This is a genomic window from Haemophilus influenzae, assembly GCF_900475755.1.
Taxonomy (GTDB): domain Bacteria; phylum Pseudomonadota; class Gammaproteobacteria; order Enterobacterales; family Pasteurellaceae; genus Haemophilus; species Haemophilus influenzae_D.
Map to the genome: position 1 here is coordinate 865,070 of NZ_LS483411.1, position 57,671 is coordinate 922,740.

Sequence of the window (57,671 nt, forward strand, 5' to 3'; positions counted from 1 at the left end):
CCAAATTCGTGGAATAGCGTGGTGACTTCATTGTGAGTAAATAACGCTGGTTTATTCCCTATCGGTGCATTGAAGTTACAGGTTAAATAAGCCACTGGCGTTTGAATGCTGCCATCTAGTTTACGCTTACGTCCGATACAGTCATCCATCCATGCACCACCACGTTTGTGTTCGCGTGCATATAAATCAAGATAGAAACTGCCACGGAGTTGATCATTTTCATCAATTAAATCAAAGAAGCGCACATCTTTATGCCAAGTATCCACGCCTTTGCGTTCAACTGCACGAATATTAAAAATGCGTTTAATTAATTCAAACAATCCCGAAATCACGCGATTTTCAGGAAAATATGGGCGAAGTTCTTCATCATTAATGGCGTATAAATGTTGTTTTTGTTTTTCGCTGTAAAAACCAATATCCCAAGGTGCAAGTTCCGTGACACCAAATTCTTTTTCGCAGTAATTTTTCAATTCTTGCAGTTCTTTTTCGCCTTGTGGTTTTGCACATTCGGCAAGATGATCTAAGAAATCAAGCACTTGTTGTGGATTTTCTGCCATTTTGGTGGCAAGTGAAAGTTCGGTGTAAGTATTAAAACCGAGTAATTTCGCCAGTTCCACGCGTAATGTAAGAATTTCTTCCATAACTTTACTATTGTCCCATTTGCCTGCATTAGGGCCTTGTTCAGAGGCACGTGTCGCATAAGCATGGTACATTTCTTCACGTAATGTACGATTTTCGCAGTAAGTCATCACAGGCAAATAATTTGGGATTTCTAACGTAAAACGATAACCTTTCAATCCTTTACTTTCGGCAGATTGTTGTGCTGCCTGTAGTGCGGATTCAGGTAAGCCAGCAAGTTCTGCTTCATTTTCAATGAGTTTTTCCCAACCCATTGTGGCATCTAATACATTATTGCTAAATTGTGAATTTAATTCCGATAAGCGTGCCACAATTTCGCCATAACGTTGTTGTTTCTCTTCGGAAAGCCCAATGCCTGAAAGTTCAAAATCACGCAGTGAATTTTCAATGGCTTTCTTTTGTGCAATAGAATAATCGGCAAATTCAGCACTATTTTTTAACGCCAAATAGGCATTATAGAGCCCTTTATGCTGACCAACCCAAGTGCTGTATTCAGAAAGTAACGGTAAGCAAGCTTGATAGGCTTCACGTAATTCAGCACTGTTTTTTACTGAATTGAGATGAGAAACGGGTGACCACGCACGATTTAAGCGATCATTGGTTTCCGTTAAAGGCAAAATGAAATTTTCCCAAGTAAAGTGCGGTTGTTTTAATACTTGTTCTATCGTATCGCGACAATCTTGAATTAATTTTTCAACAGCTGGTTGAATGTGTTCTGGCTTGATTTGTGAAAATGGCGGTAAGCTTTGAATGTTAAGTAATGGATTTGACATAGACATAAATGTTCCTTTTTTGAAAACTGTTCTTTTTTATGTGACGGCGAATTTTATAATATCAAGGTTGAAAAATCTAAAAAATCAGTAATAATAGTTTGCATTTTCTTTTTTATTAGGAACATTATGAAAATTATTTACATTATTTTAGGTTTTCTTTCACTTGCAATTGGCATCATTGGCATTTTCCTTCCTCTTTTGCCTACCACGCCTTTTTTATTACTTACTTTATTTTTCTTCACAAAAGGTTCAAAACGCTTAGAACAATGGTTTTTAGGCACAAGTATTTATCAAAAACATCTCAAGTCCTTTCATGAAAATCGATCATTAAAGAAAAATACCAAAATTTGTATTTTGACTTTTGTTACCACAATGCTACTAATTGGTTTTTATTTCACGCCAAGTGTAATAGGGCGTAGTGTTATTGTTGCGTTGATTTGTATTAAGTTTTGGTTCTTCTTATTTTGGATTAAAACCGAAAATGAATAATTTTCTCGCTTTGTGCCAGAGAAGTGCGGTTATTTTTTCTATTATTTTTACGGTGGTGGCTTGTGATAAAGTGGATAGTCCCAAGCCTATTTCGCCACAAGTTGAGACACCAAAAAATACTCAATTAGAATCTAACCGAGTTGAATTAAAATGTGGTGTTTATGGCGATTTGACTTTGCAACCTTGGCAAGCACAAAGCGAAGAACAAACTCAATTATTACGGGATCTTTTTGAAGGCTTAACAGCTTATGATGCGCAAGGTAATCTTGTTCCAGCTGTAGCAGAAAATTGGCAAACCGAAGACAATAAAACTTGGATCTTTACTTTGCGTGAAAATGCCAAATGGTCAAATGGCGAGCCTATCACTGCATCAGATTTTGTACAATCTTGGCAAACACTTTCTCAATCTGAAAGCCCAATTAAAAATTATTTGGCTTTTATGAATGTGAAGAATGCGAAGGCAGTATTGGAAAAAGCGTTATCTGTTGAATCCCTAGGATTGTTTGCCGAAAATGACCGTACTTTACGCATTGAATTAGATAAAGCATCGCCATATTTGCCTTCTATGCTGGCACACGTCAGCCTTTTGCCTCGCTATGCTAAATCGACTGAAACATTTATCAGCAATGGTGCATATCAATTACAAAGTCAGTCTGAAAATCAGCATATTTTAACTACCAATCCTTATTACTGGGCAAAAGAAAAAGTGATATTTCAACAAGTGAAGTATCAAAAAATTATAGCAGATGCAGATTTGTCTGATTTTGATGTTGTAATGAATCCGAAAAAAGTCGATCAGAATATCCAAGATTATCCGCAACTTTGTACTTACTTCTATGAGTTTAATCTTTCCGATCCTGTGTTACAAAAAAGTGCGGTAAGAAAAGCCATTGTTTCGATGATTTCTACCAAGAATTTGGTTGCAGATATTGCTCATCTTCATCCTAACAATACTTTTTTGCCAAAATCGATGCTCGGAGAGCAAGAATCTGTTTGGGAGCCAGTTGTTGCAGAGCAGCTTCTTTCCCAAAATCAAATTAATGAAACTCGTCCATTGAAATTACGTATTCGTTATGATGATTCATCTCTGAATCAAACCATTGCAATGCGATTAAATCATCAATTATCACAATCTGATTTATTACGAGTTGAAAATCAAGGGACGAGCTGGCAAGAATTGCAAACAGCTCGCACAAAAGGCGATTTTCAATTAATTCGTTCTGGCTGGTGTGCTGATTTTAATGATCCTGCAGCCTTTCTAAATTTATTCTATTCAAAAAGCCCAGATAACAAAAATGGCTATAAAAATGCGGAATTTGATCGTTTATTTGAAAATGCAATGACGACGACATCAGAAAAAGTGCGGTTAGAAAATTACGTAAAATTGAAAGAGATGATTCAGCAAGAACATTTAGTGTTACCTATTTTTCAATATAGTACGCCAGTTTATCTCGCACCAAGTATAATGGGTGCGCAAGTAAATTCTGTCGGTGTCATTTACAGTAAAGATTTGTGGAGAAAGGTTAAAAATCAGTAATCGCGCTTGCAATCAAGGAAAGAATTCTTTAAGATTGGAGGCATTGGGGACAACTCCTACATCGTCCCCTTGCGATTATCTTAGATAACTGTGCCTGAACAGCTAACTAAACAACAGGTAATCAAGAAAATGAAAAAGGCAATTTTTTTCATTTTACTTACTCCTGATAAGCCCCGATCTTTGGAATACGAGACGGGGTTTCTCGTTTTTGGCAATATGCTAAAAAATCCTTCGATTATTCCGTAATTGAGAGTTTAAATAAAAAAGCCACACTGTTCAATATAACAGTATGGCTTTTTTAACATATATTATTTTACTAAATAATCTCTTCTTGGCAATGTGGGCAAGTCATTAAATGTTGTTCATCATTGTTATGCACAATGTAATGCCCCATTTTTTTCGCTTTAGTATCAAGATATTTTGTATTGTAGCGGTTTTCGCCAACATTAAGTGGAACTCGCTCAACCACGTTGATACCCGCTTTTTTCATCGTTTCCATTTTTTCTGGGTTGTTGGTCATTAAGCGAACTTTTTTTACACCGAGTAGTTCGAACATATCGGCACAGACTTCGAAGTTGCGTTCATCTGCTTTGAAACCTAAAGCAAGATTGGCTTCAATGGTATCCATTCCTTTATCTTGTAAAGAATAAGCACGGATTTTATTAATCAAACCAATTCCGCGGCCTTCTTCACGATGATAAATTAAGACACCGCGACCTTCTTCTTGAATTTGTTTCAACGCTGTCGCCAGTTGGAACCCACAATCGCATTTTAAGCTGTGAAGCGCATCGCCAGTTAAACACTCAGAATGGATGCGTGCTAACACAGGTTCGTCAGCATTAGAAATATCGCCCATTACTAAGGCGACATGTTCTTTTTTGGTATCTGGAAATTCAAATCCCACCATTCTGAAAATACCATATTCAGTGGGTAAATTGGCTTGCGCAACTAGCTGAATTTTTGCCATAAAGTGATCCTTATTCGTAGTCATTTTTGTTAGAATGCGCGCGTTATTTTTTATTATCAAGGGGCGAGCATGTTTAAAAGGCTGTCATTATATACGTTATTACTTTGTCTTGTACCATTTTTTATTTGGGGTATTTCCTATCAGTGGCATGGTAATAGCCAATTAACTCAAGCTGATTATTGGCTTTATTTGCTCACTGAAACGGGTAGCGTACCTTATGCGTTGATCACTTGTGTGTTATTTACGCTTTTATTCGCGTTTTTATTTAAAAATCCAAAACAATGGATATTAGCCGTAATTGTGATGGGGATTTCAGTTATTGCAACTCAAGCCGCAAAAACAGGGGCAAAAGCATTATTTGAAGAACCTCGTCCGTTCACGGTTTATCTAGCTGAGCAAACTCACTCAACGCCTGAAAATTTTTATAAAAATGACCGCACTTTGCGTGCAGAAATGGCTAAGAATTTTTATTCGATGGATTCCATTACACCAGCTTGGTTAGTTCATCATTATGAAAATGAAACGGGGTATTCTTTCCCCTCGGGGCATACGATTTTTGCGGCAACTTGGCTAATGCTTGCTGTTGGCTTTACCCAATTATTGGGTAACCGTTCTTTTAAAGCAAAATTACTGGTAGCAGGTATTGCGGTGTGGGGTTTATTGATGTTGATTAGCCGTGTTCGATTGGGCATGCATTATCCAATTGATTTATTAGTGGCGACATTACTGGCATGGTTGATTAATAGCATTATTTTTGCCTTTTTGAAGAAAAAGGCGATCTTCGTCATGAAATAGTAACATTAAGAGATAATTCAACATAGGATAAAATGGGAGTTGAATAAGAGAGAGTATTGCCCATCTTGTATATCTGGTTCTGCTCTAGGCAGAAAACCAAATTGTAGAAATGAAATCAGATAATTTTTCACCAAAAAACTGATAGTTAATACTAATATTATTATCTTTATTAGGTCGAAAGACATAGCCCTGTTCCAAAGGGATTGAGGTAGATAGAGATTTATGATTAATAAAAATATCGAAAAGCTAAAAGGAGTAATAAAGGGCGTATTGCACGCCCTATTATTTTCAAGAAATGTACTAAATTATCAGCTAAATTTAGCCGCACTTTTATAAATGTTTCACTCTCCGTTTCACTTCTTCTTGTTTTCCTGCATTAAATGGGCGGGCATCAGGGCTGCCTAGATAGCCACATACGCGGCGAGTGACAGACACTTTTGTACTATCGTGATTGCCACATTTAGGGCAAACAAAACCTTTACTGGTACATTCAAACTCGCCGGTGAAACCACATTCATAACATTCGTCAATCGGTGTGTTGGTGCCGTAATAAGGCACGCGATCGTAGCTATAATCCCACACATCTTCCAATGCTTTTAAGTTGTGTTGAATATTTGGATATTCGCCGTAGCAAATAAAACCGCCGCTGGCGAGTGGGGGATATGTCATTTCGAAATCTAGTTTATCGTAAGGATTCACTTTCTTTTCTACATCTAAGTGGTAACTATTTGTGTAGTAGCCCTTATCTGTTACGCCTTTAATCACGCCAAATTTTTTGGTGTCTAGACGGCAGAAGCGGTCGCATAAGTTTTCGCTTGGCGTGGAGTAAAGGCTGAAGGCATAGCCTGTTTCTTTTTGCCAACGTTTAACTGCCTCACTAAGGTGGCGAACAATCGCAATGCCTTTTTCGCGTAATTGTTCATCATCAAAAATATGCCCTTTGTTATATAGCGCATTAATGGTTTCGTGAATACCGATATAGCCAAGGGAAATAGAGGATCGTCCATTTTTGAAAATTTGTGCCACATTTTCATCCGCTTTTAACCGCACTCCGCATGCGCCTTCCATATAAAGAATGGGGGCAACGCGAGCTTTGGTATTCTCAAGGCGGGCAATACGCGTCATTAATGCTTTTTTCGCAATAGCTAAACGTTCATCTAAAGTGCGGTAGAAATCTTCTTCGTTTTTAGACTCCAACGCGATATGCGGTAAATTCAAACTTACCACACCAAGATTATTACGCCCATCGTGAATTTCGTGACCGTTTTCTTCATATGCACCTAAAAAGCTACGGCATCCCATTGGTGCTTTAAAAGAGCCCGTGACTTTGACAACCTGATCGTAATTGAGAATATCTGGATACATACGTTTTGATGCACATTCCAATGCGAGCTGTTTGATATCGTAATTCGGATCGCCTTGAGTTTGGTTCAAGCCTTTTTTAATAGTGAAAACCAGTTTTGGAAAGACTGGCGTTTTATGATTTTTTCCGAGTCCACGAATCCGATTTTTCAAAATAGCTTGCTGAATTAATCGGGATTGCCAGCTTGTACCTAAACCAAAACCAAAGGTAACAAAGGGGGTTTGCCCATTCGAAGTATGTAGTGTATTAACTTCATATTCTAAAGATTGGAAGGCATCGAAACATTCTTTTTCAATTAATGCTTTTGCGTAACCTTCAACATCAGGCACATTCCATTCTTGGGCATGTTTGAGGTGTTTTTCGTAACTGATTTGTACATAAGGGGAAAGTACTTCATCAATACGATTAATGGTTGTGCCGCCGTAAATATGGCTGGCAACTTGGGCGATAATTTGAGCTGTCACTGCCGTTGCGGTGCCAATGGATTTAGGGGGTTCGATTTCCGCATTGCCCATTTTGAAACCACGAGAAAGCATTCCTTCTAAATCCACTAACATACAGTTAAACATTGGGAAGAACGGCGCGTAGTCTAAATCGTGATAATGAATTTCACCTTTTTCGTGAGCCTCCACCACATCGCGTGGAAGAATATGGTGTTTGGCATAATGTTTTGCCACAATTCCTGCTAGCAAATCACGTTGCGTTGGAATTACTTTCGCATCTTTATTGGCGTTTTCGTTAAGTAATTCTACGTTGCTTTGTTCAATCAAACCTTCAATTTCTTTTGTTAGCTGGCTACGTTTTTCGCGAGCTAAATCACGATCATGACGATATTCGATATACGCACGAGCAACCTCAGGATAACGACTTGCCATCAATTTATCTTCAACGATTTTTTGAATCTGATTAATATCAATCTCTCCTTGATGATGGGTGAATATTTCATTTCCTACTTCTTGCCCAATTTGGTGGCAATAAAATTCATCGGAAATATTGACCGCACTTGTGGCTTTTTTAATGGCATTGATGATACGTTGAATCTCAAACTCTGCACGAGAACCATCGCGCTTGATGACCCCAAAGTTACTCATGATATAGCTCCAATATATAGTGTTTTTGAAATGCGAGATGCACTATATATAGATCTAAAAAGATAATCAACACACGATATGTAGTGTTTTTAGACCTTTTATCGTAAGATAATTTTGTTAAAGATTGATTTTATTAGAAAAATATCAAATCAAGTTGTTGAGATCTTTTCTCAAATGTTTTTTGGTTTTGTGATCAATATCACAATGTTTACTTTTGGGGTTATAGGTTTTGAGAAAAAATAGTCTATGGTAAAATAGATGAGTATTTAACAGAGGTAAAAATGATGACTGATAAGCTAAATTTAAATGTATTAGACGCTGCATTTTATTCGTTAGAGCAAACCGTAGTACAAATTTCAGACAGAAATTGGTTTGATATGCAACCCTCTATTGTACAAGATACTTTAATTGCAGGTGCAATTCAGAAATTTGAATTTGTTTATGAGTTAAGTTTAAAAATGATGAAACGCCAACTTCAACAAGATGCAATTAATACCGATGATATTGGGGCTTATGGATTTAAGGATATTTTGCGAGAAGCATTGAGATTTGGTTTGATTGAAGATATGTCAAAATGGGTTGCTTATCGTGATATGCGTAATATTACATCACATACTTATGATCAGGAAAAAGCCATGGCTGTTTATGCACAAATTGATGATTTTTTAATAGAAAGTCGTTTCCTATTGGAACAATTACGTCAGAGAAATTAATATGACTAGTTTTGCACAGCTTGATATAAAATCTGAAGAATTGGCGATTGTGAAAACTATTTTACAACAATTAGTACCTGATTATACCGTATGGGCTTTCGGTTCTCGTGTAAAAGGAAAAGCAAAAAAATATTCCGATCTTGATCTTGCGATTATCTCTGAGGAACCTTTAGATTTTTTAGAGCGTGATAGATTAAAGGAAGCTTTTTCTGAATCAGATTTACCGTGGCGCGTTGATCTTCTAGATTGGGCTACAACGAGCGAAGATTTTAGGGAAATTATCCGTAAAGTTTATGTAGTTATTCAGGAAAAAGAAAAAACGGTCGAAAAACCGACCGCTCTTTAGACAAAATATAAATTAAGTAGCCACCATTACCATCGCTGGGCGAATGACTCGACCATTTAAGGTGTATCCTTTTTGCAATACGACGCTAATTTGATTGGTTTCAAAGCCTTCAGCAGGTTGCATTGAAATGGCTTGATGTAAGTCAGGATTAAATGCTTCACCGACAACTCCCACAGCTTCCACGCCAAAACGCCCAACGGTTGAAACTAATTCTTTTAAGGTCAGTTCTACGCCGTCAAATAAGGCTTTTACGCTTTCATCTTCTTTATTTGCTGGAGTGGCAAGCGCACGCTCTAGGTTATCGATAGTATTCAAAATGTCTTTTGAAAATTTTTCCAAAGCGAATTTATGTGCTTTTTCTACGTCTTGTTCAGTACGACGACGAAGATTTTCAATTTCAGCACGAGAGCGAAGTAAAATATCCTGTTCTTTATTTGTGGCTTCTTCTATTTGAGTTTTTAGCTGCTCTTCAAGCTCTTGCACGCGGGCAATTGCTTCTTCTAAAGGATCAAGTTCTTGAGAAGACTTTGTTTGTTGTGTTTCTTCTACAACAGAGTCTTCTTGCTTTTCTACTTCTGGGGTTTCAATTTTTTGTTCTTGTTCTGACATTTTTTTCTCCGTAAATACAAAATTCGCCATAGTCGTTAGCTATAGTCTAACAAAAAACTATATAATGACGAAAATGTTAAATTCAAGTGCGGTTTATTTTATGAATAATTTATATCGTTCCTTTAAAACCATTGGGCTTGTAGGAAAACCTAGAAATGATATTAACCTACAAATGCACAAAAATTTGTTTCACTGGTTAACGGAACGCGGTTATCAAGTAATGATGGAAAAAGATGTTGCTGAAAAACTGGGGCTTCCTGCAGAAAATCTTGCAACACTTGATGAAATTGGTTGCCAAGCACAGTTGGTTATTGTGATTGGTGGTGATGGCAATATGTTGGGTCGTGCTCGCGTATTAGCAAAATATGATATTCCATTGATTGGTATCAACCGTGGTAATTTGGGATTTTTAACGGATATTGACCCGAAAAATGCCTATTCCCAGCTTGAAGCTTGTTTAGAACGTGGCGAATTTTTTGTGGAAGAACGTTTTTTATTGGAAGCAAAAATCGAACGAGCAAGTGAAATTGTATCAACGAGCAATGCGGTAAATGAAGCGGTTATTCATCCCGCTAAAATTGCACATATGATTGATTTTCATGTGTATATCAATGATAAGTTTGCATTTTCACAACGTTCTGATGGATTAATTGTTTCTACTCCAACAGGCTCTACGGCTTATTCTCTTTCCGCTGGTGGCCCGATTTTGACACCTAATCTTAATGCGATTGCGCTAGTGCCTATGTTTCCACATACATTAACTTCTCGTCCTCTTGTTATTGATGGCGATAGCAAAATATCGATTCGTTTTGCTGAACATAATACCTCTCAATTGGAAGTGGGGTGTGATAGTCAAATTACCTTGTCTTTTACTCCAGATGATGTGGTGCATATTCAAAAAAGCGAGCATAAACTTCGTTTGCTTCATCTGAAAAATTATAATTATTACAATGTGTTAAGTAGTAAATTAGGTTGGTTAAAATCATTTTGATTATGGTAAAAATTTTCGATTGAAATAGATTTGACAAAATACTGTAAAAAAATCCTTTACTGTAAATTAAATCAGTTATATCATGTTAAATATACAGTTAAAGGGGTTTATTATGCTTACTCAACTTACTATCAATAATTTTGCGATTGTTCGCCAGCTTGATATCGAATTGGCGAAAGGAATGTCTGTTATTACTGGGGAAACTGGGGCTGGTAAATCTATCGCCATTGATGCTTTAGGTTTATGTTTCGGACAAAGAGTAGAAACCTCAATGGTACGCGAAGGACAAGAACGTGCAGAAATTTGTGCAACTTTCCAACTAGAATCGAAAAATCCTGCTTATCACTGGCTGAGTGAGCAAGAATTACAAGATCCAGATAACCCAACAGAATGTATTTTACGTCGTGTGATTAATGCCGACGGACGTTCTAAAGCTTTTATTAATAGTACACCAGTATCCGCTTCCCAATTAAAAGAAATTGCTCAATATCTTGTTTATATTAATGGGCAGCACGTTTCTCAATTATTGCTAAAAAATGACTACCAGCTTCAGTTAGTTGATAATTTTGCCGCGCATTCAGAACTGCTTACAAAAATGCGTGAAGACTATCAGGCATGGAAAAATCTGCAAAATCAAGTAAAAACCTTTCAACAGAAAGTGGCAGAAAATGAAGCTCGTAGACAACTTTTACAATATCAAGTGGATGAACTGGATGAATTTAATCTTCGACCAAATGAATATTTGGAATTAGAAGATGAACAACGCCGTTTATCTAGCAGCGAACAGCTAACCCAACTTTCTCAATCAGCCTTGCAAATTTTAAGTGAAAATGACACGGTAAATATCGATAACTTGCTTTATCGTGCGACACAATATATTGATGAATTAGCTGAACTTGATCCTCAATATGCTGAAGTGCAAAGTATGTTGAATGATGCGTTGATTCAAGTGCAAGAAGCAACCAGTGAAGTGCAAAATTTATCGAGTAATATCGAACAAGATCCTCAACTTTTACAGGAAATCGAACAGAGAATTAGTCAGGCTTTACAACTTGCTCGTAAACATCAAGTTAAACCTGAAGATCTTGTGGAACATCATAAAAAATTGAAAGCGGAATTAACCGCACTTTTAGATTTTTCTGAAAGTGAAGAAATGCTGATTGAGCAAGAAAAACTGGCATTTGAACAAATGAAATCAACGGTTACAGCATTAACAGCAAGTCGTCAGAAATCAGCAAATCGCTTAGCGCAAAATGTCACGCAGTCGATAAAACAACTTGCAATGGAAAATGCAGAATTTTATGTAGAGTTGAATACGGATTTAGATAAAGTAGGATCAAACGGTGCGGATAATGTGATTTTCACTTTGCGTAGTAATTTAGGACAACAACCACAGCCATTAGCTAAAATTGCTTCTGGTGGAGAACTTTCTCGTATTTCTTTAGCGATTCAAGTTTTAACTTCTGATCAATCGGCTATTCCAACCTTAATTTTCGATGAAGTGGACGTGGGTATTAGTGGAAAAACAGCAAGTATTGTCGGAAAACTTTTACGTCAATTAAGTGAACGCTGCCAAGTATTATGCGTAACGCACTTGCCACAGGTTGCTTGTCATGGCCATCATCAGTTCAATGTAGAAAAATTTACTGTGGATAATAAAACTGAAACACAAATGACCGCACTTTCACAAGCTGAACGTGTACCAGCCTTGGCAAGACTCTTGGGCGGAAGTGAAATTACAGAATTAGCCTTAGCCAATGCACAGGAAATGCTAGATTTAGTTCATTAAAATGGGATTTAATTGCTATTTTATGAACTAAATAGCTTATCCCAAAATGCTTGAATAAATGACCGCTCTTTGACAAATTCAGTTTCATCTACGACAGGGGATTTACCTATCAAATTCAAATGATGAATGGTATTGCGTAAATCGACATAACATTGTTTTAATGTGTCGCAGTCTGTTTGACTAATAATTTTAGCCTCTGCCATATCATCGAAAATACGAACATTGTCTGACCATTTTGTCAGTTGTGGGTTTTGTGGGGCATTAGCAAGCATTAAATATTGAGCGATAAATTCAATATCAGTGATACCACCGCGATCTGTTTTAAGGTTAAATTCCCCATCTTTTGAATGAGACAAATGGGCAAACATTTTTTCCCGCATCTCCACAACATCTCGCTTTAATTGCTCAATGTCTCGTGATGTAGAAAGTACTTGTTGGCGGATATGTTCAAATTTCGTTTTAAGAAATGATTCGCCAAATACAGGGCGAGCACGCACAAGTGCTTGTTTTTCCCATGTCCAAGCGTCGTTCAATTGATAATGGGCAAATGCAGAAAGAGAGCAGCCAATTAAGCCTGCATCGCCAGAAGGGCGTAGGCGCATATCTGCCTCATAAAGTACACCAGCGGAAGTATTTATGCTGAAAATACTTACAATCTTTTGCGCCAAGCGTAGGTAAAATTGATTGCTATCAATCACTTTTTTTCTACCTGTTGTTTGGCTTTCTACAGCATCGTACAAAAATACGAGGTCTAAATCGGATTTATAACCGAGTTCAATACCACCCAGTTTTCCATAACCAATAACTAAAAATCCTTTTTCATCATTTTGTAAATGTTCAGGCACGCCAAATCTAGAAGACATTTGTTTCCAAGCTAGATTCACAACCACTTCAATAATGGCTTCAGCAAGATAGGTTAAATGATCGCTTACTTTCATTACTGGCAATGCACCTAAAATATCTGCCGCTGCTACTTTTAATACGGTTGCTTGTTTAAATTGACGTAAAGCATCAATAATCTGTTCTTCATCATCAGGTGGTAAACGAAGCAAATATTGGTGTAACTCTGCAGGATATTGGGTAAATGGCAATGGATGGCGTAGTGCTTCTGTATTAAGCAATTCATCTAATAAGATAGGATGACGAGCCAGTTGCTCTGAAATAAGTTGAGACTGCGCACAAAGTTCAATAACTTGCTGAAGTGCGTGAGGATTTTCCAACAATAATTCTAAATAAGTCGTTCTGCTCGAAATTTTCTCAATAATATTTAGAATGCGGGGAAGCAAAGTGCGGTAATTTTCTTGAGCAAAAATAAGAGTAAATACCGTTGGCATTAAATGACTTAATACATCACGCCCACGTGTACCTATAATTCTGTGATTTAGGTTATTTTTGAATTGAACAAGTTGTTCTAAAATTTCATCAATATTATTTTCTGATACACCACTCTCTAATAATGTTTGTTCAATATCCTCAAAATCAGTCTCTAAAAAATCTTGCCATTGGCTATCAGTTGGCGACGGTTCATTTTGTTCATCACCGATTAATTGAGTAAATATCGCCCGCACTTTTTCTTGTTTTTGTTGCAAAGTGTGGTAAAAATCATCCCAATTTTCTATTGGATAATATTTTTCAATGGTTTGATTATTTTCATTTAAACAAGTAAATTTTTTACAGGCTTCTACTAAACGAATTTGATCTATTTCATTGGCTGGTAGTGTTTGAGTTTGTTGATCGTTAATGGCTTGCAGAATGTTTTCTACGCGGCGTAAAAAAATATAACTTTCACGTAAATCGTAGAATTGTTGTTCAGTAATTAATCCTAGTTTGGTAATTTCAGGCAAGATCTTTAAGAGTGAATGTTGTTGCAAATTGATTTCTCGCCCGCCTCGAATAAGTTGAAAAACCTGCACGATAAATTCGACTTCGCGAATACCACCTGCACCTAGTTTAATATTGTCTTTCAAACCACGACGGCGTATTTCTCGCTCAATTTTGCCTTTCATTTCACGTAAAGATTGAATCACACTAAAGTCAATATAGCGACGATACACAAAGGGGCGTAACATTTTTTTCAATTTTGAAACCTTGGGATCCTTTGTTTGTGCGCCCAATACTCGCCCTTTAATCATCGCATAGCGTTCCCAATCTCGACCTTGATCTTGATAATATTGTTCCATTGCCGCAAAGCTGAGAACAAGCACACCGCTGTCACCAAATGGGCGTAAGCGCATATCGGTTCGATACACAAAACCATCAGAGGTAAATTCATCTAAGGCAGAAATAAGTCGTTGCCCTAAACGTGTGAAAAATTTTCCGTTATCCACAGGACGCCGAGCATTAGTATTATTAATGCAAGTTTCCCCTTGTGACGGATAAGTGAAAATTAAATCAATATCCGAGGAAAAATTGAGTTCAAAGCCGCCTAATTTCCCCATGCCTAGAATATAAAGCTGTTGCGGGTTGCCTTGTTCATCCATTGGCGTACCCATTTCCGCACAGGCTTGATGATAAAGCCAATCGTGGGCAGCGATAATTAAACCCTCTGCAAGTTGTGAAAGCTGAACAAAAATTTCTTCTACAGTGGCAAGATTCAAACTTTGACAAAAACTTAATTTTGCCATTTCAATATTACGGAATTGGCGTAATGTTTGATAGAGTGCGGTTTCGTCATGTACATTGGCTAACTCTCTATTCAAACGTTCAGTATAGGAAGAGCAATCTGCAAAACAGGGCGATTTTTCCCACCATTGTTTCACTAAGTGCGGGTATTTTTGCAAGACTTTTTCCACAAAGTCAGACATTGCCATAGCATAGCTTAATTGGTAAATAGGCAGTTCAGGGTGGTTTGAATTTTGTTGAATGGCGTCGTGAATTTTTTCTGGGGAAAGTTCTGGAAAAGATTGGTACAGAATTGTGCCAAGAGATTGTAATTTTTGTTCAATGAGGGCAGAAAGTGCGGTCATTTTTTCTAACCTTTTTGATAGGAATCTAAGTGACGTAATACGGTTTCTTTCGCTTGTTGAGGTTGCAAACTATCCAGCCATTGTATTGGTGTTTTCCAACCGCGTAGCCAAGTGAGCTGGCGTTTTGCAAGTTGGCGCGTTGCACAGATACCACGGAAAATCATTTCTTCGTGATCGTAATCGCCTTGTAAATATTCCCACATTTGACGATACCCTACACAGCGAATTGACGGCAGATTAATATTTAAATCGCCACGCGTATAAAGTTTTTCTACCTCTTCTTGAAAGCCCAGTTCAATCATTTTATGAAAGCGTTGTTCAATGCGTTCATGCAAAACATGGCGATCTTGCGGCGCAATTGCAAATTGCACAAAATCATAAGGCAAGGCTTCGCCTTTTTCTTCAGTCAGCTCTGTGAGTGATTTTCCCGTGATATAAAAAACCTCTAAAGCACGATTGATTCGTTGAGAATCACTCGGATTAATTCGGGCGGCAGAAATGGGATCGATTTTGGCGAGTTCTGTATGCAATGCTGCCCAACCTTGTTGAGCTGCTTTTTGTTCAAGATCGGCACGAATATTTTCATCAGCAGAAGGCAAGGGCGAAAGCCCTTCGATTAAGGCTTTGTAATACAACATCGTACCACCCACTAGTAACGGGATTTTGCCTTGTGCGGTAATATCCGCCATTTCGCGTAGCGCATCATCGCGGAAATTCATCGCGGAATAGCTTTCTGATGGATCTAAAATATCAATCAAACGGTGAGGTGCAAGGGCAAGTTCTTCTTTTGATGGTTTCGCTGTGCCAATATCCATTCCCTTATAAATAAGAGCCGAATCCACACTAATCACTTCGACTGGAAGTTGGCTTCGTAGTTGAATAGCTAAATCCGTTTTGCCTGAGGCCGTAGGGCCCATTAAAAAAATTGCGGTTGGTTTCATGAAGAATCTAAATTTCGTCTAATAAAGGCTGCCAATTAATAGGTTTGAGTAATTGGGTGAATGTCGTGCGATTTGTTTGCGTCAGTAAACGTTCCGTCTCGCTCAATAAATTGAGTGCATCCGCTAAAGCGTTAAAGGTTTTGCATTCTAATTGTGCGCAAAGTGCGGTTAAAAATGATGATGAATTTTCATCTCTAGTCAGCATTGCCATCACGCATTTTTGTAGATTTTGTGTGCGTAATGCACTTGGCACTTTATTTAAGGTTAAGCGTAATTGTGCTTGATTTTCGATAAATTCAAAGCCAATTTTTTTGAAGTTATCTGAATATTGTTGCCATGCTTGAAATTGTGCCTCTGTTAAACGAAATACGATTGGAATCAACAATGGTTGTTGTTCAATCTGTATTTGTTTTAACGCTAGTTGCCATTGCAAGCGTTGTAATTTTTCCAATGAAAGCAAAAAGAAATCTTGGTTCTGTTGTAATAACAACGCACGATTTTCAATAAGTGAAAGGGCTCGTAGATGTGATGAACACTCAATTATTTCAGTTGAGATGATTTTAGCTGTATCTGAAATATTTTGTTGTGCTGTATCCGATATATCCTTTTGCGCTGTAGGCGGTAACGTGCGTAACAATTCAGCATATAAACGTTGCTCAGTTTTACTCGGTGCATCAGAACGGTAATCTCGATAACCAGTACTTACATGATTTGGAAACACTGGTGTGTTAGAAAAGTGCGGTTGATTTTGCTGTGATTTTTCATGATATTGTGGCGCAAAGCTATTTTGCCCCGCAGCTGCACGATTAGGACGAATACTGTAATTCGGTTGTGGCTCACGCACTGTATTTTCTTCGTGATTTTCTACCGCACTTTGGTCTGTATGCCAATTAATCTGTTCTTGATTGTTTAGTGCATGACTTATGCCTTCGTAAATAAAATCATGAATGAGGCGTTGTTGATGAAAGCGTACTTCATGTTTGGTTGGATGAACATTGACATCTACATCGTGCGGGTTTAAATCAATAAACAACACAAACGCAGGATAAGCATCGGTTGGTAAATATTGTGCATAGGCTTGTCGAATAGCATGGCTGATCACTTTATCTCTCACCATTCGGCCATTAATATAGCAATAACTTAAATCATTTTGAGTTCGGCTAAAATTTGGTGTCGCCACCCAGCCAGATAAGTGTAAATCATCGTGTTTCCAATCAATTCGTAAGGCATTTTTGACAAAATCATCCCCACAAATAGCGGCGACACGTTTTAGTTGCTGATTGAGATCGAAGGCAGGGCGATATTGACGGATAACTTTCCCATTATGCGTTAATGTAAATGCCGTATTGAATTTCGTTAAAGCAATACGACGAATGACTTCATCAATATGAGCAAATTCTGTTTTATCTGTGCGCAAAAATTTTCGGCGGGCTGGCGTATTGAAAAAAAGATTGGCGACTTCAACTGTTGTGCCGACAGGATGTGATGCGGGTTTGATTGTGGTTTCCATATCACGACCTTGCGCATAAACTTGCCACGCTTCAGTTTGTTCTTCGGTACGAGAAGTAAGGGTTAGGCGTGATACGGAACTGATACTAGCTAATGCCTCGCCACGAAAACCTAAACTTAAAATCGCTTCGAGATCATCAAGATCGGCTATTTTACTCGTGGCATGTCGTGCCAAAGCGAGGCTTAATTCTTCTTTTGGAATACCACAGCCATTGTCACGAATGCGGATTAAATTTGCCCCACCATTTTCGATATCAATTTGGATTTTATTTGCACCTGCATCAAGGCTATTTTCCACTAATTCTTTTACCACTGATGCAGGGCGTTCTACCACTTCTCCAGCAGCAATTTGGTTAGCAAGTTGTGGGGAAAGAATTTTAATAGGCATTTATTTTTCTCTTAATTTTATTTTTTGTCCTGTAATAACTTTGCCATTTTTTAAATGTGGATTTAGGCTCAATAGTATATTTACTGGAATGTTATATTCCCTCGAAATAGCATAAAGTGTTTGGTTTTTTGTTACTTTATGATAGAGCGGAATTATATTTTTTTGATTATTAGTTTGTGTATTTTTCTCTTTTTTTAAATCTTTATTGGTATTATTTACTGAGCTATTTTGTTTTTTATGAAAATCATTTTCTTTAATTGTTAATGATTTATTTTTTATCTCGACATTATCAGGGATTTTAATACTTTCATTTAGCCAAAGTGTTTTTCTCTTTAATTGATTTAATTTAATAATATCAGAGACTTTTACGTGATATTTATTTGATAAGCTACCTAAACTTTCTCCTTTTTTTACAATATGGCGAATACCACTGTCTTTAATATTATCTTCATTTATATTTTGTTCTGAAGTGCGGTTATTTTTCCCTGATTTTTTTATATCGTTTTGTTTGATGTTTTGCACTAAATTATCTTTAACTAAAGTGTTGGTTTTACCGCTATGGAATGCAACTAAGCCTTCATAAATCATATAAGCAATGCGGCGACGATAAGTTTGGGAATGAAGTTTTTTTTCTTCTTCTGAATTGGAAAGAAATCCCGTTTCTACCAACACAGAAGGAATATCTGGCGAACGTAGAACACCCAGACTTGCATGTTGTGGCGTACTGCGACTTAATGTTGTTACTTTAGCAAAATGGTGCAAAATATGTTCGCCTAACACATAGCCTGTACGTTGGCTATGTCCGAATTGCAGATCAAGTACAGTCTGGTCAAGATATTTGTCATTATTGTGTGAAAGCACCTTTCCCGCTCCACCAAGTAATTCCGAGCGTTTTTCATCGTCTTCTAGCCATTGACCCATTTCATCATTGGCTCGACGGTTTGACAATACCCAAACAGAAGCCCCACGACGATCAGGCGATTCAGATGAATCAGCATGGATAGAAATAAGATAATTCGCTTTAAATTTACGTGCGATTTCTGAACGTTCAGGCACGGAAATATAATAATCACTTTTACGCGTTAATACTCCACGAAAATGTGGATCTTTATCTAATAAGACTTTTAATTCTTTTGCAATTGAAAGGGTAACATTTTTTTCATAAATACCTAAATTTCGGCTGATTGCACCAGGATCTTTTCCTCCGTGACCTGGGTCAATCGCAATCGTAATAGGTGCTGCCAAAATAGAGAAGCTAAATGTAGAGAAAAAAAGAAAAAATAAGATTTTAGTTTTCATAAATAAGTTAATTAGAAAATGCGCTTATAATATTTTTACCCAAATTTGTTTGTGCGATTAATTCAATATTTCGTGCATCATCGTAATAATCAATATTTATTAAAATATCCGCTTCTGGCAATATGCCTTGACCTTTTTCAGACCATTCAATTAAGCAAATGCTATCAGTATTAAAATAATCTCTAATACCCATAAATTCGAGTTCTTCAGGATCTGCTAACCGATATAAATCAAAATGATAAATCATTTTGCCTGCAATATTATATTCTTCAACCAGCGTATAAGTTGGGCTTTTTACATTACCTTGATGACCTATACCTTGCAGCATTCCGCGCGTCAGCGTTGTTTTTCCTGCCCCAAGATCACCGTTAAGATAAACCATAATTGCTTTTTCTGTATGCAATTTTAAAAGAATTTCGGCGAATTTTTTGCCGAAGCGAAGCATAGAAAATTCATCAGGGATATATTGAGTTAAGCTTTCCATAACGGGTCATTAATGAAGAAAAATGTGGGCAGATTCTACCGCACTTTTGAGGTTCATAAAAGTACGGTGAAATTTCTAGGGATTTAATTTTATCATTTTGTGGTCAGCAAATTGCTTGACCAGCTCTGTTATGATTTGACTATTTGGTAAAACTAAATCCGATGCGATTTCAAACAACGGCACAATGACAAACTCACGGTTATGCATATCGTAATGTGGAACTGTTAAGCGTTCGTTTTGAATAATTTCATTGCCGTAAAGTAAAATATCTAAATCTAATGTGCGTTCGCCCCAGCGACGTAAACGCACTCGACCTTGCTCGTTTTCAATACGCTGTAATTCATCTAATAGTGCAAGTGGGCTAAGCTCGGTTTTAATTTTTGCAACAGCGTTCACATAATCGGGTTGATCTTGTGGGCCGAGTGGTTTGCTTTTATAAAAAGAGCTCGTTGTTACCAAATGCGTGTTTGGTAACTGACTTATCGCTCTAAGCGCAGAATGTAATTGTTCTACTGGCGTATTTAAATTGCTGCCTAACGCAATATATACAGTAATCATATCTCCCCTTACTCTGCTGAACGCATTGTTTTACGACGGCGTGGACGATAGTATTTTTTCTTTGGTTTGGGATGCAAACGTTGTTGCTCCTGTATTAACTGTTCACGCTGTTCGCCATTACTAAATTGATATTCGTGCCACCATTTGGCTAATTCAATGGTTTCGCCACCTTCAATTTCTGCACGCATAGCCAGTAAATCAAAGCCAGCACGGAATTTTGGATGTTCCATGGTACGCATTGGTGCTGAGCCAGTACGTTTTAATAATTGCAGCTGTAAGAACCAAATATCACGAATGACCGCAGTGTGACGACGTGGTGCAGCCAAAGCACGGCAGAATAAATCTAAAACTTCATTGCCCGCCAAAGCATAAGCATCATGATTATTTAAACCACCTTCATTTTTCAAAATTTCCACTTTTTCGCGTAATGGATACCAGAAAAATGCCGCAAATAAGAATGCAGGATTAATACGAAGTTTATCCGCAACACGTTCATCTGTCGAAGTAAGGGCGGTAACGATCATACGTTCTGCAAAACTATCTTCTTTCTCTGTAAAATATGGACTTAATGCAGGGAAAAGTTGTTCAAATAAACCATATTGACGTAATAAACGATAGGTTTTTACCCCTTGTCCTGCTTGTAATAATTTTAAACTTTCATCAAATAAGCGAGCTGGCGGAATATTTTTTAATAAAGGCGCAAGTTCACTAATTGGTTGTTCGCTTGGTTTTTCAAGGAACATATCAAGTTTTGCCATAAAGCGAATAGAGCGCAGCATCCGCACAGGATCTTCTTGATAACGTGTAACAGGATCGCCAATTAAGCGTAGCTTGCCCGCTTTGAGATCCTTAATACCATCAAAATAATCGCGTAAAGTATTGTCTTGCGGATTGTAATACAGCGCATTGACCGTAAAGTCTCGGCGTTCTGCATCTTGTTCGATCGTACCGTAAACATTATCGCGCAGTAACATGCCTTCATTGCTCTGCTTCGCTTGATTTTCATTGCGAGCATCACTGTGATTAGCACGGAAAGTGGCAACTTCAATAATATCTCGACCAAACATAATATGTGCTAAGCGGAAACGGCGACCCACTAAACGGCATTGGCGTTGAAAAATGTTTTGGATTTGTTCAGGACGTGCGTTTGTTGCCACATCAAAATCTTTTGGTTTTTTACCAAGTAATAAATCGCGGATACATCCACCGACGATATAAGCCTCGAAACCTTGACGTTGCAGTTTTTCCACAACAGTGAGTGCATTACGGCTAAAATCTCGCGGGGAAATATCAAATTGAGCCGCTTTAATCACATTTTTATCGTAGCGGCACGTTTGTTCTGATTTTTTTGTCTGCACTTTTGGCATTGGGCTATTGGGACGCCCAACTCGTTTAGAATAAGCACTTGTTTTGGCAACTTCTTTTGATTTTTTTGTCTTCTTGCCAAACAAATTTTTGATATAAGTAAGAATAATTTACTCCGTTTTTTTAGTTGGAAATAAATGACTTGGCTCTTTTTCTGTAAAGAAAAAGGCAAGGGGATTTTTCCGCATTTTTAAATGTAAAAAAGTGCGGCTAATTTTAACCGCACTTTGGTATTTTTCAATAGAATGAATTAACCAGCGACTTGTTTTTCACGGATTTCAGCTAAAGTTTTGCAATCAATGCAAAGATCTGCTGTTGGGCGTGCTTCTAAACGGCGGATACCGATTTCCTCGCCGCAACAATCGCAGTAACCGAAATCATCGGTATCAAGTTTTTTCAAGGTTGCTTCGATTTTTTTCATTAGTTTGCGTTCGCGATCACGATTACGCAATTCTAGACTAAATTCCTCTTCCTGAGTTGCTCGGTCTGCGGGATCGGGGAAATTGGTTACTTCATCCTGCATATGTGCAACGGTGCGAGAAGCTTCTTCCACGATTTGCTCGTGCCAAGCATTAAGAATTTTTCTGAAATGAAGAATTTGCTCTTCATTCATATATTCTTCATCTTTTTTCATTTGATAAGGCTTAACGCCTGCTAAATCTAGCAAGTTCAATGATGCTCTTGACATCTCTCACTCCTAATACATACAGAATTTAAGCGTGGACTTCACGACTTCCTGTCTTGTTATTTTAGTTTGTTCCTGACTGCTATTTTAGGAACCCAATTTTTGCGGGCGGTATAAATATCAGAAGTTGTTTGTTTTAGCAAGTAAATTTTCCTGAAAAATTTATTTTTACAATATGGATCGTAAAATTTGAAGCAACCGTTTGCATATTTAAATAAAACTAGCCTAGTCTTAGAGAGATTGGAATTAATCTTTTACAAAAATGAAATTAAACTTAATAACTTTAGCTGTCTTGTTAATTGTTGCGGATTTAACGTTGTTATTTCTACTGCAGTCATTGCTATTGCCTTGGCAAGTTGCTCTCGTTATTGCGCTTGTTTTGATTTTTCTTTTTATTTTTTGGCGTAAAAATTTCTTAGTTAGTCTTGCTTTTTTTGTTGCTTCTCTTGGCTATTTTCATCATTCGGCTTTGAGTTTATTACAACAAGCTCAACGTATTACCGCTCAAAAGCAAATGGTGACTTTTGAGATTCAAGAAATTTTGCATCAACAGGATTATCAAACACTTATCGCCACAGCAACATTGACGGATAACTTACAAGAGCAACGAATTTTTTTAAATTGGAAAGCAAAAGAGGTGCCTCAACTATCGGAAATTTGGCAAGCTGAAATTTCTTTACGTCCCCTTTCTGCGCGATTAAATTTTGGTGGGTTTGATCGGCAACAATGGTATCTTTCAAAAGGAATTACGGCTGTTGGAACCGTAAAAAGTGCGGTGAAAATTGCTGATGTTTCATCATTGCGTGCAGAAAAATTGCAACAAGTGAGAAAGCAAACGGAAGGATTATCTCTACAAGGTTTATTGATCGCGTTAGCTTTTGGCGAACGGGCTTGGTTAGATAAAAACACTTGGTCAATTTACCAACAAACGAATACCGCACATCTTATTGCTATTTCTGGCTTACATATTGGGTTGGCTATGGGAATTGGATTTTACTTGGCTCGTGTTGTGCAAGTATTTTTCCCAACCCGTTTTATTCATCCTTATTTTCCTTTAGTTTTTGGTGTTTTATTTGCTTTAATTTATGCCTATTTGGCTGGTTTTAGCGTGCCAACTTTTCGTGCCATTTCAGCACTTGTTTTCGTTTTCTTTGTTCAAATAATGAGGAGATATTATTCGCCTTTTCAGCTTTTTACGTTGGTTGTCGGATTCTTGCTTTTCTGCGATCCATTAATGCCGCTTTCGGTCAGTTTTTGGCTTTCTTGTGGTGCAGTTGGTTGTTTGATCCTCTGGTATCGTTATGTGCCTTTTTCACTTTTTCAATGGAAAAATCGTCCCTTTTCACCAAAAGTGCGGTGGATTTTGAGTTTATTTCATTTGCAATTGGGGTTATTGCTCTTTTTTACGCCTTTGCAACTTTTTCTATTTAATGGCTTATCGCTGAGTGGATTTTTAGCCAATCTTATTGCTGTACCACTTTATAGTTTTTTCCTTGTGCCATTAATTTTATTTGCTGTTTTTACCAACGGCGCGTTTTTTTCTTGGCAACTAGCAAATAAGCTAGCCGAAGGAATTACTGGGTTAATTTCTGTTTTTCAAGGAAATTGGCTCACGGTTTCATTTAATTTAGCATTATTTTTAACCGCACTTTGTGCAGGAATTTTTATGTTAATTATTTGGTGTATTTATCGAAAACAAGAGGCTTCATCATCAACTTGGAAAATTAAACGACCAAGATTTTTTACATTAAATCTCAGTAAACCTTTGCTAAAAAATGAACGAATCAACGTTTTGCTATGTTCTTTCGGCATTATTCTTATGTGTTTTATGATTTTGTTGTTTAAACAATTGAGCAAACCAACTTGGCAGGTAGATACTTTAGATGTGGGGCAGGGGCTGGCAACGCTGATTGTGAAAAATGGCAAAGGGATTCTTTATGATACGGGTTCTTCTTGGCGAGGTGGAAGTATGGCTGAATTAGAAATTTTGCCTTATTTACAAAGAGAAGGGATTGTTTTGGAAAAATTGATTTTAAGCCACGATGATAACGATCACGCAGGTGGTGCTTCGACAATTTTAAAGGCGTATCCCAATGTGGAATTGATTACCCCTTCACGAAAAAACTATGGGGAAAATTACCGCACTTTTTGTACTGCTGGACGTGATTGGCATTGGCAAGGGCTACATTTTCAAATACTTTCTCCTCACAACGTTGTGACACGAGCTGATAATCCCCATTCTTGTGTGATTTTAGTTGATGATGGAAAGCATCGAGTTTTGCTGACGGGCGATGCTGAAGCAAAAAATGAACAAATTTTTGCTCGCACTTTAGGAAAAATTGATGTGTTACAAGTGGGGCATCACGGAAGTAAAACATCGACAAGTGAATACTTACTTTCTCAGGTTAGACCAGATGTGGCGATTATTTCTAGCGGACGTTGGAATCCGTGGAAATTCCCCCATTATTCGGTTACGGAAAGGCTTCATCGCTATAAAAGTGCGGTAGAAAATACCGCTGTTTCGGGGCAAGTGCGGGTAAATTTTTTTCAAGACCGATTAGTAATCCAGCAAGCTCGCACAGAATTTTCCCCTTGGTATGCGCGTGTAATTGGATTATCAAAGGAATAAAAGGTACAATGCGTGCAATTTTTACTATTAGATAGCGATTATGCAAGAGCAAAAATTACAAGAAAATGATTTTTCAACCTTACAAACGTTTAAGCGTTTGTGGCCAATGATTAAACCTTTTAAAGCGGGGCTTATTGTTTCTGGCGTCGCGTTAGTTTTTAATGCATTAGCTGACTCAGGCTTGATTTATTTGTTAAAACCGTTGTTGGACGATGGTTTTGGTAAGGCAAACCATTCATTTTTGAAAATGATGGCTTTTGTCGTCGTTGGGATGATTATTTTACGCGGCATTACCAACTTTATTTCTAATTATTGCTTGGCGTGGGTATCAGGCAAAGTTGTCATGACAATGCGTCGTCGCTTGTTTAAACATTTAATGTTTATGCCAGTGAGTTTCTTTGACAGAAATTCAACGGGTAAATTACTTTCTCGTATCACTTATGATTCTGAGATGATTGCAAGTTCTTCTTCAGGATCCTTGATTACTATTGTGCGAGAAGGGGCATATATTATTTCGCTATTGGCAGTGATGTTTTATACAAGCTGGGAATTAACCCTTGTTTTATTTGTTATCGGGCCAATTATTGCAGTGTTGATCACTATCGTGTCAAAAATTTTCCGTAAGTTGAGTAAGAATTTACAAGATTCAATGGGGGAATTGACAGCGACAACAGAACAAATGCTGAAAGGACATAAAGTGGTGCTTTCTTTTGGTGGTCAGCTTGTCGAGGAAGAACGTTTCAATAAAGTCAGTAACAATATGCGTCGTAAGGGCATGAAAATGGTTACTGCTGATTCTATTTCCGATCCGGTGGTGCAGATTATTGCTTCTCTTGCTTTAGCTGCTGTGTTGTTTTTAGCTACCACGCCATTAATTGCTGAAGATAATCTAAGTGCGGGTTCTTTTACGGTAGTTTTTTCATCTATGTTGGCAATGATGCGCCCATTAAAATCCTTAACGAACGTAAACTCTCAATTCCAACGTGGAATGGCAGCCTGTCAAACTTTATTTGCCATTTTAGACTTAGAACCAGAAAAAGATAATGGCACTTATAAAGCAGAACCCGCGAAAGGCGAGTTAGAATTTAAAAATGTGAGTTTTGCATATCAGGGAAAAGAGGAACTTGCATTAAATAATATTTCTTTTGGCGTTCCAGCAGGAAAAACCGTAGCTCTAGTGGGGCGTTCTGGATCGGGTAAATCAACCATTGCTAATTTAGTGACACGTTTTTACGATATTGAGCAAGGCGAGATTTTACTTGATGGCGTAAATATCCAAGATTATCGTTTATCTAATTTACGTGAAAACTGCGCTGTGGTTTCTCAACAAGTCCATTTATTTAACGATACTATTGCGAATAATATTGCTTATGCAGCACAAGATAAGTATTCTCGCGAAGAAATTATCGCTGCAGCAAAAGCGGCTTATGCTTTAGAGTTTATCGAAAAATTACCGCAAGGTTTTGATACGGTAATTGGCGAAAATGGTGCTAGCCTATCAGGTGGGCAACGTCAGCGTTTAGCGATTGCTCGTGCTTTATTGCGTAATTCGCCAGTATTAATTTTAGATGAAGCTACATCTGCACTAGATACGGAATCAGAACGAGCAATCCAATCTGCATTAGAGGAATTAAAGAAAGATCGCACGGTTGTTGTGATTGCCCATCGATTATCTACTATTGAAAATGCGGATGAAATTCTTGTGATTGATCACGGAGAAATTCGTGAGCGTGGCAACCATAAAACATTGCTTGAACAAAATGGTGCCTATAAACAGTTGCATAGTATGCAGTTTACTGGCTAATTTATTGATTATCGAAAACGCGAGTTGAAAAACTCGCGTTATTTTATCCGCACTTATTAGAAAGGATTTTCTATGCCCTTCTGGTATTCCAACTCCAAACTTATTTGGCTCTTATCGCCTTTTTCTTTATTGTTTTGGTTGATTAGCCAACTTCGTCGCGCCTTATTCTCTTTGGGTCTCAAATCCTCTTATCGCGCACCAAAACCAGTGATAATTGTGGGAAATTTGTCTGTGGGTGGAAATGGCAAAACGCCTGTGGTTGTTTGGCTTGTGGAAGAGTTAAAAAAACGAGGTTTTCGCGTAGGTGTGATTTCTCGTGGTTATGGAAGCAAATCTAAAACGTATCCGTTATTCGTTACTGAAAATACGCATCCGATTGAAGGTGGTGATGAACCTGTATTGATTGCTAAACGTACTAATGTTCCTGTCGTGATTTCCCCGAATCGTCAGCAAGCGATTGAATTACTCTTAAGCCAAGCAGAGTGCGATATTATTATTTCTGATGATGGTTTACAGCATTATCAATTACAGCGTGATTTGGAAATTGTCGTAATGGACGCTGAGCGTGCGTTGGGAAATGGTTTTGTATTGCCAGTAGGTCCATTGCGAGAATTACCAAGTCGATTAAAATCTGTCGATTTTGTGATCACTAATGGTGGAAAAAATCAGTATTCAGATGCGATTATGCGTCTTGTGCCTCATTTCGCGATTAATTTAAAAACCAATGAAAAACGCCAATTAAATGAATTTCAATCTGGTGTTGCCATCGCAGGGATTGGCAATCCACAGCGTTTTTTTAGTATGTTAGAAAAGTTAGGGATTCAGTTAAAGCAAACTCAAGCATTTCAAGATCATCAACATTTTGAAGCCTCTCAATTAGAAAAACTTGCTGAAAATCAACCGCTCTTTATGACGGAAAAAGATGCCGTAAAATGCCAATCTTTTGCTAAAGATAATTGGTGGTATGTCCCTGTGGATGCAGAAATTATTGAGGCTGAAAAACAACGTGAAAATTTACCGCACTTTTGGGACAAAATAGACAAACTTGTGGAGCAATACAGAAATGGCTGAAAAGATTAATCCCCAGTTGTTTTGATTACTTGCCGATAAAGCTGAAATATTAAAGAATAAGGAATAAATTATGTCATTTACCGTGATTATCCCCGCTCGTTTTGCATCAAGTCGTTTGCCTGGAAAACCGCTTGCTGATATTGCGGGTAAGCCAATGATTCAACATGTATTTGAGAAAGCACTGCAGTCTGGGGCGAGCCGAGTGATTATTGCCACCGATAATGAAAATGTTGCTGATGTTGCCAAAAGTTTTGGTGCTGAAGTCTGTATGACTTCGGTTAATCATAATTCTGGTACAGAGCGTTTAGCGGAAGTTGTAGAAAAATTAGCGATTCCCGATAATGAAATCATTGTCAATATCCAAGGCGATGAGCCTTTGATTCCTCCCGTTATCGTGCGACAAGTGGCAGATAATTTAGCAAAATTTAATGTCAATATGGCAAGCCTTGCGGTCAAAATTCATGATGCTGAGGAATTATTTAATCCAAATGCAGTGAAAGTATTAACAGATAAAGATGGCTATGTGCTGTATTTTTCCCGTTCGGTTATTCCTTATGATCGTGATCAGTTTATGAATTTACAGGATATTCAGAAAGTGCAGCTTGCGGACGCTTACTTACGTCATATTGGCATTTACGCGTATCGTGCTGGTTTTATAAAACAATATGTGCAATGGGCACCGACTCAACTTGAAAATCTAGAAAAACTTGAGCAACTTCGCGTGTTATATAACGGCGAACGTATTCACGTAGAACTTGCGAAAGAAGTGCCTGCAGTGGGGGTGGATACCGCCGAAGATTTGGAAAAAGTGCGGTTGATTTTGGCGAAGGATTAAATACTTGGCTCCCCCTGCTTGCGGGGGGAGCTGCCGAAGGCTGAGGGGGGATAAATTTAACATCGCAAGCCCCCTTTTGCTCTTTAGGCTCCTTCCCCCGAAAGCAGGGAAGGCAAGATGTCTTTTGTTATTGGTAAAATATTCTATGTTCAATCCCAAAAAATTCCTCGCGGATGTCTCTCACGAACCTGGTGTTTATCGTATGTATGACGATAAAGATCAGGTTATTTATGTTGGGAAAGCAAAGGATCTAAAAAAACGTCTTTCAAGCTATTTTCGTAAAAATCTGAGCAGTAAAAAAACAGAGGCGTTGGTTGCGTCAATTCATCATATTGACACTACGCTAACTTCATCTGAAACGGAAGCTTTACTGCTAGAGCATAATTTCATCAAGCTTTATCAGCCTCGCTATAACGTATTATTGCGTGATGATAAATCCTATCCATTTATTTTATTAACCAAAGAACGCCATCCAAGAATCACGTCCTATCGTGGGTCTAAAAAATTTGCGGGTGAATATTTCGGGCCCTATCCTCACGCGGGAGCCGTGCGTGAAACTTTGTCGCTTTTGCAAAAACTTTTTCCTGTTCGCCAATGTGAAAATTCCGTTTATTCCAACCGCTCTCGTCCTTGTTTGCAATATCAAATTGGGCGTTGTTCCGCACCTTGTGTTCAGGGATATGTTTCCGATGAAGAATATAATCAGCAAGTTGAATTAGCCCGCTTATTTTTACAAGGCAAAGATCAACAGGTGTTAGATTATTTAATCGGTAAAATGGAGCAGGCAAGCAGAAATTTAGATTTTGAACAGGCTGCTCGTTATCGCGATCAAATTCAGGCGGTGCGTTCGGTTATTGAAAAACAATTTGTATCCAATGAACGTTTAGATGATATGGATATTATGTCTATCGCTTACCAACACGGGTTAGCCTGTGTACAGGTGATGTTTATTCGTCAAGGAAAAGTGCTAGGCAATCGCAGTTATTTCCCAAAAGTCCCCGCCAATACGGATTTATCGGAACTTACCGAAACTTTTGTAGGGCAATTTTATTTACAAGGTCATCAAGGACGAAGTATCCCGAATAGCATTATTGTGGATCGTCAATTAGCTGAAAAATCGGAGCTTGAGCAACTTCTTAGCGAGCAAGCTGGCAGAAAAGTGACGATTCAAGAAAGCGTAAAAGGCGATAAAAGTAAATACTTACAGCTCGCACAAGTTAATGCTAAAGCAGCTTTAAATGTACAACTTAAACAATCTTCACGAATGTCAGAGCGTTATCAAGCGTTGTGTGAGCTGTTAAATCTTCCTGAAATTAAGCGTATGGAATGTTTTGATATAAGCCATACAATGGGAAATCAAACAGTCGCATCTTGTGTTGTTTTTAATCAAGAAGGTCCACTGAAATCTGATTATCGTCGTTTTAATATTGAAGGCATTACTGGCGGAGATGATTATGCTGCGATGGAACAAGCGTTGCAGAAACGTTATGAGCGTGATTTAGAAGAAGATAAAATTCCCGATATTATTTTTATTGATGGTGGAAAAGGGCAGTTAAATCGAGCATTGAACGTGTTCCAACATCTTCAAGTAAAATGGGATAAAAATAGACCGCACTTAATTGGCGTGGCAAAAGGTGTGGATCGTCGAGCAGGGCAGGAAGTACTGATCATCAGCAAACAAGACCGCGAAATTCATTTGCCTGATGATAGTTTGGCATTGCATTTGATTCAACACATTCGTGATGAAAGCCATAATCACGCAATAAGCGGACACCGTAAAAAACGTCAAAAAGCCTTTACACAAAGTGGTTTAGAAACCATTGAAGGAGTGGGAGCTAAACGTCGTCAGGCTTTACTGAAATATCTTGGTGGTTTACAAGGTGTGAAAAAGGCGACCTTAGATGAAATAGCCTCTGTACCGGGCATTTCCCCTAAACTTGCTGAAAGGATTTTTGAAACGCTTAAAAACGACTAATCAATCATTTCTCAAATATAAATAACGATTGCTTTTCGTCATAAAGCCATTATGATCTGTATTTTCGGATTTATTTAACTCAATTATAGGAAAAATTATGTTTGAATGGATTGCAGAGCCTGAAGCGTGGATATCACTTGCGACACTTGCGGCTTTAGAGATCGTTTTAGGAGTCGACAATATTATTTTTATTAACATCCTAGTTGGACGTTTACCTGAACGCCAACGCCAGTCTGGTCGTATTCTTGGGCTTGCTTTGGCAATGCTAACAAGAATTTTACTTTTAATGTCACTAGCGTGGATAATGAAACTTACTGCACCGTTATTTACTGTGTTTAATCAAGAAATTTCTGGGCGTGATTTGATTTTATTAATCGGTGGTTTATTCCTGATTATAAAAAGTTCTGGCGAAATTAAAGAGGCGATAAATCATCAAGAACACCATGAATCTGAAAGCAAAAACAAAGTGAGTTATCTTGGCGTATTAATTCAAATTGCTGTGCTAGATATTGTATTTTCTTTAGATTCTGTCATTACAGCGGTGGGTATGGCAAGCCACCTTCCTGTGATGATTTTGGCGATTATGATTGCCGTGGGGGTGATGATGTTTGCGGCAAAACCAATCGGCGATTTTGTGGATACACACCCAACGTTGAAAATTCTAGCTTTAGCTTTCTTAATTTTAGTCGGAATTAGTTTAATTGCAGAAAGTTTGGATATTCACATCCCGAAAGGTTACATCTATTTTGCAATGGGATTCTCTGTTGTGGTCGAGATGATCAATATTCGAATGAGAAGATTGATGAAATAAATTAGAAGTGCGGTCGATAAAAATAATGTTTTTTATGACCGCACTTTTTCTTTTACTTATTGAAATACACTTTTTTTAGTACCATCTCTAAACCGCGAAATTCAGCTAGACCTTTTAACCGACCAATGGCAGAGTAGCCAGGATTGGTTTTTTTACGTAAGTCATCCAACATTTGATGCCCATGATCTGGGCGCATTGGGATTAAACGCGTTTCTCCTTGATTTAATCGACGATATTCTTCATTTAATAAAGCTTTTACTACATTAAACATATCTACGTCTCCTTCTAGATGAGCTGCCTCATGGAAGGTTAGTGGATTACCTTCACGTTGAGTAGAACGTAAATGAGCGAAGTAAATACGATCAGCGAATTGTTCAGTCATTTTTACGAGATCATTATCGGAACGTACGCCATAAGAACCCGTACACATTGTAAAACCATTTGCTGGTAATGGTTGAGTTTCTACAAACCACTGCATATCTTCAATAGTTGAAACTATGCGTGGTAAGCCTAAGATTGGGCGTGGAGGATCGTCTGGATGAATCGCCATTTTGATTCCTACTTCTTGGGCAACAGGTACGATCTCATTTAAAAAATAAGCCAAATGCGTACGGAATTTTTCGGATGAAATATCTTTATAGCGATCTAATTGAGTTTGAAATTTATCAAGAGTATAACCTTCTTCTGCACCGGGTAAGCCCGCAATAATATTACGCGTTAATTGCGCTATATCTTGCTCTGACATATTGTCATAATAGGTTCTTGCTGCAACTTGTTCTTCTTGATTATAGGTTTTTTCTGCATCAGGACGTTTTAAAATATGAAGTTCAAATGCGGCAAAAGCGATATGATCAAAGCGCAATGCTTTAGAACCATCTGGTAATTCATAAGCAAGATCGGTTCGAGTCCAGTCTAAAACTGGCATAAAATTGTAGCAAACAGTGTCAATTCCACATTGAGCAAGATTGCGAAGAGTTTGTTTGTAGTTATTAATCCATTTTTGATAATTTCCAGTCTGAGTTTTAATCTCTTCATGAACTGGTACACTTTCCACTACTGACCAGCTTAAACCAGCATTTTCTATTTCAGTTTTGCGTTTTTTAATTTCTTCAATACTCCATATTTCACCGTTAGGAATATGGTGAAGTGCAGTGACTATACCAGTTGCGCCTGCTTGACGAATATCAGATAAAGAAACAGGATCTTTTGGTCCATACCAACGCCATGCTTGTTCCATTTTTAACTCCTATAGTTTTCTAACGATCAACAACAATTGGGCTCATATTAAATAGATAACCATCAAAATTAGGATCATCTACATCAGATAATTCAAAAAGTTTTTGCTTAACATTTTCTAAATGTTGCCACATTGCTTTTTTTGCCATTACAGGATCTTTTCTCTGTAGGGCTGTAATAATATTCTCATGATCTTGTAACCAAAGGTGACGATAGCTCTGATTTGGAATATGAAGATGTAAACCTTTCCACATTTGACTATTAGTACGAAGATCCCACAGTGCTTTTTGCATTTGCAAGATAACTTCATTTTGGGTTATTTCTGCTATCGTACGATGAAAATCTTCATCTGCCACATAATCTTCATCACCTTGTTCAAGAGTATTTCGCTCTCTTGCTAGAATGTCTTTTAATTTAGTAATATCTGCTCTTGTTACTTGTAACGCAGCAAATTCAGCCATACTACTTTCTAATAATTGGCGAGCTTGTAAAAGTTCAAAAGGACCTACATCAACCTTATCTAAAAATTCATCATTACTTGCAGCGCGTTGTGGCAATGCAATCACATACACTCCAGAACCTTTACGTACTTCAACAAGGTTTTCTAATTCAAGCATAATGATGGCTTCTCGAATGACTGTACGACTTACATCAAAATAATCAGCCAAGTCTCGCTCAGCTGGTAGTTTATCGCCTATTTTATATTGATGATTATTTAGCTGTTGTTTTAACTCATTTCCTATTTTTTTATAGGATCGCAAGTCATCAATGTTCATAAATTTTTCCTAATTTTAATCTAATAAACTCAATTTATAGCCTTGAGTGACCGTTTTTCCATTAATAATTAATTTTCTATTTTCTTTATTAGGAAGGTAGAAACTAATTTCATTATATTTTGGTAAATAATCACCCGATTTTTCTAAAACAAGTTCAATTGTTTGACTAGTGCATTTTAGATAAATATTAAATTTTAAAAATTTACCTTTTAAATAATCGAAACTTTCACCGTCATCATCAAATATAGTAATATTCCTCTCTCCTTGATTAAAAGGCATAATTAATAATTGTCTATAATTATCAGATAACGTATTTTTATGACCTTTTTTTGCCATTGGAATAATGCTTCCAGCTTTTAAAAATAAAGGAATTTTTTCTAATGGTGCATCAGCTATGATTCTTTCGCCGCCATTAAACCATTTGTGTGTGTAAAAGTCATACCAACCGACGAAATTTTGTGGTAGATAGACTTCACGTTTTCGTTGATTAGGTTCCACAACAGAAGCAACGAGTAAATCTTCACCTAAAAGATAGTCATCATTTTCTTCAAAAGTATTTTTATCATGTTCGTGATCAAGGAATGTTGGTCGTAGTATTGGTTCATTATCATGATGAGCTTTCCATAATGTGTTATATAAATAAGGCATTAATATATAACGTAATTGGATAGCATCACGAATAATATTGATTATTTGTGGATACATCCAAGGTTCATTAACAGTTTTATCATCATTCCAAGAATGAATAGTGAAACGTGGATGCATGACACCATTTTGAACCCAACGTACAAATAACTCAGGATCTGGTTTATTACCTGAGAATCCACCTACGTCATGTCCAACGTTATAAAGTGCAGAAAGGCTCATACCTAATCCCATTTTGATGTTGTAACGCAATGTGTTCCAACTGGTACGATTATCTCCAGACCAAGTTTGTACATAACGGTTCATTCCAGGTGAGCCAGAACGTGAAATCAAATAAGGGCGTTTATTTGGTGCGTACTCTAATTGAGCCTCATAGGAAGCTCTCATCATTAATAATGGTTGTAATGGGCGCAATAATTTTATTGGCATACTTTCACCAAAATAACGGCATTTTGCATAGTTGTCCCATACTTCGAATTCATTATTATCATTCCAAGTAGAATTGATGCCGTAATCAAGCAATTGTTGTTTTACATTCTTTTTCCACCAATTTACAGTGTCCATATTGGTAAAATCTAAATGAGAGCCTTCATCATCCCAGAACATAGATTTTTCAGGATTATTTGATTCAGAATCTTTAATAAATAATCCAAGTTTTTCCACTTCTTGATAACGTGGATGATCTAGTAATAAACATGGTTTAATGTTTGCAGCCAACTTCATTCCTGCATTCTGAAAATATTTTGTCATTTCTTTCGGTGTTGGAATTTTGTCATAATTCCAGTTGAAAACATAACGCTTCCCATTTATGGAGGTATAACCTGAAGAGAGTTGGAATGAATCACAAGGAATATCATGCTCATTACATAAATTTACAAATTTTTTTAGTTGTTCTTGGGCATCAGATGCATCGGTATAGTACATAGTTGAACCACTATAACCTAAGCTCCATTTTGGACCAAAAATAGTACCTCCCGTAAGGCGACAATATTTTTTTGTTACATTAAGTATTTTGGGGCCTAGAATAACGTAGTAATCTAGATCTCCATCCTCAGCTTTATAGTTACGATAGTAAGAATGATAATTGTCAATTTCACTACCTAAGGTAAACCAACAAGGTGAAAGGTTATCGTAATATAATCCATAACTTACTTCAGGAGTATGCGTAATATAGAATGGAATGTGTTTATAAAGAGGATCTGTATGTTCAGCATTATAGCCCATTGCATCAATATTACGCATTTCAAAGCGACGACCATGGCGATTTAGATTTCCTGTTTTTTCACCGAGTCCATAATAATGTTCTTGAATATCTCGTTGTAAATAATGAGAAATGGTAGTATTTGAAATACCCATTAAATAGGCACCAGTTTGCCGGTCTTTAAATAATGGTTTCCATTTATCACCGTGTTTATATTCCCATTCTAGATAAAGTGGTTGATGAATTGTTACTTTTAAAAGTGCGGTTGAGATTTCAAGCGTTTTTTCTGTTTGCTTTACTTCATAATCAGGGCAGGAAAACCCTTTTAATGACCATTTATCACGACCTTGCCAATCTACATCTGATTGATTTGGTGTAATAGCCCAAGTATGAGGAACTTTAAATTCCTTATTCTTTGTAAATGCCACGCGTAATAAATCATTTTCTAACACGAAAATATGCATTTGGTAACTGTGATCGCAGGCAATATCAATGCGATGATTATGATTTTCTACAAATTGCCAATTTTTAATCGTTTTCATATTATTTTCCTAATGCGTGAATTAATAACCTAATAATATTTGTGGTAACGCTAAGCTTAATGATGGAATGTAAGCTACTAATAAGAGTGTTAAGATTAAAACTGCATAGAGTGGTAGTAGTGGTTTAATAACTTGATTAATTTTCACTCCGCCAACAGAACATCCGATAAATAATGCGCTACCAACAGGTGGTGTACAGATACCGATAGAAAGGTTGAAAGCCATTAATATACCGAAGTGAACAGGATCCATGCCTAATTCAGTCACAATAGGTAAGAAAATTGGTGTGAAGATAAGCAATGCTGGTGTCATATCCATAAATACACCCACAACTAATAAAATGATGTTGATGATTAGAAGTATGATAATTGGGTTATCTGAGAAGTTTAATAATGCATCGCTAATAGTGTAAGGAATATCTGCATTTGCCATTGCCCATGACATTCCCATTGATGTACCGATTAATAGTAGCACGATTGCAGTTGTAACAACCGAATCTAAAATGATCTTTGGTAATTCTTTGATGGTCACTTCGCGATAGAACACGACAGCAAGAATTAATGTGTAGATTACAGCGAACGCAGAAGCTTCTGTTGCAGTGAAGATGCCACCAATGATACCTCCCATTATAACGATAATTAAACCAAGGCTTGGTAATGCATCAAGCGTCTTTTTCATCGCTTCTGAGCGAGTTGGTTTTGGTGATATTGGGTATTTTCTTTTTTTCGCAATGATGGCAACAACAATCATGATTGATAAGCCCATCAAAATTCCTGGAATGTAACCTGCAAGGAATAATGCACCAATAGATGTTCCTCCAGAAATTAATGAATAAACGATAAAGGTATTACTTGGCGGAATAAGTAGTCCAGTTGGGCAAGAGGCAATATTTACTGCAGCGGAAAAAGCAGGATCATATCCTTCTTTCTTTTGTAAAGGTGACATAATCCCACCCATTGCTGCTCCTGATGCTACAGCTGAACCTGAGATTGAACCAAACATCATATTTGCGAGTACGTTCACGTGTGCTAGAGATCCAGGTAAGTGACCACCGATGACTTTAGCAAATTCAATTAACCGCATAGCAATACCGCCACGATTCATAATATTGCCCGCTAAGATGAAAAAAGGAATGGCGAGTAGTGAAAAGCTATCTAATCCAGATGCCATTTTTTGCGAAATAACAGTAATAGCAGCATCAAAAGGAATAGAAAGCATAATAGTAAGCAGTGAGGCAATTCCAATTGAAAATGAAATTGGTACACCAATAAAAAGTAGGACAAAGAAACTTGAGCTAAGCACAATAATATTGGACCATTCCATTTTATTCTCCTTGATTATCTGAAAGCGGTGATGATTTAAGATTCAAATGATGAAAGTTATCTATAATATCTCTTAAAAGGTAAATCAGCATAAAGCAACCACTTAAAGGAATTGCGAGGTAAACTAATCCCATTTGGATACCTAAGACAGGTGATATTTGCCCATTGTTTACAGTGTCTATTACCAAGTTGCCTCCCCCATAGCACATAATCATTGTTGCAAAAGCTACGCTGATTAAATTAATTACAAGTTGTAATCGATGTTGAAGGCTGGGTGAGTGTTCGAATTTACTGACTAGAAGATCAATCGCTAGGTGTTTCTTTTGACCAAGAGCATAAGCTGCGCCCATTAAGCCCACCCAAATAAAGAGAAATCTAGCTATTTCATCTGTATAAGTGCTAGGTGTATTTAATAAATAACGAGATAACACCTGCCAAACTACGCAACACACTAGAAATGAACTTAAAGCTACACAAATCGTTGATAATGCCCAATTCATAATAGATATAAATTTATTCATCATAGGTTCCTTATGTTATTAACTTAAGTTGGTGAACCAATTTTGTGTGTTTTTTTTATTTTTGACAAGTTTTTTTATTTAAAAATGTGATCTGGATCACCAATTTAAAATAATTGGATTGACCGCATTAAATTTGTTGGTCTATTATCTTTATAACATCCGAGCTGTTAGAGGATTAGTCTTTAATTTACTTATTATGGAGATGCGTTATGCAAATCAAAAAACATATGCTTTCTTGCGCTTTAACACTAGCATTATCTGCTGGTGTTGCTTTCTCAGCTTCAGCTAAAACCGTATTAAAATTAAGTCATAACAATGACAAAACTCATCCTGTTCATATTTCAATGCAATATATGGCAGATGAAGTAAAAAAATTAACTAATGGAGAAGTAGTGATCCGCATTTATCCAAATAGCCAATTAGGTAGCCAGCGTGAATCAATGGAACTATTACAAGCCGGTTCACTTGATATGGCAAAATCAAATGCGAGTGAATTGGAAGCATTTGAGCCTTCTTATGGCGCATATAATATCCCGTATCTTTTTCATGATGTGAACCATTACTATCGTGTTTTACTTGATCCTGCGGTAGGGCAAAAAATCCTTGATTCATCAAAAGGAAAGGGGTTCGTTGGTTTAACTTATTATGATGGTGGCGCACGTAGTTTCTATTCTGCTAAACCAATCCAATCTCCTGAAGATTTGAAAGGTATGAAAATTCGTGTTCAACCAAGCCCAACCGCAGTTGAAATGATTAAATTGATGGGCGCAAATCCAACACCATTAGCTTATGGTGAACTCTATACAGCGTTGCAACAAAAAGTAGTCGATGGCGCGGAAAATAATGAAACTGCTTTAACATTAGCTCGTCATGGTGAAGTAGCGAAATACTTTAGTCGTGATGAACACACAATGATTCCTGATGTGTTGGTAATAGGTCAAAAATCTTGGGACAAATTAACACCAGAGCAACAACAGGCTCTCAAGAAAGCTGCTGATGATTCTATGATGTATCATAAAGATTTATGGCAAAAAATGATTGCTGAAACAACTCAAGAAGCAAAAGATAAATTGGGTGTAACTTTTGTTGAAGTTGATAAAAAACCGTTTATTGATGCAACAAAGGATATGCATGATGCTGCTAAATCAAATCCTTTACTTAAGGAATATATTGAACGTATTGATAGTTTAGCAACCAAATAATTTGCATTGAGAAGGGTAGGCGCTTTCGCATACCCTTTACTTTGGGGCGAATATGAAAAAAATAGCATTTATCGGCGAGTGTATGATTGAACTCAATGGGAAACCCTTTGCGGAAATGTGGCAAAGTTATGGTGGTGATACCTTAAATTCTGCAACTTATCTTAGTCGAGTAAGTTCATCAAAAGAGATTCAAGTTCATTATGTCTCTGCATTAGGAACTGATAATTTAAGTAAACAAATGCTTAAATATTGGCAAGCTGATGGCATCCAAACAAATTGGGTTTTACAGGATGAACAGCATCAACCAGGTCTTTATCTAATCCAATTAGATGCTCAAGGCGAACGCACGTTCCTTTATTGGCGTAATCAATCTGCAGCACATTATATGGTTCAACATCCGGATTTTGCTAAGGTTATTGCAGAACTTCAGCAAGTTGATGTGATTTATTTAAGTGGTATTTCATTAGCAATCTTACCGAAAAATGACCGCACTTTTTTAATTGAGCAATTATCTTCTTTAGCTAAAAAAGGCGCAGAAATTGTTTTTGATAGTAATTATCGCCCTGCACTTTGGGGTTCATTAGAAGAAGCCCAAGATTGTTATTTGCAGCTTTTACCTAGTGTTAATATAGCTTTGGTGACTTTTGATGATGAACAAGCATTATGGAAAGATAAAACATCTAGGGATACTTTAGAACGATTACATAAAATTGGTATACCAAAAGTGATTGTGAAGTGCGGTAAGAATGGTGCTATTTTTTCAGATAGGTATTTATCTCAATATGGGCAAGTGATGACTGAACCTATTTTAAATGTGGTAGATACAACCTCTGCTGGTGATTCTTTTAATGCTGGATTTCTGAACGGTTATTTACGAAATAAACCTCTCGAAACTTGTTGTCAGCAAGGCAATCGTATTGCTGGCATCATCATTCAATATAAAGGTGCGATTATAGATAAAGTCGCAACGTCTCATCTTCAATCTGAATTTAATTAATGGAGTTTACTATGAATATTGCAGCAAACCATAACTTAGAAAATAAACTAATTATAATCACGGGGGCTGGCGGAGTGCTATGTTCATTTCTAGCTAAGCAGTTAGCGTATACTAAAGCTAATATTGCCTTGTTAGATTTGAATTTCGAGGCAGCAGACAAAGCAGCAAAAGAAATTAACCAATCAGGTGGAAAAGCAAAAGCTTATAAAACTAATGTGTTAGAACTTGAAAATATTAAAGAAGTGCGTGATCAAATAGCTATTGATTTTGGCACTTGTGATATTTTAATTAATGGTGCTGGTGGGAACAATCCAAAAGCGACAACAGATAATGAGTTCCATCAATTTGATTTAAATGAAACGACGAGAACATTCTTTGATTTAGATAAATCTGGTATAGAATTTGTATTTAATCTCAATTATTTAGGTTCATTATTACCAACTCAAGTTTTTGCAAAAGATATGCTTGGTAAACAAGGGGCAAATATTATTAATATTTCTAGTATGAATGCCGTTACACCACTTACAAAGATACCTGCTTACTCTGGTGCAAAAGCTGCAATCAGTAATTTTACTCAATGGCTTGCTGTATATTTCTCAAAAGTTGGTATTCGTTGTAATGCTATCGCACCAGGGTTTTTAGTTAGTAATCAAAACCGCACTTTATTATTTGATACTGAAGGAAAACCAACAGATAGAGCAAATAAAATTCTAACTAATACACCAATGGGGCGTTTTGGTGAGCCAGAAGAATTGCTCGGCGCATTACTTTTCTTAATAGATGAAAATTATTCTACTTTTGTCAATGGCGTGGTTTTGCCTGTTGATGGTGGTTTTTCTGCGTATAGTGGAGTATAGGGGGATTAAATGAAACAATTTATGGATGAAGATTTTCTTCTTTCAACAGATACAGCAAAAATTCTCTATCATGATTATGCCAAAAATAAACCTATTTTTGATTATCACTGTCATTTAAATCCAAGAGAAGTGGCGGAAAATCGTCAATTTAATGATTTATCTGAAATTTGGCTAGAGGGTGATCATTACAAATGGCGAGCTTTGCGTACAGCTGGAATACCAGAAGAATTGATTACAGGGAAGGCTACTAACTATCAAAAATATTTGGCTTGGGCGAAAACAGTCCCCCTTTGTATTGGTAATCCAATTTATCACTGGACACATTTAGAATTACGCCGTCCTTTTGGTATAACCAATATGTTATTCAATCCGCAAAATGCGGAAAAAATTTGGCATCAATGTAATGAAATGTTGCAACAACCTGAATTTTCTGCGCGAGGCATTATGCAGAAAATGAACGTGAAATTAGTGGGGACAACAGATGATCCCATTGATTCTTTGCAATATCATCAAGCAATCAAGAATGATGAAAGTTTTGATATTGATGTTGTACCAAGTTGGCGATCTGATAAAGTATTTAAAATTGAATTACCGCAATTTAATGATTACCTTGTACAGTTAAGTGAAATTGCAGATGTAGATATTTATACGTTTGCAGATTTACAAAAAGCGTTGTTAAAACGTCTCGAATATTTTGATGCTCAAGGTTGTAAATCTGCTGATCATGGTATGGAAATTGTCCGTTTTTCAGCTATTCCAGATGAATCAGTATTGAATAGTATTTTACAAAAACGTTTGCAAAATCAACCGCTCTTGGAAGAAGAAATTGCTCAATTTAGTACTGCAGTTTTAGTCTGGTTAGCTTCAGAATATTGTAAACGTAATTGGGTAATGCAGATGCATATTGGTGCAATACGTAACAATAATAGTCGAATGTTTGCTTTACTTGGTGCAGATAGTGGCTTTGATTCCATTGGTGATCGAAGTTATGCTGAGCCCCTCTCTCGTTTGTTAGATACAATGGATAGGGAAAATCAACTTCCTAAAACTATTTTGTATTGCTTAAATCCTCGAGATAATGAAATGATCGCTAGTATGATCGGAAACTTTCAAGGCGATGGTATTGCAGGCAAAATACAGTTTGGTTCTGGATGGTGGTTTAATGATCAAAAAGACGGAATGGAACGTCAGTTACAACAGCTTTCTCAATTAGGGTTACTCAGTCAATTTGTTGGAATGCTAACTGATTCACGTAGTTTTTTATCTTACACTCGCCATGAGTATTTCCGCCGTATTTTATGTGAAATGATTGGTGGATGGGTTGAAAAAGGTGAAGCTCCAAATGACATTTCATTACTGGGTAAAATGATTGAAGATATTTGTTTCAACAATGCAAAAAATTATTTTAAATAGGGAAAATTATGTCATACACAACTCAACAAATTATTGAAAAACTTCGTGAACTCAAAATTGTGCCTGTAATTGCGTTGGATAATGCAGAAGATATTTTGCCGCTAGCAGATACGTTGGCTAAAAATGGTTTACCTGTGGCAGAGATTACTTTTCGCTCTGAAGCAGCGGCAGATGCAATTCATTTACTGCGTACTTATCGACCCGATTTTTTGATTGCTGCGGGCACAGTTTTAACTGCGGAACAAGTAGTTTTAGCTAAAAGTAGCGGAGCAGATTTTGTGGTTACTCCTGGGTTAAATCCAAAAATTGTGAAATTATGTCAAGATTTGAATTTTCCAATAACACCAGGGGTGAATAATCCTATGGCAATTGAAACTGCATTAGAAATGGGAATTTCAGCGGTAAAATTTTTCCCTGCAGAGGCTTCAGGCGGAGTGAAAATGATTAAAGCATTGCTCGGTCCTTATGCTCAGTTACAGATCATGCCGACTGGTGGTATAGGGCTTCATAACATAAGGGATTATCTCGCTATTCCTAATATTGTTGCTTGTGGAGGCTCTTGGTTTGTGGAGAAAAAATTGATTCAATCCAAAAATTGGGATGAAATTGGACGATTAGTCAGAGAAGTGATTGATATTATTAAATAAATTTATGTCTTTAAAGTGCAAAGTGCGGTCTATTTAGATCGCATTTTTTTCGATTAAGCTTTTTTCAAAAACTCAGATTTCAACATGATTTTGCCGCAATCGACGTTATGATCGCCATTTACTAAGCGGATGTTTTTGAATTTTGTACCTTTTTTCAATACTTCTGATGAACCTTTTAATTTTAAATCTTTAATCAAAAGTACATCGTCGCCATTTGCAAGCAAATTCCCATTGCTGTCTTTTACGATGAGTTGATCGTCATCTGATTCTTGAATTTCATTATTATCCCATTCATTACCACAATCAGGGCAAACAAAATTAATTGAATCGTGGTAAACGTATTCACTTTGACATTTTGGGCAATTAGGCATTTGATCCATTGGGTTTTCCTTTTTGATTACATATAATAGGCGTGCGAGTATAGCAAAAAAGATGTCTTTCGCCAAAGCGTGAAAGTTTTTGATCAATTTTGAGGGAAATGTATGAAAAAACAAATTCTTGCCTTAGTTTGTAGTGTGATGTTTAGTAGTTCAACTTGGGCGCACAATTTGCAATTAGAGCAATCTTTACCATCGGTCAAAGTGAGTGAGTATGGTGAAATTGTACTTTCTGGAAAAGATATAACATTTCAACCTTGGGGTTCTGCGGAATTAGCGGGTAAAGTGCGTGTTGTGCATCATTTAGCGGGTAGAACGGCAGCAAAAGAGAAAAATCAGCCAATGATTGATGCGATAAAAGCATCTCATTTTAATCCTGCAAAATACCAAACAACGACCATTATTAATGCGGATGATGCGATTGTTGGTACAGGTATATTTGTAAAAAATAGTGCGCAAAAAGGCAAACAAGAAAATCCACATAGCCAAGTTGTGCTAGATGATAAAAGTGCGGTGAAAAATGCTTGGGGATTAAATCCTAAAGATAGTGCAATTATTGTGTTAGACAAAACGGGGAAAGTAAAATTTGTGAAAGAAGGAAAATTGTCTGATAGTGATATTCAGACTGTTATTTCACTCGTGAATGGATTAACTAAATAATGTAATACAAAGTAAAAATCCCTAAGCTTTGCGACTTAAGGATTTTTTTAATTCTGATGGCGGAGGAATAGGGATTCGAACCCTAGGAGGGCGTAAACCCTCGCCGGTTTTCAAGACCGGTGCCTTCAACCACTCGACCATTCCTCCGTGATTGATGGGCGTAGTATAATGAATATTTTATTGATGTAAATAGAAATTTGATGATTTAACTTTAGATGATGATAATTTATTCATTTTGATGAAATTAATTCCATTAATAGCATTGACTTTTTTATCCTTAGCCCTTACTTTACTGAAGACTTTTTATTTATTTTACAAGGAGCTTTTATGCAATCACGTCTTATTGTGGATGCTCAAAAAGAATCGTTACTCAGCACACATAAAGTGTTGCGTAACACATATTTTTTATTGGGATTAACAATGGCATTTTCAGCGGTTGTTGCGTTTATTTCAATGAGCCTAAACTTGCCCTATCCAAATATTATTGTGTTATTAGTGGGCTTTTATGGCTTACTTTTCTTAACCAATAAATTAGCTGATCGCCCTGCTGGTATTTTGGCTGCCTTTGCTTTCACTGGATTTATGGGATACACCATCGGGCCAATTTTAAATATGTATGTGGCACGTGGAATGGAAGATTTGATTATGCTTGCATTCGCAGGAACTGCTATCGTCTTTTTCGCGTGTTCCGCTTATGTATTGACCACGAAAAAAGATATGTCATTCTTATCAAGCGCAATGTTCGCATTATTTATTGTGTTGTTGCTTGGTATGGTGGCAAGTTTCTTCTTCCAAATTCCTGCGTTATCAGTCGCAATTAGTGCATTATTTGTTGTGTTCTCAACAATGACTATTTTGTATGAAACCAGTAATATTATTCACGGTGGAGAAACAAATTACATTCGAGCAACCGTGAACATCTATGTTTCAATCTACAATTTATTCTTGAGTTTATTAAGATTACTTTCTATCTTTTCAAGTGATGAATAATGATTGAATTTTGACTTTATGACCCCACTATTTAGTGGGGTTATTTTTTGGAATAGGCAATGGAAAAACAAATTTTTGAACATTCAGTTAATGTAGAGGAAGAACAATATCAGCCTAAGCAAGAGTTTCATAATGTGGAAACAAAGTTAGATGAAGCGTTAGACGGAGAGTTACTTGATGCTCAGCTTGAACAGGCATTGAAACCAAAATCCAGTTTTGGAAAAACGGTATTAAAATTTACCGCACTTTTATTTGGCACGGCGACGGTTGCGCAATCCGTGCAGTGGATTTGGGATAGCTATCAACAACATCAATGGATTTATCTTGCTTTTGCTTTAGTCAGTTTAATTGTCATTTTATTGGGGATTAAAGAGATTATCGGTGAGTGGAGACGTTTAGTTTATTTAAAAAAACGTGAGCAATTGCAACAACAAAGTCAGCAGATTTGGTTAGAAAGTGCGGTAGAAAATAGCGATGTTTTTTCTGTTCAGAACGTAGAAAAAAGTAAAGTGCTTTGTTTAGAGGTCGCAAAATCTCTAGGTTTGGAAAATGATTCTCCAACGGTAATTCAATGGCAACACCAATTAAATGAAGCTTATTCAGCGCAAGAAATTACTTATTTATTCAGTCGTAATATTTTGTCTTCTTTTGATGCACAAGCTAAAAAATTGATTAGTAAAATGGCCGCTGAATCAGCTGTGATTGTTGCGATTAGTCCGCTTGTTGTAGTGGATATGTTTTTTATCGCGTGGCGCAATCTTCGATTAATGAATAAAATTGCTGAAATTTATGGGATTGAATTAGGGTATTTTTCACGTATTCGATTGTTAAGAATGGTATTGGTCAATATCGCTTTTGCTGGGGCAACCGAAGTGGCACAAGATATTGGAATGGAGTGGCTTTCTCAAGATGTGACAGCAAAATTGTCTGCGCGTATCGCTCAAGGAATCGGTGTGGGATTACTCACAGCTAGATTAGGCGTGAAAGCGATGGAGCTTTGTCGCCCATTAGCATTTCAATTAAACGAAAAACCAAAACTGTCACATATTCAACAGGAATTACTTAGTTCGGTAAAAGATATTGTTCTCGGTAAAAACAAAATTTACAAAAAGGAGCAAATCTGATGGAAATCGAGGTTGTTTATCAACATAGCGATTTTATTATTATCAACAAGCCTGAGGGTATTAGCGTTCATAAAGATCAAGAAGAGCAAGGCTTAACAGAATTTGTTGCAAAACAACTGAATGTGCCTAAAGTATGGTTAGTTCATCGCTTGGATAAAGTGACTTCGGGGCTATTAATTTTGGCACTGAATGCTGAAAGTGCGGCTGAATTTTCTCGACTTTTTTCTGAACATAAAATTCATAAAACGTATTTGGCATTAAGTAACCAAAAGCCTAAAAAGAAACAAGGATTGATCGTCGGGGATATGAAGAAAGCCCGAGACGGTGCATGGAAACTTTGTCAAACTAAAGAAAATCCAGCGATTACGCGTTTTGAAAGTGTAAATTGTGAACCTAATTTACGTTTATTTATTTTAAAACCTCAAACGGGTAAAACACATCAATTACGTGTTGCCATGAAAAGTTTAGGTAGCCCGATTTTAGGCGATGGGCTTTATGGTAAAAATACTGAAAAAATTGACCGCACTTATTTGCATTCGGTTCAATTGGAATTTGATTATTTGAAGGATTTTATTTCGGTCACTTGTTTTCCTATTCAAGGTCAATTTTGGCTTAAGCCTACAGTATTTGAGCAAATTCAGGTTTATCTGACAAAGCCGTTTTTATCAAAATAGAAATCTCTGTATAATAAAGATAATTTTACTCTTTAATAGGAACAAAAATGAAATTTATCTCTTTTAATATAAATGGGTTACGTGCTCGACCACATCAACTTGAAGCCATTATTGAAAAATATCAGCCAGATGTTATCGGCTTGCAGGAAATTAAAGTTGCTGATGAGGCTTTTCCTTATGAAATTACAGAAAAATTAGGTTATCACGTATTTCATCACGGACAGAAAGGTCATTATGGTGTGGCATTATTGACTAAACAAGAACCTAAAGCGGTTCGTCGCGGTTTTCCAACAGACAATGAAGATGCGCAAAAACGCATTATTATGGCTGATTTGGAAACTGAATTTGGTTTATTGACGGTCATTAATGGCTATTTTCCTCAAGGGGAAAGTCGTACGCACGAGACTAAATTTCCAGCTAAAGAGAAATTTTATGCGGATCTTCAACAGTATTTAGAAAAAGAACACAACAAATCTAATCCGATTTTAATTATGGGCGATATGAATATTAGCCCAAGTGATTTAGATATTGGTATCGGCGATGAAAATCGTAAACGTTGGTTACGCACAGGTAAATGTTCTTTCTTACCGGAAGAACGAGCGTGGTATCAACGTTTGTATGATTACGGATTAGAAGATAGTTTCCGTAAGCTAAATCCAACAGCAAATGATAAATTCTCGTGGTTTGATTACCGTTCTAAAGGTTTTGATGATAATCGAGGTTTACGAATTGATCATATTTTAGTAAGCCAAAAATTGGCTGAACGCTGTGTCGATGTGGGTATTGCATTAGATATTCGAGCAATGGAAAAACCGTCTGATCACGCACCGATTTGGGCTGAATTTAAATAGGAAAGCGAAATGGATATGGCAAATTGGCAGAATTATCGTTCTACCGTGAACGGTATGCCTGCCGTGTTTACCGCAAATATTGAAGATGTTGAAAAATATCACGGTAAAGGTCTCGATAAAATAGTGCAGTTTACTATTGATTATCAGGCTGATGATGAAACGGGTTTACCCTCAGAAGTTGAATACGATAAGTTAATTAACCGTGTATTTAAAATTTTGACACAACTCACCGCACTTCCAAATGTATTTTTTGCGGGGCATTTTATTTGTAATTCTCAAATAAAAATACATTTTTATTGTAAGCACGAAAATCTTATTGTAGAAACTTTACAACAAATTGATTTTGTTAAAGATATTAATGTTCAAAAGGATTTAATTTGGGATACTTATTTTGACTTTTTGCTCGCTTCTCCATTAGAGATTAAGTTAAATGCAACGGAAGAATTGCTTGATTTATTAAAAAGTAAAGGTCGTAATTTAAGTGATACCTATTTAGTAGAGCATAGTTTTCATTTTGATGAAGAGCAGAAAATGTTCCCTTTTATGGATGAACTGAGTTTAGGGGATTATTCTTTCACGACATTACAATATTCTGCACAAGCGATTCAGTTTAATGAAGATGAAGAACCTTATTTCTTAGTAAAATTAGAGCAAGAAATTTCATTAGAAAATAGCGAAATTTTTGAACAAGTAGAACGTTTTGAAAAATTGGCTGAACAATTTTTGGGAGAGTATATCGGTTGGGAATGTGATTCTTTAATGGATGCGAACAAGCAGTTGAATTAGTTGTTTGAGATACTCGTAAGTCATAAAAAAGAGAGATATTTATCTCTCTTTTTTAATGTAATTTAACTTTTCTGCGTATTTTTCGCATTAATAAAAATACCCACGGCCATAGTAAACCAGAAGCGAATGCGCCCAAGATGGCTTGCCAATGAAAAAAAGCAGTATGGAGTGAAAATTCAACTAAGAAAATAAGTAATCTTATAATGAAGACGAAAAGTACAACCAATAAACTTTGGAACCAAAGTGATAAATTTCGCAGAATTAAATAGTTTTTGGCAATGATATACATACTCGTAGAAAGTACGAGAGCGTGAACGCCTAATGTAGAGCCTAATACTAAATCCCAAGTTAATCCGAGTAAAAATGACCAGCCTATACTAACTTTATTGGGAATTGCTAATATCCAATAAAGTAATACAAGTACAAGCCATGCGGGCTTTAGCATTTGGAAACCAACTGGCCAAGGTGCAAGTTCTAATACAAAGGCAATAACAAAGAAGCTTAAAATAGTGAACCATTGTAAAATAAATCGTGTTTGCATTAGTCTTCTATCCTTTCTTCTTGCTGTTCTATGGGAAGATCTTCTTCATTTTGAAGGAAATCTGTTGGAATATCTGGTTCAATAATGGTTTTTTCTTTATTTTCTGGAAAGTCTTCTTCTGTTAAGGGTGTTTTTTTCACTCTATAATTTGCTTCATTAGCTTGGCTTTCTAAACGTTTTTGCACCAGATTGCGAACTTCTTCTGGCGATATTGATTTTACTTTTGATATATCTAGGTTACTTGGCCAAAGTAAAAGTACGTAACGTAAACGTTCTAATAAAGCTAAAGGTTTAGCTTTAACTATCGCAAAGTAATTAGAGCTATCACGCGAAACGCTTTGTACAACAGCTACGGGATAGCCTTCAAGAAAACGTCCACCAAGCCCAGAGGTTACGAGAAGATCGCCTTTTTCTATATCAACGGAACGAGGCACGTTATCGAGGCTTAGTTCATCGGTATGCCCAGTCCCACTCGCAATAACACGAACATCATTGCGTAGAACTTGCACTGGAATTGAGTGTGTTACGTCTGTGAGTAGCAGTACTCGGCTAGTATTTTCGCCCACGGAAATAATTTGTCCAATGACGCCTTTTTCATCAATGACAGGCTGACCTACATAAGCACCGTCTTTTTCGCCTTGATTAATCACAATTTGTTGGCGATAAATATCTGTTTCTGCAGTAAGAACTTCGGCAATTTTTTTGTATTCATCGGTTCTTAACGGAGAATTTAATAAAAGGCGTAATCGCTGATTTTCGACTTTGAGTTGATCAAGTAAAAGTAAATCTGCATTTTTTTCCAAAAGCTGTTGGCGTAGTACTTTGTTTTCAATTTGTAATTTATTGGTATTAACAAGATTTTCTGAAACACCATCTAAAATGCTTCGAGGACTATTTGCAAGATAATATAAACCGCCTATTGCCGTTTCCACTGCACTACGTGCTTTCGTTATTGAGTTATTACGTCCATCAGCTAAAATTAGGGCAATAGATGCAAAGATAGCGATAAGTAAACGAATGCCTAGGGGAGGGGCTTTGCTAAAAATGGGTTTCATTAAACGTTCTCTTGTTGAATGAAAAAAGCGAAAGGAAAAGTGCGGTTATTTTTAACCGCACTTTTTGTTCATATTCTAATTAAATTTCATCACTAAAAATATCGCCGCCGTGCATATCGATCATTTCTAATGCTTCGCCACCACCACGAGCAACACAGGTTAATGGATCTTCTGCGATGATAACAGGGACACCAGATTCTTTAGAAAGTAAAATATCAATATTACGTAATAAAGCACCGCCGCCAGTTAAGACCATACCACGTTCGAAAATGTCTGCTGCGTGTTCTGGTTGGCATTCTTCAAGTGCCGTTCGAACCGCTGCTACAATACCATTTAATGGTTGTTGAATGGCTTCTAGGACATCACGTGATGTTAAAGTAAATGAACGTGGCGCACCTTCGGCTAAATTATGTCCGTGTACTTCCATTTCTTTAATTTCGTCATCTTCTTGAATATAAGCAGAACCAATTTCTTGTTTGATGCGTTCGGCGGTAGGTTCTCCGATAACCGAGCCAAAAGTGCGGCGAACATAGGAAATAATCGCCTCGTCGAAACGGTCACCACCGATACGCACGGAAGATGAATATACAATCCCATTTAAGGAAATTACAGCCACTTCTGTCGTACCACCACCGATGTCAATTACCATTGAGCCAACGGCGGTAGAAACGGGTAATTTAGCCCCAATTGCCGCTGCCATTGGTTCTTCAATTAAATATACTTCGCGCGCACCCGCTCCAATTGCTGATTCTTTAATTGCACGACGTTCTACTTGTGTTGCACCAGCTGGCACACATACTAATACGCGTGGGCTTGGGCGCATAAAATTACCGCTATGAACTTGTTTGATAAAGTATTGCAACATTTTTTCTGTCACAAAAAAGTCTGCAATAACGCCATCTTTCATCGGACGAATTGCGACAATACTTTTGGGAGTACGACCTAACATTAATTTGGCTTCTTTACCCACAGCTGCAATGCTTTTTAATGTGCCTACGCGATCTTGACGAATCGCAACAACAGAGGGTTCATCAAGTACAATACCCTGTCTTTTGACATAAATTAAAGTATTAGCTGTGCCTAAATCAATAGAAAGATCGTTTGAAAACAACCCACGAATTTTTTTAAATAACATAATTATACCGTTTAAAATGAAAGTTAGTTTTGTTTGACAAAAAAGTAGAAAATGACTTTGTCAAACATACAAAAAATTGCGCTAAATGTATCAAAAAAAGCGTTGCGATTACAGTGTTTTTTAGCGTTTTTTATCGCAGTTGCCATTGCCCTTTGTCTTGCAGAATTAACTGTTGTTGATGTAAGGTTTTTAGGGTTGAACGGTGTCCCACACTGATGATCGTCGTTTGTGGTAGTTCTTGTTGTAACAATTGATACATCGCAAATTCTAATCCTTCATCCATACTTGCTGTGGCTTCATCTAAAAATGCCACCGCTGGTTTGTGTAGAATTAATCGTGCAAACGCCAAACGTTGTTGTTCGCCAAGAGAAAGAATACGCGTCCAGTCTTGTTCTTTTTCTAATTGTTCAGTCAAATGTCCTAGTTGCACTTTATTTAATATTTCTATCGCTTGCGTATGTGAAATATTGTCAGCGTTATTTGGATAAGCTAATGCTGACATCAAATTTCCTTGTGGCACATACGGTTTTTGTGACAAGAAAAGCTGACTGTGCGTAGGGCAATTTATTTCCCCCTCGGCGTAGCTCCAAAGCCCCGCAATGGTGCGTAAAAGCGTGGTTTTTCCTGCCCCAGATTTTCCTTGAATAAGTAAACTTGTTCCTTGCGGTAAGGTAATGTTTAGATGTTTAATTAGTGTATGACCTAATGGATTTTGAATACTTAAATTTTTGAAAATCACATCTGTTGGATGATTGTGGATCTGTGTTTGTGATTTATTATTTACTTTTTCAATGGCATAACTGAACCCAGTTAAACGATCGAGTGTTGCTTTATAGCTTGCAAAATTATCATAAGTATTGCGGAAGAATGAAAGATTTGCGTGTAACTGACCAAATACTTGTAAGGTTTGCATTAGATCGCCAAGTTTTATTTGTTTTTCAAAGTAACGTCCAACTTGAATTAACAATGGAAAAACCACGGAAATTTGGCTTACGACTAAGTTAAATCCTGAAAATTTTAGTGTTCTAAATACAATAATCCACATATTATGAATGACGGCATTGAACTGCTGATAAAGCTGATTTTTTTCGACTTTTTCGCCCGCATAAAAAGCAATGCTTTCGGCATATTCTTTTATTCGAATTAAAGAATAACGATAGTTTGCGTTTAGGAGTTCATTAATAAAATTCAAGGATATTAATGGACGACCGAGCCAAAATGCGATGAGGGTTGTGAAGATGACATAACCAAACACTAAAAATACCATCATATGCGGAATTTCCACGCCAAGTACCATCATTGGACCTGCTAATCCCCATAATAAAATCGTATAAGAGATCATAGAGGTTACCGCATCAATGACACCAGTGCTTAAAGAAAGCGTGGTTTTTACATAAGATTGCACATCTTGTTGAATACGTTGATCGGGGTTATCAAGATTTTCTGATAAATATTGTATTTTGTAATAGGCACGATGTGCCATCCATTTATCAACAAGCTGTTCGTTAAGCCATTCAATCCAGTTGATGACGAAACGTTGCTCTAAATAATAGCTTACTAATGCTGCTGAAACAGAACTTGCGGCAATGACACAGAACAAGCCCATTTGTTGCCAAAATACATGTTCATTAAATTCTTGCAATGATGTGTACATATTTTTGTACCACTCAGAATGTACAAGGCTGATACGTACGCTAAGTAGCGTCATTGCAACAATAAGCAGAAAGAATAAGATAGGTTTTATACTACGTTTAGGCGAAAGATAACCACCTGCAAACATCCAAAATTGTCTTCCCCATTGAGTAAAACGCACCAAAAGAAAAATGCCAAAACTAAAGACGACTGAGGTGATGGCTAGCGTTTGTAAAATCCAAATAAGAGAAGTAATGGCTTCTTGGGCGTAATCCATAAATATTCCATCCGAGCTAAAAGTGCGGTGAAAAATAACCGCACTTTTTGTAAAAGGGTCAAAATTTTCGGTATTGTAGAGTCTATGCTCAATTTCGCAAGAAAAAATGTGACGAATGTAGCATTTTTTGAGTTTGGTTAAGGTTTTCAAAAAGTAACTTGGATATAATCCAAAGGAGTTAAATTTCATTTTTAAGGGGTCAATATGAGTGATATTGCGATCACGATTAGCCTTCTTGCCCTCGTCGCCGTAATCGGCTTATGGATCGGGCATTGGAAGATCCGCGGGGTTGGGCTTGGCATTGGTGGCGTGCTGTTTGGCGGCATTATTGTTGCCCATTTCACTAATCAATATGGCTTGAAACTGGATGCGCATACGCTGCATTTTGTGCAAGAATTTGGTTTAATTTTATTTGTTTATACTATTGGTATTCAGGTGGGGCCGGGCTTTTTTTCTTCTTTACGAAAATCTGGTTTAAAGCTAAATGCCTTTGCCATTTTGATTATTGTGCTGGGGTCAATTGCCGTGGTTCTTGTACATAAAATTGCGGATGTTCCACTGGATATTGCCTTAGGTATTTATTCTGGTGCTGTTACTAATACGCCAGCGTTGGGGGCAGGGCAGCAAATTTTAGCAGAATTAGGGGTGCCTCAAACCACTGTGACTATGGGGGTGTCTTATGCAATGGCTTATCCATTCGGGATTTGCGGTATTTTGCTTGCAATGTGGTTAATCCGCTTATTTTTTAAAGTCAAAGTGGATGATGAAGCGGCACGTTTTAATGCGGAGAGCGGTCAAGAAAAAGAAAGTTTACATAATATTTCTTTAAAAGTGACGAACCAAAATTTAGATGGTCTGACGTTAATTCAAATTCCTGGATTTAGTGATGAAGAAGTCGTATGTTCACGTTTAAAACGCGATGATATGGAAATTGTTCCAAAGGCGAGTACTGAGATTCATGCCAACGATATTTTGCAATTAGTGGGCGATGATAATTCGCTTGCCAAAATGCGTTTAATTATCGGACACGAAGTTGATGCACCAACTGTTGCCTATAGTGGCGAAATTCGTTCTGAGCGTGTGGTGGTAACGAATGAAAAAGTATTAGGCAAAAAGATCCGTGCCTTAGGCATTCATCAAAAATATGGGGTTGTGATTTCACGTTTAAATCGTGCAGGTATTGAGCTAGTTCCAACGGGAAATACCACACTGCAATTTGGCGATGTGCTACATATGGTCGGACGTAGTGATGTACTAAATCAGGCTATTTCAGTCATTGGTAATGCACAACAAAAATTGCTTCAAGTGCAAATGTTACCTGTGTTTATCGGCATTGGTTTAGGAGTACTCGTTGGTTCGATTCCATTCTATATTCCAGGTTTCCCTGTTGCGTTAAAATTAGGGCTTGCTGGCGGGCCATTGGTGGTTGCGTTGATCTTAGCGAGAATTGGCACGATTGGTAAACTTTACTGGTTTATGCCGCCTAGTGCTAACTTGGCGTTACGCGAAATTGGGATTGTTCTTTTCTTGGCTGTGGTCGGTTTAAAATCAGGCGGAAGTTTCTTTGATACCTTGTTGAATGGCTCTGGTCTTGAATGGATGGGATACGGTATTTTTATCACCTTTATTCCATTAATGATTACTGGTATTTTGGCTCGTCTATATGGCAAACTGAATTACCTTACAATCTGTGGTTTACTTGCAGGTTCAATGACGGATCCTCCTGCTTTAGCATTTGCTAATGAAATTAAAGAAGATAACGGTGCAGCAGCACTTTCTTATGCAACTGTGTATCCGTTAGTGATGTTCTTGCGAATAATGTCGCCACAGTTATTGGCAGTGTTATTATGGGCAGCATAGTAAAAATAATTTCAATTTAGACATAAAAAGCGCGGTTAATTTCGCGCTTATTTTTTGCGTGGATTTTGCGCAAGAGGGTATTCAATGATAGAATTCCGCACTTTTATTGCGAAGTGAGAACAAAATGGCGTTAGTTGAATTTTTGATGGAAACCTTAGAAGGGTTAAAGGGAACAGATATTGTACATTTTGATGTACGTGGAAAATCATCGATTACGGATAATATGATTATTTGCACGGGTACATCGAGCCGCCAAGTTTCTGCAATGGCAGATAATTTAATCACAGAATGTAAAAAAGCAGGTTTTGAAACCTTTGGCGAAGAAGGTAAAAATACTGCAGATTGGATTGTGGTGGATCTTGGTCAAGCTATCGTACATATCATGCAACGTGACGCCCGTGAAATGTATCAATTAGAGAAACTTTGGGCGTAAATTTTAGTAAAGTGCGGTAAAAAATAACCGCACTTTTTAGATAAGGATGACTTGTGAAAATCACGTTAATTGCCGTCGGAACAAAAATGCCTTCTTGGGTTACAACGGGTTTTGAGGAATATCAACGCCGTTTCCCAAAAGATATGCCTTTTGAACTAATTGAAATCCCAGCAGGCAAGCGTGGAAAAAATGCTGATATTAAACGTATTTTAGAACAAGAAGGCAAAGCGATGTTAGCGGCCTGTGGAAAAGGCAAAGTCGTGACGTTAGATATTCCTGGTAAACCTTGGACGACGCCGCAGCTAGCTGAGCAACTAGAAGCGTGGAAAAATGATGGTCGCGATGTTTGTTTATTGATTGGTGGGCCTGAGGGGCTTTCGCCAGAATGCAAAGCTGCCGCAGAGCAAAGTTGGTCGCTTTCTCCCTTGACATTACCTCACCCGCTTGTTCGTGTCGTGGTGGCTGAAAGTTTGTATCGCGCGTGGTCGCTCACTACTAATCATCCTTATCATCGAGAATAATACATCCTTATTTTTAGCCAGATGAATTTAAAAAAATTCTTCAATACGCCAACTCATGAGCCGTTCCGCGATAAAAAAGCGGAGCGTAACCTTTTTGCACGCCGAACTTTAGTGGCTTTTTTGGGGATTTTGCTACTAACAGGGGTGTTATTTACCAATATTTATCAGCTACAGATTGTTAATTTCAATACTTACCAAACGCGTTCTAATGGTAACCGAATTAAATTATTACCTTTACCGCCAACGCGTGGCTTAATCTATGATCGTTACGGTAAATTATTAGCCGAAAATCTTACTTTTTTTGGTTTATACATTGTGCCGGAAAAAACTGAAAATTTAGACCGCACTTTAGATGAATTACGCTACATTGTGGGATTGACGGATAACGATATTGAACATTTTAAAAAAGAACGTCGCCGTGGAACGCGTTATACACCGATTTTATTAAAGCCGAATTTAACAGAAGAACAAATTTCACGCTTTGCGGTAAATGGCTACCAATACCCGAGTTTAGAGGTACGTCCTTATTTCAAACGCCATTATTTATATGGCGAAACAATGGCGCATATTTTGGGATATGTAGGTAAAATGAATGATAAAGATGTAGAACGTTTGAAACGAGAGGATAAATTTGCGAATTATGCGGGGACGAACGATATTGGAAAATTGGGTATTGAACGTTATTACGAGGATATACTGCAAGGTACCACGGGTTTTGAAGAAGTAGAAATTAATAATCGCGGCAAAGTAATCCGTACTTTGCGTAGCCGACCTGCTGTGGCGGGAAAAAGTATTCATTTAACTATTGATTTGGCATTACAGCGTTATATTACTGAACTTTTATTGGGACTAAAAGGTGCTGTAGTTGTGCTTGATCCGAAAGATAGTAGTGTATTAGCGATGGTATCTACACCAAGTTATGATAATAATTTATTTGTTGATGGTATTTCCTCCGAAGATTATAAACGTTTATTAAATGATCCTGCTCGTCCGCTTTATAGTCGTGCGACACAAGGTGCGTATCCGCCCGCTTCAACAGTCAAACCTTTTATTGCAGTAGCCGCACAAACTGAAAATGTGATTACACCAAACACAACAATTTTTGATCCGGGATATTGGGTATTACCTAACTCCACAAAACGTTTTCGTGATTGGAAAAAAACAGGCCACGGAGATACGGATTTGAATAAAGCGATTACTGAATCCTCTGATACTTATTTTTATCAAGTGGCTTATAATATGGGTATTGATCGCCTTTCTAATTGGATGAAGGATTTTGGTTTTGGTATGCCAACTGGGATTGAAATTCAAGAAGAAACGGCTGCCAATATGCCAACCCGAGAATGGAAACAAAAACGCTATAAACGCCCTTGGGTACAAGGCGATACGATTTCGGTTGGGATTGGTCAAGGTTATTGGACGGCAACACCACTACAAGTAGCAAAAGCAACGACGATATTGGTCAATAATGGCAAAGTAAATACGCCGCATTTGATGAAAGCAATTGAGGGGGTAGTTCTAGAGCCTTATGAAGATCCGTTAATTTATCCTGATATTAGTACACCTAAAGTGACGGCTTGGGAGGCAGCGAAACGAGGTATGTACAATGTTGTTAATGCTGCAAATGGAACTGGGCGAAAAGCCTTTGCAGATGCCAATTATCGTGTTGCAGGAAAATCTGGTACTGCTCAAGTGTTTAGTTTAAAAGAAAATGAAAAATACAATGCGGTGGGATTGAAAAAAGAATTACATGATCACGCATGGTTTACCGCATATGCGCCTTATGAAAACCCTAGATTGGTTGTGACAGTGATTTTAGAAAATGCAGGTGGTGGTTCAAGTAATGCCGCACCGTTAGCGCGTAAAGTGATGGATTACTATTTAAATCAGCGTTTACCACAAGTTGAAAAATATAATGTACCTATTCAGCAAAAAAAAGATTTGTCACAAGAGAGCGAACAAATAAATGGAAGA

At 37.2% G+C, this 57,671-nt stretch carries 51 protein-coding genes and 1 tRNA gene (3 of these 52 only partly in view); 29 read left to right on the forward strand and 23 right to left on the reverse strand.

All coding sequences use genetic code 11. From position 1 onward, the window contains the following. On the reverse strand, positions 1–1,412 hold the 5' portion of the coding sequence (gene prlC, locus DQN24_RS04365) for an oligopeptidase A (RefSeq protein WP_111695741.1). Its footprint begins 628 nt before the window's first position; 1,412 of the gene's 2,040 nt are visible here — the first part of the coding sequence; its start codon is at positions 1,410–1,412; the stop codon falls past the left edge of the window. Between the two features lie 126 nt (positions 1,413–1,538). Here prlC and DQN24_RS04370 point away from each other — a divergent pair, with 126 nt between their 5' ends. Continuing rightward, positions 1,539–1,901 (forward strand): YbaN family protein, encoded by a 363-nt coding sequence (locus DQN24_RS04370; RefSeq protein WP_021035560.1) that lies wholly within the window; start codon positions 1,539–1,541, stop codon positions 1,899–1,901. Then, positions 1,894–3,438 carry a peptide ABC transporter substrate-binding protein gene (locus DQN24_RS04375; RefSeq protein WP_111695433.1) on the forward strand — a complete coding sequence of 515 codons (1,545 nt, stop codon included), beginning with the start codon at positions 1,894–1,896 and terminating at the stop codon, positions 3,436–3,438. The genes DQN24_RS04370 and DQN24_RS04375 overlap by 8 nt, the downstream gene beginning before the upstream one ends. A gap of 316 nt (positions 3,439–3,754) precedes the next feature. Here DQN24_RS04375 and ribA read toward each other — a convergent pair whose 3' ends face one another. Continuing rightward, the gene (gene ribA / locus DQN24_RS04380; protein ID WP_050847160.1) at positions 3,755–4,405 is read right to left on the reverse strand and encodes a GTP cyclohydrolase II; all 651 of its coding nucleotides are present in this window, start codon (positions 4,403–4,405) and stop codon (positions 3,755–3,757) included. Positions 4,406–4,474: 69 nt separating this feature from the next. On the opposite strand from ribA, the gene DQN24_RS04385 reads away from it, so the two are divergent. Further along, positions 4,475–5,200, forward strand: a complete 726-nt coding sequence (locus DQN24_RS04385; RefSeq protein ID WP_111695434.1) for a phosphatase PAP2 family protein — start codon at positions 4,475–4,477, stop codon at positions 5,198–5,200. Between the two features lie 330 nt (positions 5,201–5,530). Here the strand turns inward: DQN24_RS04385 and nrdD are convergent, their stop codons facing one another. Then, entirely contained in the window at positions 5,531–7,654 is a 2,124-nt protein-coding gene (gene nrdD / locus DQN24_RS04390) for an anaerobic ribonucleoside-triphosphate reductase (protein WP_111695435.1), read from the reverse strand. A 281-nt stretch (positions 7,655–7,935) separates the two neighbouring features. Here nrdD and DQN24_RS04395 point away from each other — a divergent pair, with 281 nt between their 5' ends. Beyond that, a complete protein-coding gene (locus DQN24_RS04395) occupies positions 7,936–8,367 on the forward strand; it encodes an HI0074 family nucleotidyltransferase substrate-binding subunit (RefSeq protein WP_013527237.1) in 432 nt (143 codons plus the stop codon). A gap of 1 nt (position 8,368) precedes the next feature. Beyond that, positions 8,369–8,713: a nucleotidyltransferase family protein gene (locus DQN24_RS04400; protein WP_005690991.1), complete on the forward strand. Its 345-nt coding sequence runs from the start codon at positions 8,369–8,371 to the stop codon at positions 8,711–8,713. A gap of 12 nt (positions 8,714–8,725) precedes the next feature. Here the strand turns inward: DQN24_RS04400 and grpE are convergent, their stop codons facing one another. Continuing rightward, on the reverse strand, positions 8,726–9,322 hold the full coding sequence (gene grpE, locus DQN24_RS04405) for a nucleotide exchange factor GrpE (protein WP_145983612.1): 597 nt from the start codon (positions 9,320–9,322) through the stop codon (positions 8,726–8,728). A 100-nt stretch (positions 9,323–9,422) separates the two neighbouring features. Here grpE and DQN24_RS04410 point away from each other — a divergent pair, with 100 nt between their 5' ends. Both DQN24_RS04410 and recN read left to right on the forward strand, forming a co-directional pair. Continuing rightward, the gene (locus tag DQN24_RS04410; protein WP_041175426.1) at positions 9,423–10,313 is read left to right on the forward strand and encodes an NAD(+) kinase; all 891 of its coding nucleotides are present in this window, start codon (positions 9,423–9,425) and stop codon (positions 10,311–10,313) included. A 112-nt stretch (positions 10,314–10,425) separates the two neighbouring features. Continuing rightward, positions 10,426–12,102: a DNA repair protein RecN gene (gene recN / locus DQN24_RS04415; protein ID WP_111695437.1), complete on the forward strand. Its 1,677-nt coding sequence runs from the start codon at positions 10,426–10,428 to the stop codon at positions 12,100–12,102. A gap of 20 nt (positions 12,103–12,122) precedes the next feature. Here recN and glnE read toward each other — a convergent pair whose 3' ends face one another. The 8 genes from glnE to dksA form a co-directional block, all read right to left on the reverse strand. Then, positions 12,123–15,068, reverse strand: coding sequence for a bifunctional [glutamate--ammonia ligase]-adenylyl-L-tyrosine phosphorylase/[glutamate--ammonia-ligase] adenylyltransferase (gene glnE, locus DQN24_RS04420; protein WP_111695438.1), 2,946 nt, complete (start codon positions 15,066–15,068; stop codon positions 12,123–12,125). Between the two features lie 5 nt (positions 15,069–15,073). After that, a complete protein-coding gene (miaA, locus tag DQN24_RS04425) occupies positions 15,074–16,009 on the reverse strand; it encodes a tRNA (adenosine(37)-N6)-dimethylallyltransferase MiaA (protein ID WP_111695439.1) in 936 nt (311 codons plus the stop codon). A 7-nt stretch (positions 16,010–16,016) separates the two neighbouring features. Then, entirely contained in the window at positions 16,017–17,906 is a 1,890-nt protein-coding gene (mutL, locus tag DQN24_RS04430) for a DNA mismatch repair endonuclease MutL (protein WP_111695440.1), read from the reverse strand. Next, the gene (locus DQN24_RS04435) at positions 17,907–19,205 is read right to left on the reverse strand and encodes an N-acetylmuramoyl-L-alanine amidase (RefSeq protein WP_111695441.1); all 1,299 of its coding nucleotides are present in this window, start codon (positions 19,203–19,205) and stop codon (positions 17,907–17,909) included. 7 nt (positions 19,206–19,212) lie between these two features. Beyond that, on the reverse strand, positions 19,213–19,689 hold the full coding sequence (gene tsaE / locus DQN24_RS04440) for a tRNA (adenosine(37)-N6)-threonylcarbamoyltransferase complex ATPase subunit type 1 TsaE (protein WP_111695442.1): 477 nt from the start codon (positions 19,687–19,689) through the stop codon (positions 19,213–19,215). Positions 19,690–19,764: 75 nt separating this feature from the next. Then, positions 19,765–20,247, reverse strand: coding sequence for a 2-amino-4-hydroxy-6-hydroxymethyldihydropteridine diphosphokinase (folK, locus tag DQN24_RS04445; RefSeq protein ID WP_111695443.1), 483 nt, complete (start codon positions 20,245–20,247; stop codon positions 19,765–19,767). Positions 20,248–20,255: 8 nt separating this feature from the next. Continuing rightward, positions 20,256–21,698, reverse strand: coding sequence for a polynucleotide adenylyltransferase PcnB (gene pcnB / locus DQN24_RS04450; protein ID WP_411690087.1), 1,443 nt, complete (start codon positions 21,696–21,698; stop codon positions 20,256–20,258). Between the two features lie 164 nt (positions 21,699–21,862). Beyond that, positions 21,863–22,300, reverse strand: coding sequence for an RNA polymerase-binding protein DksA (gene dksA / locus DQN24_RS04455; RefSeq protein WP_005652560.1), 438 nt, complete (start codon positions 22,298–22,300; stop codon positions 21,863–21,865). A gap of 259 nt (positions 22,301–22,559) precedes the next feature. Between dksA and DQN24_RS04460 the strand changes: the two genes are divergently transcribed. From DQN24_RS04460 to DQN24_RS04490, 6 genes are all read left to right on the forward strand, one after another. Then, positions 22,560–24,926: a DNA internalization-related competence protein ComEC/Rec2 gene (locus DQN24_RS04460; protein ID WP_111695444.1), complete on the forward strand. Its 2,367-nt coding sequence runs from the start codon at positions 22,560–22,562 to the stop codon at positions 24,924–24,926. Between the two features lie 40 nt (positions 24,927–24,966). Continuing rightward, on the forward strand, positions 24,967–26,730 hold the full coding sequence (msbA, locus tag DQN24_RS04465) for a lipid A ABC transporter ATP-binding protein/permease MsbA (RefSeq protein WP_111695445.1): 1,764 nt from the start codon (positions 24,967–24,969) through the stop codon (positions 26,728–26,730). 72 nt (positions 26,731–26,802) lie between these two features. Continuing rightward, a complete protein-coding gene (gene lpxK, locus DQN24_RS04470; RefSeq protein ID WP_111695446.1) occupies positions 26,803–27,801 on the forward strand; it encodes a tetraacyldisaccharide 4'-kinase in 999 nt (332 codons plus the stop codon). 70 nt (positions 27,802–27,871) lie between these two features. Further along, entirely contained in the window at positions 27,872–28,636 is a 765-nt protein-coding gene (gene kdsB / locus DQN24_RS04475) for a 3-deoxy-manno-octulosonate cytidylyltransferase (RefSeq protein WP_021035539.1), read from the forward strand. Between the two features lie 145 nt (positions 28,637–28,781). Continuing rightward, positions 28,782–30,611, forward strand: a complete 1,830-nt coding sequence (uvrC, locus tag DQN24_RS04485; RefSeq protein WP_111695447.1) for an excinuclease ABC subunit UvrC — start codon at positions 28,782–28,784, stop codon at positions 30,609–30,611. A gap of 97 nt (positions 30,612–30,708) precedes the next feature. Then, positions 30,709–31,422 carry a TerC family protein gene (locus DQN24_RS04490; RefSeq protein ID WP_111695448.1) on the forward strand — a complete coding sequence of 238 codons (714 nt, stop codon included), beginning with the start codon at positions 30,709–30,711 and terminating at the stop codon, positions 31,420–31,422. 52 nt (positions 31,423–31,474) lie between these two features. Here DQN24_RS04490 and uxuA read toward each other — a convergent pair whose 3' ends face one another. The 5 genes from uxuA to DQN24_RS04515 are packed head-to-tail and all read right to left on the reverse strand — an operon-like array spanning position 31,475 to position 37,665. Then, the gene (uxuA, locus tag DQN24_RS04495; RefSeq protein ID WP_111695449.1) at positions 31,475–32,659 is read right to left on the reverse strand and encodes a mannonate dehydratase; all 1,185 of its coding nucleotides are present in this window, start codon (positions 32,657–32,659) and stop codon (positions 31,475–31,477) included. A gap of 19 nt (positions 32,660–32,678) precedes the next feature. Next, positions 32,679–33,434: an FCD domain-containing protein gene (locus DQN24_RS04500; RefSeq protein WP_005652574.1), complete on the reverse strand. Its 756-nt coding sequence runs from the start codon at positions 33,432–33,434 to the stop codon at positions 32,679–32,681. Positions 33,435–33,449: 15 nt separating this feature from the next. Further along, positions 33,450–35,822, reverse strand: a complete 2,373-nt coding sequence (locus DQN24_RS04505; protein WP_110431088.1) for a TIM-barrel domain-containing protein — start codon at positions 35,820–35,822, stop codon at positions 33,450–33,452. Between the two features lie 21 nt (positions 35,823–35,843). Further along, complete coding sequence (locus DQN24_RS04510) at positions 35,844–37,145, reverse strand: TRAP transporter large permease (protein WP_021035533.1); 1,302 nt, start codon at positions 37,143–37,145, stop codon at positions 35,844–35,846. 1 nt (position 37,146) lies between these two features. Further along, entirely contained in the window at positions 37,147–37,665 is a 519-nt protein-coding gene (locus DQN24_RS04515) for a TRAP transporter small permease (RefSeq protein ID WP_041175366.1), read from the reverse strand. A gap of 209 nt (positions 37,666–37,874) precedes the next feature. On the opposite strand from DQN24_RS04515, the gene DQN24_RS04520 reads away from it, so the two are divergent. From DQN24_RS04520 to DQN24_RS04540, 5 genes are read left to right on the forward strand one after another with little or no spacing between them, the layout of a single operon-like run. Further along, positions 37,875–38,867, forward strand: coding sequence for a TRAP transporter substrate-binding protein (locus tag DQN24_RS04520; protein WP_005652579.1), 993 nt, complete (start codon positions 37,875–37,877; stop codon positions 38,865–38,867). A 52-nt stretch (positions 38,868–38,919) separates the two neighbouring features. Continuing rightward, positions 38,920–39,864: a sugar kinase gene (locus DQN24_RS04525; RefSeq protein ID WP_021035531.1), complete on the forward strand. Its 945-nt coding sequence runs from the start codon at positions 38,920–38,922 to the stop codon at positions 39,862–39,864. A gap of 11 nt (positions 39,865–39,875) precedes the next feature. Further along, the gene (locus DQN24_RS04530) at positions 39,876–40,721 is read left to right on the forward strand and encodes an SDR family oxidoreductase (protein ID WP_021035530.1); all 846 of its coding nucleotides are present in this window, start codon (positions 39,876–39,878) and stop codon (positions 40,719–40,721) included. Between the two features lie 9 nt (positions 40,722–40,730). Further along, positions 40,731–42,134, forward strand: coding sequence for a glucuronate isomerase (gene uxaC / locus DQN24_RS04535; protein WP_050845949.1), 1,404 nt, complete (start codon positions 40,731–40,733; stop codon positions 42,132–42,134). An 8-nt stretch (positions 42,135–42,142) separates the two neighbouring features. Beyond that, complete coding sequence (locus DQN24_RS04540) at positions 42,143–42,781, forward strand: bifunctional 4-hydroxy-2-oxoglutarate aldolase/2-dehydro-3-deoxy-phosphogluconate aldolase (protein WP_021035528.1); 639 nt, start codon at positions 42,143–42,145, stop codon at positions 42,779–42,781. A gap of 53 nt (positions 42,782–42,834) precedes the next feature. Here DQN24_RS04540 and DQN24_RS04545 read toward each other — a convergent pair whose 3' ends face one another. After that, positions 42,835–43,161, reverse strand: a complete 327-nt coding sequence (locus DQN24_RS04545; protein ID WP_111695450.1) for a zinc ribbon domain-containing protein YjdM — start codon at positions 43,159–43,161, stop codon at positions 42,835–42,837. Between the two features lie 102 nt (positions 43,162–43,263). On the opposite strand from DQN24_RS04545, the gene DQN24_RS04550 reads away from it, so the two are divergent. Then, positions 43,264–43,818: a YtfJ family protein gene (locus DQN24_RS04550; protein ID WP_021035526.1), complete on the forward strand. Its 555-nt coding sequence runs from the start codon at positions 43,264–43,266 to the stop codon at positions 43,816–43,818. A 57-nt stretch (positions 43,819–43,875) separates the two neighbouring features. On the opposite strand, the gene DQN24_RS04555 is transcribed toward DQN24_RS04550, so the two are convergent. After that, a tRNA-Ser gene (locus DQN24_RS04555) sits at positions 43,876–43,965 on the reverse strand. Positions 43,966–44,145: 180 nt separating this feature from the next. On the opposite strand from DQN24_RS04555, the gene DQN24_RS04560 reads away from it, so the two are divergent. The 5 genes from DQN24_RS04560 to DQN24_RS04580 are packed head-to-tail and all read left to right on the forward strand — an operon-like array spanning position 44,146 to position 48,243. Next, positions 44,146–44,808, forward strand: coding sequence for a Bax inhibitor-1/YccA family membrane protein (locus DQN24_RS04560; RefSeq protein ID WP_005649826.1), 663 nt, complete (start codon positions 44,146–44,148; stop codon positions 44,806–44,808). A 59-nt stretch (positions 44,809–44,867) separates the two neighbouring features. Beyond that, a complete protein-coding gene (locus DQN24_RS04565; protein ID WP_021035525.1) occupies positions 44,868–45,932 on the forward strand; it encodes a YcjF family protein in 1,065 nt (354 codons plus the stop codon). Next, entirely contained in the window at positions 45,932–46,606 is a 675-nt protein-coding gene (locus tag DQN24_RS04570) for a TIGR01621 family pseudouridine synthase (protein WP_021035524.1), read from the forward strand. Before DQN24_RS04565 ends, DQN24_RS04570 begins: the two co-directional genes overlap by 1 nt. A gap of 47 nt (positions 46,607–46,653) precedes the next feature. Further along, complete coding sequence (gene xthA / locus DQN24_RS04575) at positions 46,654–47,457, forward strand: exodeoxyribonuclease III (RefSeq protein ID WP_021035523.1); 804 nt, start codon at positions 46,654–46,656, stop codon at positions 47,455–47,457. Between the two features lie 9 nt (positions 47,458–47,466). Further along, entirely contained in the window at positions 47,467–48,243 is a 777-nt protein-coding gene (locus DQN24_RS04580; RefSeq protein ID WP_021035522.1) for a TIGR01619 family protein, read from the forward strand. A gap of 52 nt (positions 48,244–48,295) precedes the next feature. On the opposite strand, the gene mreD is transcribed toward DQN24_RS04580, so the two are convergent. From mreD to DQN24_RS04600, 4 genes are all read right to left on the reverse strand, one after another. After that, positions 48,296–48,784: a rod shape-determining protein MreD gene (gene mreD / locus DQN24_RS04585; protein WP_021035521.1), complete on the reverse strand. Its 489-nt coding sequence runs from the start codon at positions 48,782–48,784 to the stop codon at positions 48,296–48,298. Further along, positions 48,784–49,839: a rod shape-determining protein MreC gene (mreC, locus tag DQN24_RS04590; protein WP_021035520.1), complete on the reverse strand. Its 1,056-nt coding sequence runs from the start codon at positions 49,837–49,839 to the stop codon at positions 48,784–48,786. The genes mreD and mreC overlap by 1 nt, the downstream gene beginning before the upstream one ends. Before the next feature lie 79 nt (positions 49,840–49,918). After that, a complete protein-coding gene (locus tag DQN24_RS04595; protein ID WP_005687476.1) occupies positions 49,919–50,974 on the reverse strand; it encodes a rod shape-determining protein in 1,056 nt (351 codons plus the stop codon). 130 nt (positions 50,975–51,104) lie between these two features. Next, a complete protein-coding gene (locus DQN24_RS04600) occupies positions 51,105–52,883 on the reverse strand; it encodes an ABC transporter ATP-binding protein/permease (RefSeq protein WP_111695451.1) in 1,779 nt (592 codons plus the stop codon). Between the two features lie 204 nt (positions 52,884–53,087). On the opposite strand from DQN24_RS04600, the gene DQN24_RS04605 reads away from it, so the two are divergent. Then, a complete protein-coding gene (locus tag DQN24_RS04605) occupies positions 53,088–54,743 on the forward strand; it encodes a putative transporter (RefSeq protein WP_111695452.1) in 1,656 nt (551 codons plus the stop codon). 124 nt (positions 54,744–54,867) lie between these two features. Then, on the forward strand, positions 54,868–55,176 hold the full coding sequence (rsfS, locus tag DQN24_RS04610) for a ribosome silencing factor (RefSeq protein ID WP_014326528.1): 309 nt from the start codon (positions 54,868–54,870) through the stop codon (positions 55,174–55,176). Between the two features lie 53 nt (positions 55,177–55,229). Beyond that, on the forward strand, positions 55,230–55,697 hold the full coding sequence (rlmH, locus tag DQN24_RS04615) for a 23S rRNA (pseudouridine(1915)-N(3))-methyltransferase RlmH (RefSeq protein WP_005649848.1): 468 nt from the start codon (positions 55,230–55,232) through the stop codon (positions 55,695–55,697). Between the two features lie 21 nt (positions 55,698–55,718). Beyond that, positions 55,719–57,671, forward strand: the 5' portion of a protein-coding gene (mrdA, locus tag DQN24_RS04620; RefSeq protein WP_111695453.1) for a penicillin-binding protein 2. It continues 3 nt past the right edge of the window; the window shows 1,953 of its 1,956 coding nt (coding positions 1–1,953); the start codon lies at positions 55,719–55,721; the stop codon falls past the right edge of the window. Continuing rightward, a protein-coding gene (rodA, locus tag DQN24_RS04625; protein ID WP_021035516.1) for a rod shape-determining protein RodA crosses the window boundary here: on the forward strand, positions 57,664–57,671 show its 5' portion. Its footprint extends 1,108 nt past the window's final position; 8 of the gene's 1,116 nt are visible here — the first part of the coding sequence; its start codon is at positions 57,664–57,666; its stop codon lies off the right edge, out of view. Before mrdA ends, rodA begins: the two co-directional genes overlap by 11 nt.

Bases quoted from the DNA above. Each gene is read 5' to 3' on its own strand.
- DQN24_RS04370 (WP_021035560.1), top strand. From the start codon at position 1,539: ATGAAAATTATTTACATTATTTTAGGTTTTCTTTCACTTGCAATTGGC.
- DQN24_RS04375 (WP_111695433.1), top strand. From the start codon at position 1,894: ATGAATAATTTTCTCGCTTTGTGCCAGAGAAGTGCGGTTATTTTTTCT.
- ribA (WP_050847160.1), bottom strand. From the start codon at position 4,405: ATGGCAAAAATTCAGCTAGTTGCGCAAGCCAATTTACCCACTGAATAT.
- DQN24_RS04385 (WP_111695434.1), top strand. From the start codon at position 4,475: ATGTTTAAAAGGCTGTCATTATATACGTTATTACTTTGTCTTGTACCA.
- nrdD (WP_111695435.1), bottom strand. From the start codon at position 7,654: ATGAGTAACTTTGGGGTCATCAAGCGCGATGGTTCTCGTGCAGAGTTT.
- DQN24_RS04395 (WP_013527237.1), top strand. From the start codon at position 7,936: ATGATGACTGATAAGCTAAATTTAAATGTATTAGACGCTGCATTTTAT.
- DQN24_RS04400 (WP_005690991.1), top strand. From the start codon at position 8,369: ATGACTAGTTTTGCACAGCTTGATATAAAATCTGAAGAATTGGCGATT.
- grpE (WP_145983612.1), bottom strand. From the start codon at position 9,322: ATGTCAGAACAAGAACAAAAAATTGAAACCCCAGAAGTAGAAAAGCAA.
- DQN24_RS04410 (WP_041175426.1), top strand. From the start codon at position 9,423: ATGAATAATTTATATCGTTCCTTTAAAACCATTGGGCTTGTAGGAAAA.
- recN (WP_111695437.1), top strand. From the start codon at position 10,426: ATGCTTACTCAACTTACTATCAATAATTTTGCGATTGTTCGCCAGCTT.
- glnE (WP_111695438.1), bottom strand. From the start codon at position 15,068: ATGACCGCACTTTCTGCCCTCATTGAACAAAAATTACAATCTCTTGGC.
- miaA (WP_111695439.1), bottom strand. From the start codon at position 16,009: ATGAAACCAACCGCAATTTTTTTAATGGGCCCTACGGCCTCAGGCAAA.
- mutL (WP_111695440.1), bottom strand. From the start codon at position 17,906: ATGCCTATTAAAATTCTTTCCCCACAACTTGCTAACCAAATTGCTGCT.
- DQN24_RS04435 (WP_111695441.1), bottom strand. From the start codon at position 19,205: ATGAAAACTAAAATCTTATTTTTTCTTTTTTTCTCTACATTTAGCTTC.
- tsaE (WP_111695442.1), bottom strand. From the start codon at position 19,689: ATGGAAAGCTTAACTCAATATATCCCTGATGAATTTTCTATGCTTCGC.
- folK (WP_111695443.1), bottom strand. From the start codon at position 20,247: ATGATTACTGTATATATTGCGTTAGGCAGCAATTTAAATACGCCAGTA.
- dksA (WP_005652560.1), bottom strand. From the start codon at position 22,300: ATGTCAAGAGCATCATTGAACTTGCTAGATTTAGCAGGCGTTAAGCCT.
- DQN24_RS04460 (WP_111695444.1), top strand. From the start codon at position 22,560: ATGAAATTAAACTTAATAACTTTAGCTGTCTTGTTAATTGTTGCGGAT.
- msbA (WP_111695445.1), top strand. From the start codon at position 24,967: ATGCAAGAGCAAAAATTACAAGAAAATGATTTTTCAACCTTACAAACG.
- lpxK (WP_111695446.1), top strand. From the start codon at position 26,803: ATGCCCTTCTGGTATTCCAACTCCAAACTTATTTGGCTCTTATCGCCT.
- kdsB (WP_021035539.1), top strand. From the start codon at position 27,872: ATGTCATTTACCGTGATTATCCCCGCTCGTTTTGCATCAAGTCGTTTG.
- uvrC (WP_111695447.1), top strand. From the start codon at position 28,782: ATGTTCAATCCCAAAAAATTCCTCGCGGATGTCTCTCACGAACCTGGT.
- DQN24_RS04490 (WP_111695448.1), top strand. From the start codon at position 30,709: ATGTTTGAATGGATTGCAGAGCCTGAAGCGTGGATATCACTTGCGACA.
- uxuA (WP_111695449.1), bottom strand. From the start codon at position 32,659: ATGGAACAAGCATGGCGTTGGTATGGACCAAAAGATCCTGTTTCTTTA.
- DQN24_RS04500 (WP_005652574.1), bottom strand. From the start codon at position 33,434: ATGAACATTGATGACTTGCGATCCTATAAAAAAATAGGAAATGAGTTA.
- DQN24_RS04505 (WP_110431088.1), bottom strand. From the start codon at position 35,822: ATGAAAACGATTAAAAATTGGCAATTTGTAGAAAATCATAATCATCGC.
- DQN24_RS04510 (WP_021035533.1), bottom strand. From the start codon at position 37,145: ATGGAATGGTCCAATATTATTGTGCTTAGCTCAAGTTTCTTTGTCCTA.
- DQN24_RS04515 (WP_041175366.1), bottom strand. From the start codon at position 37,665: ATGAATAAATTTATATCTATTATGAATTGGGCATTATCAACGATTTGT.
- DQN24_RS04520 (WP_005652579.1), top strand. From the start codon at position 37,875: ATGCAAATCAAAAAACATATGCTTTCTTGCGCTTTAACACTAGCATTA.
- DQN24_RS04525 (WP_021035531.1), top strand. From the start codon at position 38,920: ATGAAAAAAATAGCATTTATCGGCGAGTGTATGATTGAACTCAATGGG.
- DQN24_RS04530 (WP_021035530.1), top strand. From the start codon at position 39,876: ATGAATATTGCAGCAAACCATAACTTAGAAAATAAACTAATTATAATC.
- uxaC (WP_050845949.1), top strand. From the start codon at position 40,731: ATGAAACAATTTATGGATGAAGATTTTCTTCTTTCAACAGATACAGCA.
- DQN24_RS04540 (WP_021035528.1), top strand. From the start codon at position 42,143: ATGTCATACACAACTCAACAAATTATTGAAAAACTTCGTGAACTCAAA.
- DQN24_RS04545 (WP_111695450.1), bottom strand. From the start codon at position 43,161: ATGGATCAAATGCCTAATTGCCCAAAATGTCAAAGTGAATACGTTTAC.
- DQN24_RS04550 (WP_021035526.1), top strand. From the start codon at position 43,264: ATGAAAAAACAAATTCTTGCCTTAGTTTGTAGTGTGATGTTTAGTAGT.
- DQN24_RS04560 (WP_005649826.1), top strand. From the start codon at position 44,146: ATGCAATCACGTCTTATTGTGGATGCTCAAAAAGAATCGTTACTCAGC.
- DQN24_RS04565 (WP_021035525.1), top strand. From the start codon at position 44,868: ATGGAAAAACAAATTTTTGAACATTCAGTTAATGTAGAGGAAGAACAA.
- DQN24_RS04570 (WP_021035524.1), top strand. From the start codon at position 45,932: ATGGAAATCGAGGTTGTTTATCAACATAGCGATTTTATTATTATCAAC.
- xthA (WP_021035523.1), top strand. From the start codon at position 46,654: ATGAAATTTATCTCTTTTAATATAAATGGGTTACGTGCTCGACCACAT.
- DQN24_RS04580 (WP_021035522.1), top strand. From the start codon at position 47,467: ATGGATATGGCAAATTGGCAGAATTATCGTTCTACCGTGAACGGTATG.
- mreD (WP_021035521.1), bottom strand. From the start codon at position 48,784: ATGCAAACACGATTTATTTTACAATGGTTCACTATTTTAAGCTTCTTT.
- mreC (WP_021035520.1), bottom strand. From the start codon at position 49,839: ATGAAACCCATTTTTAGCAAAGCCCCTCCCCTAGGCATTCGTTTACTT.
- DQN24_RS04595 (WP_005687476.1), bottom strand. From the start codon at position 50,974: ATGTTATTTAAAAAAATTCGTGGGTTGTTTTCAAACGATCTTTCTATT.
- DQN24_RS04600 (WP_111695451.1), bottom strand. From the start codon at position 52,883: ATGGATTACGCCCAAGAAGCCATTACTTCTCTTATTTGGATTTTACAA.
- DQN24_RS04605 (WP_111695452.1), top strand. From the start codon at position 53,088: ATGAGTGATATTGCGATCACGATTAGCCTTCTTGCCCTCGTCGCCGTA.
- rsfS (WP_014326528.1), top strand. From the start codon at position 54,868: ATGGCGTTAGTTGAATTTTTGATGGAAACCTTAGAAGGGTTAAAGGGA.